This window comes from Bacillus rhizoplanae (assembly GCF_917563915.1).
Classification (GTDB): domain Bacteria; phylum Bacillota; class Bacilli; order Bacillales; family Bacillaceae_G; genus Bacillus_A; species Bacillus_A rhizoplanae.
Window position 1 is genome coordinate 1 of sequence record NZ_CAKJTI010000020.1, and the last position, 57,671, is coordinate 57,671.

The following is a 57,671-nucleotide window of genomic DNA, read 5'->3' on the forward strand; positions in this document are numbered from 1 at the left end:
AAATTTATTTTTTCGACAGAAACGGCCGATCTTTTTACAATACAAAGAATATGAAACAACATTCTAAAACGCATGTCAATAAAGTGTATTTCAAAAAAGTTGTCAACGGATTTACCCACATTTCCAAAAAAGTTAACAGTATAAAATTGTCAAAAAAAGAAACATACCTACGAAATCTATTGATCATTTGTCATAAAAAAACGAACAGTTTCCTTATTAGAAACTGTTCGAAACCGGTTACACATTTTCTATATGATGCACCTCTTACTTTTTTAAAAAGAGGCAGTTACATTCAAATAAGAGATTTTCTTTTGAATATTCATCACTAAAAAACTCACAATCTATCCCTTTTTTGTATATTTCTGGTTCATTTACGACAAAAAGGAGAAAAATAATGAAATGACATTCTATTTACTGATGCTATGAAAAAGAAAAATGCGCAACATATCGTAAACATATGTACACGCAAAAAAAAAACAAAAAAAACGACTCCTATTCATTATTTTTTACGTACACGATGTCCTTCACAAATATATGATAGAAATTTTCATCTTTACATTGCATCGTAAAAATAGGTGATTCTTCATCGAAATACGCAATCGTACCTTTAACTTTTTGAATAGAATTTTGAAGTTTAGCTGCTACAAGTACTGTTTGTTCTTGTTCATATGCTGTTCTTAGTTGTTGAATGATCTCCTTCATTCGCTTTCGCTTTTCAGGAAACATAATCATCCCAACAAATTTCCTTCCTTTCTCATCTTTCCAAAAATAATCCCAATGCGGAAGTATTCCTTGCTTAAACTCTCCCATATAAGCTCCCCTCCTTATCTTTATCTCACCCTTTTTGGCAGTTATCGCATACCTATCTTCTTTAGGTAGACAATAACTTTCAAAAAAAGAATTTACTTGTTTTAATTAGCAAACAAATACATTAGCGTTTAAGTAGCAGGTAATTGACTTATGAACGAGGCATTTCCATATATGTATAGATAATTTCTCCCCCGCCCTGTGCGTTACCGCGAAAATGTTTAAAATCTTGGCGCTCTACTAAAACTTCACGAAACGTATAGAAGATTTCTTTTGTTACAACATATTCTTCTATTTCTTTATTTTTAAGTTGATCTAAGATCATATTTACTTGTTGTTTATCCATGCTAATCACCTCTCTGTAGTATTTTTATCCCGCATTAACGGGCAGTAAGACCCCCACTGATGGAAGTTTCATTTTATTTCACGACTACTTCTGAATATATCCTTCTAATATAGCAAATCATTTCTTATCATGCTAACTCTTATGATACAATAAAACGGACAACCAGGAGGGATAACATGATTCGGAAAGCAAAACAAACAGATACTAAAGCAATATCTCCTTTATTGTACAACGCACTGCATGAAGTTGCTGAAAAATTAACAGGTGGTACAACTGAAACCGAAGTTCTAGAAGGTTTAGAGTATTGGTTTACAAAAAAACAAAATCGACTCAGTTATGAAAATTGTTTCGTTGAAGACCGTAATGGAAATGCAGTTGGTGTTATTGTAACCTACCACGGAAGTGAAGCAACAAAGCTAGATGCCCCAATTGTAAAACGATTACGAAAAGTGAAACAAGATTCTTCTATTATATTAGAAAAAGAAGCCGAAGAAGATGAATATTATATTGATACCTTGTCTGTTTCATCTACCCATGGCGGACAAGGTATCGGTTCAAATTTAATCCTTGCAGCTGAAACACACGCTCGAGAAAAAGGACATAAAAAAATTTCATTGTTAGTAAACTTAGAAAATAAGCCTGCATTTTCTCTCTATAACAAGCTTGGTTATAAACAAGATAACACAATTATGCTCGTAGGCGAACCATATGCTCATTTAATTAAGCGTGTATAATACAAAGGCACAATCATAAAATAATGATTGTGCCTTTGTATTATACACGCTGCATTACGCCTATTTTGCTTCATGTATACGTTACAAATACATTTCCTTCTATTACTTCGTGAAAAGTATAAATTGTACATCCCCACGGTTTCGTCTGAAACAGCAGCGGTCCATGCCATCCTCGAGTACGCAGCTCTTTACCAATCATCGCATTAAAATAACTATGTCCAATAAGGGCAACTCGCTGATATACATTTGCATATCCAATCAATACATCCGCTGCTTGCTTCGCTCTTTTTTGTACTTCTAAGTATGATTCAACATTCTTCGAATAACCGACCATCCAAAATGCGCGACCTAAAAACATCCATACTTTCGGTTTACATTTCATCCATCTTGGTACAGGTAAAATAGAAGGAATAGCAGCTTCGCGAAAAAGTGGATTCTGAATAAAAGTAATATTGTTAGTCAACATTGTTGCTGATTGAACAGCTCTTTTTTGATCACTTGCCGCTATAAACTTCGAGGCTTCAATCACTTCAAGCGTTTTACTTGGAATGTCTGTGTCTCTCACAATATCTTCATCCTCATATCTTTGCAGCCATTCTTGAAATTCTCGTACTGTAATCGCTTTTTTGTGAACACTAGAGCGTCCATGACTTATGAAAGAAATTTGCATCTTTCTCACTCTCCGTTCAGCATGTTTCACATTATATTACTACAACTCCATATAGGTCTCATTCAGTGCTCCCATCTTCATGACTAGAAAAAGAAGATCCACTATCAATTCCCTCATAGTATATGTATGTTTCATGTTCTCGAATCATTTTTAATTTCGTATATGCAAACAGAAATAAAACAATAGCTATCAAGCTCCCCGCAATCTCAAGTTCCATTTTATCGCCCCCCGTTTCATTATACTCCCATATTTTCATGTTACAATTATGAAAATGAGTTTCTTACATTCATGTTACAATTGTGAATATGAGTTTCCTACTATGAATTTCTTGTGAAAAATTAGTATTTTTTTCAAAAAATTATCATGGAAACATTTACAAAAGATGAAATATCGTTCAAAATAAAGAAAAATACAAAAAGAACGAATCTTGTTCTCTTTTTCGTAAAAATGTAACAAGGAGAGTTGCTTATGAAAATCGCAGAAGCTGGAGATATCATTGAATTCAAAGACGGTATACAAGGGCGCGTTCAAAAAGTAAATAAAAACTCTGTTATTGTAGATATAACAATTACGGATAATTTTAAAGATTTAGATATGGAACCGCTTACTGTTGTCAATCATAAAAACTATATAATTATTACGCAACATGCATAGAATACTAGAAAAAAGAGGCAGCCTACAAAGTTGCCTCTTCTTTCCTTAGCGATTATCTACTGTTTCTGGATATAAATCATGATTCATTAAACGATATTCAGCCATTTTTTCATATTTTGTACCAGGACGTCCATAGTTACAATATGGATCAATAGAAATACCACCACGTGGTGTAAATTTACCCCATACTTCAATGTAGCGAGGGTCCATTAGTTTAATTAAGTCATTCATAATTACATTCATACAATCTTCATGAAAGTCTCCATGATTACGGAAACTAAATAAATATAACTTTAACGACTTACTCTCCACCATTTTTTGCTCTGGAATGTAGCTAATGTAAATTGTCGCAAAATCGGGTTGTCCCGTTTTCGGGCATAAGCTTGTAAACTCCGGACAATTAAATTTTACAAAATAATCACGGTTCGGGTGATTATTATCAAACGTCTCTAAAATTTCCGGGCTATATTCAAATAAATATTTTGTATTTTGATTTCCCAGTAATGTAACATCTTTCAAATCTTCATCTTTTCTTCCAGTCATCTTAAAAATCTCCCTTCATTCATACAGTAATTATACACCGCGTTTATTGCCCCACACTAAAGCGTGAAGTTGCGGCAATACTTTCGCGTCATTCATTTCCTTACATTGTACTGCTTTGTCAATGAGCCATTCATATTTTGTGAGCAGACGTTGAATTAACGATGCATCGTCCGTCGTCTTCGTATCATCATTTCCAACTTGTAAGAAAAACGGAATGTGCGGATAACGTTCATGCACCTCTTTTGCGTATCCAAAATCGCGATCATCAAATACAACCACTTTTAAACTAAATTCCTTTCCTTCTAGCTTATCAATGATTGAATCTAACATAACAAAATCCGTTGTCATCTTTGAACTCGGTGGCTTTGGTGAAATTGTCACCTCATCTATATGAAGTAGCCAATCTTGCCATTTACTTCCTTGCGTTTCAATTGCTGTACGAATTCCATTCTTTTTTAGTAAAGAAATCAATTCTCCTAAATGTTTCAACAACGCTGGATTCCCACCTGAAATCGTTACATGTGAGAAATTTTCACCACCAATTTGCACCAGTTCAGAAAAAATTTCTTCTGGCGGCATTTGACGAATTTGCTCTTTCGCAGAACCGTCCCATGTAAATGCAGAATCACACCATGCACAGCTATAATCACAACCTGCTGTGCGAACAAACATTGTTTTTTGTCCAACAACCATTCCTTCTCCTTGAATTGTCGGTCCAAAAATCTCTAACACAGGAATGTTACTCACCCATCATCCACTCCCGTCTTACTTCTGCATAACTTGTTGGTGTTTCAAATAAGCGCACAAACTCAACACGCGCTCCTTTATATTCATTTTGTCGATCACCTTTTGTTAGCGCCTCTTCCATCTTCTCAAAAATCCATACAACCATATTTTCAGCAGTTGTATTCATTGCTGGAAGTGTTTCATTTAAGTAACGATGATCTAAATATATTTCAATTTCATTTTTCCAAATTTCCTTTATATCACCAAAATCAATCGCTAGGCCAATTTCATTGACATAACCACTAATTCCGAAAATTACTTTATACGTATGTCCATGAAGGTTTTTACATTTCCCTTCATAACAGTGTAGATGATGTGCAGCATCAAACGTAAATTCTTTACTAACCATAACACGCTTATTATGATACTTTAGTTGCTCACGCCCAATGTCTTGATCAATTTTTTGTAAATTTTCAACAATGCGAAATCCAAAGAAGTTTTGTGTCATTATGCTTTCGCTCCTTTACGCTCTTGTACATATTTATCAAGTCCTGCTTTACGAAGCTGACACGCTGGACATTCACCGCAACCATCACCAATAATCCCGTTATAACAAGTTAACGTTTTTTCACGGACAAACTCAAATGCCCCAAGTTCATCTGCCAATTCCCACGTTTCTGCTTTATCAATCCACATAAGCGGTGTATGAATAACGAATGGATAATCCATTGATAAATTTAATGTAACATTTAACGATTTCACAAACACATCACGGCAATCTGGATACCCGCTAAAATCTGTTTCACACACGCCTGTTACAATATGACGCGCCCCTACTTGTTTAGCTAACACAGCTGCAAATGATAAGAACAATAAGTTACGTCCATCCACAAATGTCGATGGCAACTCACCATCTTCATGTGTAATTTCCATATCTGTACGTGTTAACGCATTAGGCGCAAGCTGATTTAACAAGCTCATATCAAGTACGGTATGCTTCACACCTAATTCCTTTGCAATTTCAGCCGCACAGTCAATTTCAAGTTTATGGCGCTGATTATAATTAAACGTCACTGTTTCTACTTCTTCAAACTGTTCAAGCGCCCAAAATAAACATGTTGTACTATCTTGACCGCCACTAAAAACAACAACTGCTTTTTCCTTTTTCATTTCACTCATTCTCCTCTTTTTTCGATTACAAGAAGAAAGAGCGTTCTTGAACTGTCATACTAAAAAAACAAAACAATATATAAAGAATATTGTTCTCTCCTTAGTTTTTTATAGAGGGAGTTCGCGAACCTCTCCCATGCTATACATGGACTGTCTTCTTCAATTTGCATCTTTTATTGTAACATAGCGGGTGTATGAGTGAAAAACGTCTGTTTTTTCTTTTTTTTCTAAAAATAACATTTCATTTTCTTTCATATTAATAGTATGATAATTTTATATGTCGCATCTTTCACTTCTCACAACAAGGAGGTTTTATAGCTGAAGGTTTTTATTATGTACCTCTTCTTAAATATATTGTTTATTCTGGTTACAATGTTAATTTATCATTTATTTTGGAGCGAAAAAGGAAATCACTCTCCGAAGCTCAATTCGTTTGTATTTATCCTCTCTTGCAGCATTACCACTATTCTCTGTATGTCATTTGCTGCAAAAGTTGATTTTGGATTTCAATTCGACTTCCGACATATCGTGCTAATTGTCGGAACATTATCCGGTGGCCCAGTAGCAGGTGCTACAATTTTTGGTGTTATGAATCTTTATCGTTTTTTTATTGGCGGGAGCGGTGCCATGCCTTCTTTTATAGCATCTATCGCTTTGTACATTTCCCTTATTGCAACATACAAAACATATATAAAAGGGAAAATAAAATCAAAAATGTATTTAGCTTTTTTTTACTGCCTGATTTTTGGCATAGTTTGGATTCCTTATTTTCTATCTATGGCTCCAAATCCAAAGAACTATATACTTTATATCATTACATACGAATTATGCGCAATCATAGGAACTATTTTAATTTTATACTTAATGGACGTATTACAATCGCAAGTTCGTCTTGCAAAAGAACTTGTAAATGCTGAGAAATTTCAATTGATTGGTGAGATGGCTGCTTCAATCTCGCATGAAATCCGAAACCCTCTTACATCAACGAGAGGATTTCTTCAATTGCTACAGTCGAAAAACTATTCAGAACAAGACAAACTGTTATACTTAGACATCGCTATACACGGTATTGATCAAGCCAACCATGTATTAACAGACTATTTAACATTCGCAAAACCAAGTATTGAAAAAATACAAACGTTACAGTTAGAAGAAGAATTACTTCATGTTCTTACGTTCATGACACCATTAGCGAACCTTTCTAATGTTCGGTTTCATTATACGAAACAAAGTAAAATATTTTACATAACGGGAGAAAAACAAAAGCTTAATCAATGTCTTTTAAACATTGTAAAAAATTGCATTGAAGCGATGCCAAACGGCGGAGACCTTACATTTACCTTAACACCCGCTCATAAACACATCCAATTACATATTCAAGATACCGGAATTGGTATGAACAACGAACAAGTAAAACGCCTCGGTTCTCCTTTTTACTCTACAAAAGAAAAGGGTACAGGTCTTGGAATGATGGTTGTGTTTAGCGTTATAAAAGCAATGAACGGAAAAATTGATATCTCTAGCAAGAAAAATGTTGGAACATCTTTCCTTCTTACATTTCCTTTAACAAAAAAACCGTGATGCAACTGCATCACGGTTTTTTCGTTTCATCCACAAGCTCTGCAAAAGTCTTCACTTTCCCATGTGGCTGCTGATGTTCTTTTCGCGCTTTCCATTGTCGTTCTTGCTCCTTCTTTTTATTTCCCATTATCTCAACTCCTTTTAAGATGTCCTTATATATGTTCCAACATATAAAGTAGGAATATACATACGTGAAGTGATAGAAAATTCATGAAAATTGAAACAAAAGTGGTGCATGTCGCTTGCAGCACTCTGAACAATTCATAAAAAAACTTCCATCAGCTATTGAATCCACTGATGGAAGTTTCACTTTATCTTTGCAAAATTGAATGTTTCGCTTCTTTTAACTGTGTAAGATGACGTTGTTCATGTAAATCTAAAAATTGTACCCATTGATATAAATTAAGCTCATTAAATATAGGGTGTTTGAGCGATTTTTCAAGTAGCTCTTTTTCATTAACAATGCTATGAAGAACATGCAAAAGCTTTTCTCTTGAACTTTGCAGCAATTGAATCATTTGTGTTTTTTTCATTAGCGTTTCTGTTGGTTGCATTTGCTGAGGGGCTTCTCTCTTTCTTGTTCGATCGAGTGTAACTTGAAGGTCTTGGAGTGGAACAACTTTTCTTTCGTTTTTATGAAGTGAATATACAATGGCGGATGTTACAGATTGTTCAACAAGATGAAGATGATGTAAAACTTGCATAATGCTCCATTTATCACGGCGCGGTTTCGTATTAACTTCTGTATCTGTTAACATTTCAATTTCCGATAAAAGCATCTTTCTTGTAGATGACATTCCTCGTAACAACGTCTCCATATTCATATTCGCATAAGATTGCATCATATTTCTCCCCCCTATTTGGTTAAAAAAAGGCGCTTCTTCTAAAGAAACACCTCTTTTTAAATTATTCTTAATTTTCTTTTATTATCTCATTTTTCAAAACACGTGTCGATTGCAATTCCATAAAAAACAGTGTATATTTTTTACAATTTTGTGTCATCTACTTCATCTAACCACGCATGAATTTCATCAATAACACCCTTCACACATCCATCAGCAAACGGAGAGGTTAAATTTGCCGTTTCAACTAATTGTAAGAATGATTTACTTCCGCCTTGGCGGCAAAGATGAACATAATCTTCCCATGCTTCTGGACGATTCTCTCTAGAGCGTTTCCAAAATTGAAGTGCACAAATTTGTGCTAACGTATAATCAATATAATAAAATGGCGAATTATAAATATGCGCTTGACGTTGCCAAAAACCTCCGCGCTCTAAATAATCATTTTCTTCATAATCACGGTGCGGTAAGTACTTTCTTTCAATCTCACGCCAAGCTGCTTTACGCTCAGCTGGTGATGCTTCTGGATGTTCATATACAAAATGCTGGAATTCATCAACAGATACACCATATGGTAAAAACAGTAAAGCTGAACTTAAGTGTGAGAAGTAATACTTTTCCGTATCTTCTTCAAAGAATAATTTCATCCACGGCCATGTGAAAAACTCCATGCTCATAGAATGAATTTCACATGCCTCATATGTCGGCCAATTATACTCTGGAATTTCATAATGGCGGCTTTCATATACTTGGAAAGCATGTCCTGCTTCGTGCGTTAACACATCAATGTCACCAGACGTTCCGTTAAAATTCGAGAAAATAAAAGGTGCTTTATAGTTTTCAATATATGTACAATAGCCTCCGCCAGCTTTTCCTTTTTTGGCAACAAGATCAAGTAAATTATTTTCTAACATAAAGTTAAAAAATTCATTTGTTTCTTCTGATAGTTCTCTATACATTGTTTTGCCGTGGTTCACAATCCAATCCGCATCACCTTTCGGTACGGCATTACCGGATGCGTATTCAAAATTCTCATCATAATACGCAAGTTTCTCTACCCCAATGCGCGCCTGTTGCCTTTGTCTAAGTTCTGTTGCAACAGGAACAATATAATCAAGCACTTGCTTACGGAAATTTGCAACCATCTCTGCATTATAGTCAGTACGATACATTCTTGCATATCCAAGTTCTACAAAATTGTTAAAGCCCAGTTTTTTCGCAATTGCCGTTCTTACTTTTACAAGTTCATCATAAATACGGTCTAACTCTTCCTCATGCTCTGCTAAAAAACCATAATATGCCTCACTTGCTTGTTTACGCATATTACGATCTGTATGCTGCATAAACGGAACAAGTTGTGATAATGTTCGCTCTTCTCCTTCAAACAAAATTTTAGCTGCCGCTAATAACTGTGTATATTGAGAAGATAATTTATTTTCTAACTGTAGATCTGCTACCACGTCATCAGAATATGTCTTCATTTCAGCCTCTGCAAGTGCAAATAGCTGCGTACCATAATATTCTTCTAATTGTTTTCGAAATGGGGATTGTGTTAATACCTCATAGTATTTTGTCACATACCCTTTCACAATTGGAGAATACTCATCAAAGAAATCTTGTTCTTCTTTATAGAATACATCTGTCGTATCTATACTGTGACGAATATAACATACGTTATACATAGTGCTGAAATCATTGCGAATTGCATTAATATGTGCAATCACTTCCTTTTGTTCTGCCACTGTTTTTGCATTCTTGAATTGCTGCAAAGTTTCAGTAAACCTTTCTTTCACTTCGTCCATATTTGGACGTTTGTATTCATAACTCTCAAATGACATGCAAATAGCTCCTTTCTCTTCTTAAAAGCATTCTCGTACTATTATTCCATATATTTTGCAAATCCCCTTTATTCATCAGCAAAATTCATCCTACACGCATTTTAAAATTCATACATTTTAATTTCAAACTTGAGATACATTGAAAATTCCATCATACTGTCCATTAAGTAAGAAATAATGTTCAACTAACCATCAGCGGAGGGCTTACTATCCACGAAATAAAAAAACTTTGAACTGTGCATTCAAAGCTTACAAAAACTTTTATTATTTCTCATATTTCCCTATCTTCTTTAACAACGTTAATAGTTGATCTTTCTCATCCTTTTTTAACATATGAAATGATTCATGTATGACTTTTTCATGATTCGGAAAAATATTGGAAATCAATTGTATCCCTGATTCTGTTAAATGAGCATAAATGACACGCCGATCATTTGGACAAGGCTTTCGCTCTACAAGTCCTTTTTTCTCTAATTTATCAACAACATATGTAATACTACCGCTTGCAATTAAAATTCTTTCTCCAATTTGTTGCAATGGTTGATCTCCCTTATGATATAACAGTTCTAGCACAGCAAACTCTGTTGGGTTTAACCCGTTACTTTGAATAGATTTATTGGCGGTATCCATAACCGAACGGTGTACGCGTGATAAAGCGATAAATAGTTTTAATGATTTGGAAACATTTTCTCTCTCATACTGAGACGTCATAACTCTTCAATCCTTTACTAAATTTCTTTTCAAATAGCGATATTATATCTAATTTCAAAAACACTGTCTTGTTTCAATATATTACAATAAAAAATAATAAAAAAATATAAAAGCACTGCATATTTAAGAGTGTTTATATATAATGAAGATAAAAACAGAAGGGGTAGCAATTTTGAACGTAAATTTACGCAACACATTTTTATATATTTTGCTTGTTATATTGCCAACTCTTTGTATTAGCACTCTCTTTTTTTCATACCACAAATATACAATGCAGCGTGAAAATGAACAGGCAGCTCATACAGTCGTATTTTTATATAGAGACTATTTAGATCGTTACCTAGGGGAAGCAACATCCGCATTAGAAATGCTTGCCATGGTAATTAGCGCAACAGCGAACGATAATATTCAAATACAACAAGTCCTACAGAATGCAGATGAAAGAGACCCTCGCTTTTCTGGTCTGTATTATGCAAATACAGATTTTAAAATTACAGTAGCATCATCCAGTTTAAAAAGAAACTTTGATATCGCCGATCGTTCTTATGCACAAGAAGCTTTGAAAAATAAAGAGACAACGGTTTCATCTGCACTTACTGATCGTGTTTCTGGACATCAAGTCATTGTGATTGCTACTCCTGTTCTCGATAAGAACAAAGATGTTTCTGGACTCCTCGTAGCAAGTTTGCGTTTTGACTATATTGCAGCATCTTTAAATGCAATCAAACCAGAATACCATTTTGAAGTGCTTGATAAGCAGGGAATTTCATTTTTACAAGATGATGATCACAAATTTGCTCAAAAAAACACACAACAAATTACTGTTCCATTAACAAGATTACCGTGGAGCGTTACTATTTATCCGTTACCTATTCAACAAACCGTTCTATATCGGAACGTCTTTACGGAAATTTTAATAACATTATTTCTTATGAATATTTTATTTTTAGTTATAAAGTATATGCTTCTGAAAAGACAAACAAAATTGGAAAGAAAACAAAATGAAGTACAGAAAATGGAATTAGTTGGCTCTTTTGCTGCAAGTACAGCTCACGAAATCCGCAATCCTCTTACAGGCATTAAAGGACTTGTTACTCTTTTAAAAGAAAAACATACAAATGAACAAGACCAATTTTATTTCTCGGTTATTGAACAAGAAATTGAGAGGATTAATGAAATTGCCAGTGAATTCCTTTTCCTTGGCAAACCAACTGCTATTATTGAAAAAACATACGATTTAAGAGACATTGTAAAAGAAGTTTCGTTAATTATTCAATCTGAGGCAAATTTACATAATGTTCAAATTTCCATACATATGCAAGAACATCCAATTCTTATTCGTTGCTCAAATGATCATATTAAACAAGTTATTTTAAATATTACAAAAAATGCTTTTGAGGCAATGTCATTAGGTGATACATTGACAATTACAGCCGAATCAAATGGAAATATAGCTCAATTACGTATTATAGACACAGGGAAAGGAATTCCAGAACACATCCAAAAACATATTTTTCATCCATTTTTTACAAACAAAGATACAGGAACAGGACTAGGCCTTGTCGTATGTAAAAGAATCGTTGAAATGTATAATGGTCAAATTACGATTAAAAGTAAAGAACATATAGGAACAACTGTCTGCATTATACTCCCGCTCCATTCACCGTAATCATCCCTTTTTTTATACGGGGATGATTATTTCATAAATGATGTAATAAACATTCTCCAAAACATATTCGATTTCACATTATATGACATTTTTAAAAATGGCGTTTTTAGCATTAAAAGCCATTTCGATACATTACTCTCTTTGTAACGTTGATATTTCATAATAAGCATGTCCAATTCCTGACTTACTTGAATTGTCTCTATGCTATTAAGTCCATTTGTAAGCCCTAAATGAATCATTTCTTCTCGCTTCACATTAATATCGCACAAAAGCTTGTCCATTGTAGATTTCCGTTTTGCTACAAACATACGTATCCCCCTCGATATTCTTCCGTAATCTGTATTCCTTTCTTATTAAAAATGGAATTTTCTGTTTCTTTGCCCATCAAATACGAACATTCAGAAAATTAAACATTTTATCCCTGTAATTTACAAATCTTTATCCTCACCTTGAGAATTATTACAAATTATTCTATCTTTGTAAATACATTCGCAATAATAGACATTTTTTTTGTTTTATTTTAGCTAAAACCTCTCTCAATTATGATTTTCCCTCTTTTTTACAATTATATTTTCGACATTTTGTGCGATTAAATTCCTTCAAAACGCAAACGATAACAGTAGATTATCATTTTATCTCGCATTAACAAACAATCACCCCATCTCAAGATTATGAGGAATTAAAGAATGTAGATGGGTCTACCATCTACTAATGGTAGTTTCATTCTATTCATTTAAACCGAAAATGGACAATCTCTCGTCTATTGATGGGTGTTTTGTATTATTAAGAAGGGAGAATCTTACATGCGAAAATATATTGTTATCTTTTTACTTACGGCACTACTGCCAATCATAACTTTTTCTGTACCGACCTACGCTCATACAAATAAAGTAGCGATTGTCATTGATGACTTTGGAAATAATATGAAGGGAACAGAAAAAATGTTATCTCTTCCTATCCCGTTAACTGTTGCAGTTATGCCATTTCTTCCATCTACAAAACAAGATGCAACATCAGCTCATCAAAAAGGACACGAAATTATTATCCATATGCCAATGGAGCCTGTAAAAGGAAAAAAAGAGTGGCTTGGTCCAAAAGCTATTACAACAGACTTAAGTGATGATGAAATTAGAAGTCGTGTCAAACAAGCAATTGAAGAAGTTCCATTTGCAATTGGAATGAATAATCATATGGGTTCAAAAGCAACTGCTGATGAAAGGGTCATGCGTATTATACTATCAGTTTGTAAAGAACATGGTCTCTTTTATTTAGATAGTAAGACAAGTCCGAACAGCGTTGTAAAAAAAATTGCTGAAGAAATTGGTGTACCTACTGTAGAAAACAAACTATTTTTTGATGATGTATATACTTCTGCTCACGTAACAAAACAAGCAAATTCTCTATTGAAAAAAGTGGAAAAAGAATCTGTTATGATAGCTATTGGTCATGTTGGACCACCAGGTGAAATTACCTCTTCCGTCATCCGGTCTTATATTCCGAAAATTCAAGAAAAGGCTGATTTCATCTTCTTATCTGATCTTGTATCACCAGCACCACCTGTTTCTTCACAAAAATAGAGAGAGGCTTCTGCCTCTCTCTATTTCTAAATAAGGTCTACATGACTAACTCGAAAACCCTTTTTCTCTAATCTCGCCACTAATGTTTCTAGCTCTTTTTGATTCAAATCCTCTGTAAGATTAACAATAACACGCCTTATATATTGATCACCATTATCTAGCGTAAATAAACCACCGATATTATAAGACTTTAATAATGTGCCAAGCTCTTTAATGATTCCTTTAGATTCATGCGTCGCTAACGTTAATATATACCCACCTGTATTCATTCCAAATGAGTCTTCAATCACATCAAAAATATTAGAATGTGTTAAAATACCAACAAACTCATGGTAATCATTTAGTACAGCTAGAAATGGCAGTCTACGAATTGTATAAAAAGCCCGAAAGAAAGAATCACGTTCAAAAATAAATGCTTGCTCATTTTCCATTAGCTCAGAAACACTTTCTTTTCTTCCTTCTTTCTCCCTACATTTATTCTCTAACATACCTACTTTATAAACAATACCCTTGAAAGTCTTACTATCTTCTGTTAAAACAGGAATCGCTCTATATCCGCTACAATCCATTATCTCTAGCGCTCGCTCCGCATCTTCACTCTCAAAGCAAGTCACAACTTGTTGCTTCGGAAGAAAATGATATTTAACTCGCAAAATACGTTCCTCCCCACATGACGACATGTAATCTATATATAATAAGGAGAGCCGTATTTTATGAGTAAAACTTCATTTATAAAAACGCTTTCATTTTTAAAGTTACTTTGTACCTTATCCTACTGCTCTTTAGGCATTTCTACCTAAAGAGGACTTTCAATTAAATAACTGAGCTTTTTGTTCCTTTAATCATTAACAGTTTCACATGATAATTCATTAAATACTCTAATCCTTCTAACCATTTTTTCGTTTCTTCTGGCGTTGTTCCCCATACAATTAATCCGTAATTATGAACAAGCACAGCTCCGCCACCCTCGGTAAAGCAAGGCACACTCTCTTCTAGCAAATTCGCAAATTTACTTTCATTTTCTACAATTGGAATTGTAATACCTGTAATACCTTCCTTACCAAAAACACGTTCTACATTTCTTTGTTCAAATGTTACTTCTCCTTCTTTTCCATATAACTCAGACATTAAATGACTATCAACTGTTTGTACTTGTAAAATGCATTCTGCCTGACTTTTCTTATAAATATCTGCGTGCATAAATGATTCAGAAGCTGGTTTCTCATCGATCGCAAATACTGGTTCACACGTACTATTGACTACAATAAAATCATCCTCCACAAATAGTCCTTTATCTTTTCCTTCTATATTAACTAAAAACGTAAGCGGATCTTTAGACGTACGCATTGATAAGCTAATTTTTGTCCCATAAAACCAATCACGAAGAGCTAATTCCATCTTAATATCCCGTAATTCTTTCCATTTCTTTAAAAATAATAACATATTGTCACCCCCGTATTGTTATCTTCTGTTTCTATGTAAAAGGAAATATTTTTTGATAATTCACAAAATTTAATTGAATTATCACACGAGAACTCCTTTTTGTCAATACGCTTTTGCCATGTTCCATAAACTTTATCCAAATGAAAAGAGCCCTTTATAAGGCTCTTTTGTTCATCATAATTTGCAACATTGCATTCTTCTCTTGTTCATTAATAATGCGTAGTTTTTGTAGTATATGTGCATATATAATTACCTTCTCACGCATTCTTTTACTCACCTCTTCCCCTTCTTTCCTCTAACCAACTTTTTTTCTGTTGGTAAATTATATGACAATCTAGGGAAAATGTGTCCTTTTTTTATCCCGCATTAACGGGCAGTAAGATCCCCACCTCAAGGTTGAGAGAGTAGCGAAGAAGATAGACGGGGGATAACTGCCCGTAAAAGTCCGATTGGTTCAACTAACCATCAGTGGGGGATGAAGAAAACCCTCACTGATGGAAGTTTCACTTTATGCAAATTCAACATCTTGCGAATGTTGTTTTTTTCCATATATATGCCTATACTAAACTCAACAATGTAATTCTAAAGTCAACTACCCACCACTGAAACGCTAACGTGTTTTGATGTGGGGGCTTGCAAAAAGCTCTGGTTGTCTAGCCTCAGTCTTTTATAGACTCCGTTTGTAGGTTGCATACCCAAGAATGATTCCCTAGTTCTTGGCTCTATGGTGGCTCTGTAACAATTCTGATTGGGAAGGAACGGTCAACCACAAGCCTTCTTGTATAAGAAGTTGCCAACACCTACAAACATTGGCGAAGGGAAACTACATCCTTATTAGGATGGGCAAAACACGCGTGTATTTGCCATGACTTGCTTTAGGCTGTGCCTAACCAAAATTCATCCCCATCTTATCGCTAGGCTATTGTCCGTCACGCGTACGAAGATGGGGATGAATTTCGGAAATACGTTAAAGTTGAGGGAAAAAATATGAACGTTGTTATTAGTACGTTAAACGCAAAGTACATTCATACAAATCTAGCAATTCGTTATATTAAAGCATATGCCCAGCCTGAATTTGATTTAGAAATGGCTGAATATACGATTAACGATCCTGTCATGAATATTGTTACTGATTTGCATAGGCGCAAACCTGATGTAATAGGATTTAGCTGTTATATTTGGAACATCGAAGAAACAATTGAAGTCATTCAAATGCTCAAGAAGATTAATCCAAACCTTATCATTTTTGTCGGTGGTCCAGAAGTTACATATGATGTGAAATATTGGCTAAAACGTGTTCCTGAAATCGATTTTATTATTATTGGTGAAGGAGAAATTGCTGTAAAAAATCTTCTATTTGAAATACAAGGTGCACAGCAATTTGAAAATCTTGACGGTATCGGATTTATAAAAGCTGATGGTACCCATGTAATAAAACCGCAACGTGAGAAACTAAACTTAAAAGAATTACCATCCCCATATCGTTTTCCGGAAGATATTCCACATTTAAGTAAACGTATTACCTATATTGAGACAAGTCGCGGTTGTCCGTTTAGTTGTCAATTTTGTTTATCTTCTATTGAAGTTGGCGTTCGTTACTTTGATCGCGAACGTATTAAAGAGGATATTCGCTACTTAATGAAGAATGGTGCACGTATTATTAAATTCGTCGATCGTACTTTTAACATTAGCCGTAGCTATGCTATGGAGATGTTTCAATTTTTAATTGATGAACATGTACCTGGAACCGTATTTCAATTTGAAATTACAGCCGATATTATGAGGCCTGAGGTCATTGAATTTTTAAATACACATGCCCCTGCTGGTTTGTTCCGGTTTGAAATTGGTGTACAATCTACAAACGACCAAACAAACGACCTCGTAAAAAGACGTCAAAACTTCGAAAAATTGACGAGAACAGTTACAATGGTTCGTGATGGACAAAAAATCGCACAACATTTAGACTTGATTGCCGGATTGCCTGAAGAAGACTATCAATCCTTCAGAAAAACATTTAATGATGTCTTTGCTTTAAGACCAGAAGAATTACAACTTGGCTTTTTAAAACTGCTGCGTGGTACGGGCCTTCGAATTCGGGCAAATGATCATCAATATATATACATGGATCATGCACCATATGAAATGCTCGGAAATAATGTACTATCCTTTGATGATATTCTTCAAATTAAACAAGTTGAAGATGTATTAGAAAAATATTGGAATGCTCATCGTATGGATCATACCGTGCCATATGTCATATCTCATACATTTGATACACCTTTTGATTTCTTCCAAGAGTTTGGAACTTATTGGGATACACAAGGATGGAGCCGAATTGGACACCAACTAGAAGATTTATTCCAACGTCTGTATCAATTTTTACAATCAAGAAAAACTGCACAACTTTATACGATTAAAGCCTTATTGACAATTGATTATTTACAAAATCATAAATATCGTCCTCGTAAATCATGGATAACGGAACAAAGGAAAAAGGGAGAAGTAGATTCCTACTATAAAATGATTATGGAACGACCTAACATACTAGGAGACGCATTTGCTGCACTTCAATTGACAGAAAAAGATTTGTATAAACACACAATTGTAGAGCATATACCATTTGACTACCACCATTACATGAAACATGGTGAAATGATTTCAAAACCTTCCATCCTTGTTGCTTACTACAATCCAAAAACAACACAATGTCGATTATACGCAACAAATATAAGCTGATTAACAAAACTGAGATAATTTCACAATGAACAAGGGCTTTCTACCGAAAGCCTCTGTTATTCTAACAAATAGTCCAGCGAATCCCCGCTCCCTTTACTTCTTCTTCAAAGCTATGCGGCATGCTTTTATCACAAATAACATGGTGTATATCTGAAAATCCAGAAATGCGATAATTTCCTTTTATACCAAGCTTCGTATGATCACATAAAATAAATGTTTCTTCTGCCTGTCGAATCATAGCTTCTGATAACTTCGCTTTCTCTAATTCAAAGCTCGAAACTCCGAAATTAGGCAAAAGTCCATCAATTGAAATGAATGCTTTATCAAAGTGAAATTGATGAATAGCTTGCTGAGAAATAGAACCTGATACTCGGCAGTGCTTTGGAGCCACTTTTCCACCAATAAACATCACTTGACCATCAATCATTTTCTTATTAATAAAAGAAATTAATTGCATTGCAACAGGAAACGAGCTTGTAATAACAGTCAAATTTTTTCGGTAAATGAGATATGGCACCATTTGGAGTGGCGTACTACCATCATCAATAACAATGACATCACCATCTTCTACAAAAGTTGCTGCTTTATAGCCGATACGTTTTTTTTCTTCTAAACATAACATTTCTCTTTCTAGCATTGGAGGATCCACTTTAGTCCTTGGCAATCCGACTGCTCCCCCATATACTTTCTTCAATTTCTTCTCGCGATCTAAGTCTCCTAAATACCTACGAATTGTCTCTGTTGATACCGAAAATTCTTTTGCAAGCTCTGATACCTTTACTTTTCCTTTTAACTCTACTTGCTCAATAATAATCCGCTTACGCTCTTCTCCAATAACAGACATGACTTCACCTCCAGTTATACAAATTCATATTTCTCTTCTATGTAATACTACTTCTCCGTTCATAATAAGCTCTATTTTTCATCTTTCGTTTTTATCTTGCTATTCGCGGGTAGTATGCCCCCACTGATGGAAGTTTCACTTTATTGCCACTGTTTCTTCTTTCTTTGGACTGCATCCTATAAAGTGAAACTTCCATCCCTATTGTTAAAATTCCCCTTCATGCTTTGCCCTCTCCTTTTTTTCATATGTATAATTTCAATATAAACGTAAAATGTAAAAACCACATTAAACAAAGATTAATCTTTTGTTTAATGTTTGTTTTTGTGTAATAGGTTGCTATTCCTATGTTTTCTCCCCTCGTCTTCGCCTACAACATAACAATAAATTTACAAACAATTAAAAATTCTATAAAAAATCCCGCAAAAAAAGAGGCGTTTATAAAAAACGCCTCAGTTTTTCTTGCCTTTTTTTGAGTTGCGATTTGCATATTTTGCAACATTTTCATTTTCGTACTCTACTGCAAATTCCGCATCCGGCAAGCTTTCTTTAGGAGTTTGATTGTTCTTTGCAGCTGCATTACGACTCACCTTGCGTTTTACCATACGAAACACTCCTTAATTCTTTATATAAAATCAATGCTTGTAGTACTAATATGGACATTAAAACTTCACTCTATAGATGGTAACTGTTAACAAGTTGCGAATATGCAATGTGAGGAAATGCTATAAAATAGGAAGGTCCATATGCCTTTCCACTTTTATAAACAAGGAGCGGTAAATGTGAAAAGAAACCAACCGATCGACTCTCCGATTCTTGATGAAACAATTCCGCATCAAATGAATTTTCCTTCTTTTAAAGGAACTGGTATCACGATGCAACCACCATTCACCAATGAGTATGGCGTAATTATTGGTGACAGCCAATATAATTCAGAAAATAGTCCCCTGAACAATTGGAGTGATGATATTGATCCTGCTATTATGGCCGGAGACCAATGGATACATCCAACAAATGATATCGGCTGGATTGCTGAAGAAAATCAAGACTTACTGCAAAAAAACAATAATGATGCAGAAGAAACTTTTATGCATCCGCAGTTTGGTATTAACGATTAATGTAGAAAAGCGATTCTATGTTATAAAATAGAATCGCTTTTTATCCAACAATAATCCGTTCTTTTGGATACTTATATCGAAGTGGTCTCTCTTTGCCCCCAATTACAAATATGAACGTTAAAATACCAATTCGCCCGATAAACATGAGCACAATCAATACGAGTTTTCCAACTGTTGTGAGTTCTGCTGTAATTCCGGTCGATAAACCAACTGTTCCAAATGCTGAACATACTTCTACAAACAGATTCATTAATGGAAATGGTTCCGTTATACATAACACAAATAGTGCTACGGCACATAGCAAAGCACCCATCAATGCAACAACAAATGCTTTTATAATATCTTCTTCGTGTAATTGTCTCCCAAATACCCGTACACTTCTACCACCTTTTGCAAAGGTATACAATACGAGGATACAAACTGCAAATGTTGTTGTACGAATACCACCACCGACAGAGCTTGGAGAAGCGCCAATAAACATTAATATACTCATAAAGAAAAGTGTTGGGGGCGAAAATTCTTGAATATCCATCGTTGCTAAGCCGCCACTTCTTGTTGTAACAGATTGAAACAATGTATAAAACAACATTTCATGCCATGATTTTCCACGTAAAAAATGATTCCACTCTAACAAAAAAATAATGATGGTTCCAACAACCACTAAAGTAAAGAATGTTGTCGTTGTGAGTTTTGTAAATAATGAAAACCGAAATAATTCATGTTTCTGTTTACCTATATATTGTTTCACTTCCATCAATACTGGAAAACCAATTGCCCCTAAAATAATAAGAAGCATATGAATAATTTGTACGATATAATCTTCTTGGTACGGTACAAGCGATTGTCCCGTCAAATCAAATCCACCATTCGTTGTAGCACTAACAGCCGCAAAAAAGCCATGAAAATATGCTTCCTTCCAATTAGGGAAGTAACGTAAAAATCTTGTTCCTAATAACAGTGCACCAATTACTTCAATTGAAACAATTAATATTAAAATAGAGCGCATTAAATGAACAAGTCCCGCTAAATTCCTTTGATTTTGGTCTGCCATAATTAAACGCCGCTGCTGCAGGCCTATTTTCTTTCCTGTAATCATCCAAACAAACGTACCAAGCGCCATAATACCAAGGCCACCTAATTGTAAAATAAGCGCTAATATAACAATACCTGCTGTAGTAAATGTATCTGGAATCGACACGACAGATAAACCTGTTACACTTACTGCACTAACAGATGTAAATAAAGCATCAATAAATGTCCACTCAACTTCTGGTTTTATAACAAATGGCATGCTTAATAATATAACAGACACAATAACAGCAATACCATAAAATAAAACGATGAGCTGTACTGGTCTTAAATGTTGTAACCATTTCCTAATACCTTTCATTCCATCACTTCTTTAACTTTTTTTACGACGAAATATTTCGAAATCTGAACTACTGCCATGTGTAAATAATTCCTGAAATATTTTTGCAAATACCATACTATAAACGGTACCATTTCCGCCATAACTTAATGCATAATAGAGGTTTGCAATTGATTCATCCTCTTTCAGAATGGGCATTCCATCATGTGTTCCGCCAAATATTGCTGCCCAATAATATTCTGCTTTTACGTGTTTCAACTGTGGAAATAATTTTGATGTTATTTGAACAAGAAGATTTCTTTTATGTAGTAGATGTGTGTCACCATATTTTTGTAACATACTCGGTTCATCTAAGCCACCGATTATAATTCGATTCTTATACGTGCGGCAATATAAATACGGACGCGCAGTTTCCCAAATTAACGACTGCTCGTACCATCCTTCAAAATTTGGTTGTTCATTTGTGACAATTGCATAGGAAGTTTCCAAAATTGCATTTGCTTCTTTTTTTATCTGTTGCGTTTCGTATCCTGTAGCTATAATAACAGCTTTAGATATAATTTTCTTTCCATTTTTAGTATAACAGATTGTGTCTTTATGAACAGATTTAATATGAATAATCTCTGTATCCTCAAAAATAGCCGTTCCATTCTTTTTTGCTTTATGAATAAGAGCATGTGCTAACACATACGGATTCACTTCCGCATCTCCTCTTGTGTATAAAGCAGCTGGTTTTGTAAATGAGTAACGTTTCGTTATATCTTCTTCTGTAAAAAACTCAACAGGAAAATCATAATATCTTAAGGTTTCATATTCTTTTCTTAGAAATGAAACATCATCTTTATTACTTGCATAATATAAGCTTCCTCTACGAATAAATTCAGGATCTATATCGAGTTTTGTTACTACTTGCTCCAAAGTATCCAGCGCATCATAACATAATCGATATGCCCGAACGCCTTTTTCTTCACCAAATGTATGCACAAACGAAGTTAATGATTTATCTTGAGTGTATTGTAACAACCCTGTATTCGCAAGCGTACTTCCACTTGCAGCTTTCCCTTTATCTACAACTGCCACTTGTAGTCCAATTGCCGATAACATATATGCAAGATGAGCACCCACTTGACCACTTCCAATAATAAGCACATCACATATCATATCATTTTCCAGCTTTTCATAACAAGGTACAGAAATCCCTTCATCCCAAAACAATTTTCCAAATCGCAGTTTCATGAAATCTCTCCTATAAATAAAGATGTCTTTCTTTGTCTTGTTATTTTTCTTTATTTTCCATAAAAAAATCCAGCTAGTTTTCACTAGCTGGGTTATACTATAACGCTCTAACAGCGGTATTTTTCACTTCTCTCAATACCAAGTCGCCCGTATGAGCCCGATTGGCTCAACTAACTATCAGTGGGAAAAATCGCCCACTGATAGAAGTTTCGCTTTATCTTGAACGTTCCTCAAGCCAATTACCAATTGTCGGATATGTTTGTTTCACTGCCGTTCCTCCGTATACAATTGACATATGCCCTGTCGGAATACACACATATTGTTTATCAACACTGGAAATATGATCTAACAATGCTTCTACTTGACATGGAAGTGCAATATGATCACGTTTAGCAGAGATATTCAATACATTTGCTTTAATATTTTCTAATTTCACTTGTTGGCCACGAATGATAAGTTCCCCTTTTACTAACTTATTTTTTTGGTAGAACTCACGAATCCATTGACGATATGCTTCTCCTGGAAACGGAATTCCATCCGCAACCCATTTTTGAACTAATCTCCAACTTTCTACAAACCGTTCGTTTTCTGAGCGATCAAGGAGCGCTACGTACGGACCTACAAAATTCGAAAGTGGTTTCAACATTTTATTTCCAAAGTCAATCATTTCTGGAGGGATATTTCCAAGTGTATCAACTGCTTTATCTAAATTAAAATATTTTTCATCTAATAATGGTCCATATAAACCTGTATCTGAAAAGTCAAATGGGCTCGTCATGAAAATTAAATTACGAATTGGCATATGCGGATGAAGCGCAGCATAAATAGAAGTTAAGGTTCCACCCATGCAATAACCAAGAAGAGAAATTTCTTCCGCATTTGCTGTACGCAATACTTTTTTCACAGCTTTTGCAATGTAATCTAGAATAAAATCATCAAATTTCAAATGACTATCTTCTAAACCAAATGTTCCCCAATCTAGCATATACACATCAAAGCCACGGTCTACTAAATATTCCACTAAACTATTCCCTGGCGTTAAATCCATAATATACGGCTTATTAATAAGAGCATAAATTAACAAAATAGGAACAGAATGTGTTTTTTCTTGTTTCGGAATGTAACGATATAACTTCGTCTTATTTTTTGTCCAAATAACCTCTTTCGGTGTTAAGCCCACTTGCGGCTCTGGTTCACGAAGTAACACTTCACTTGCTCGTCTAAAGCGTTTATATGCTTTTTGATATTCCTCTGGATATAACTCTAATTGTTTTTCCCATTCCGTTCTTAATGTTGTCATTTTCACAACTCCTTTATTTTCATTTCTTTTCTTTCAGAAAGAAAGAAGTGCATACCTATCATAGACATGCACTTCTTTGTTGTTAGATTACATATATAAACCGCCGTTAATATTTAATTGCTGTCCTGTAATGTATGCACCATCGCGGCATAAATATACAACACCTTTTGCAATTTCATCTGCTTGACCGAAACGTTTCTTCGGAATTTTCGCTACGATTTGCTCACGAACGTTTTCCGGAACTTCTGCTACCATTTCCGTATCGATAAACCCTGGGCAAATTGCATTTACTGTTACATTCGTTCTTGCATACTCTAACGCTAAAGATTTTGTAAACCCAATCATACCAGCTTTTGCAGCTGAATAGTTCGTCTGCCCAAATCCACCAGCTTGTCCAATAATAGAAGAAATACTAATAATTCGTCCTTCTTCAGCTTCTGTTATGTATGGAAGTGCAGCACTTGTTGTATTGAATACGCTGCTTAAATTCACATCAATAACGCGATCCCAATCTTCACGGTTTAACTTTTTAAATGTACGATCTCTCGTAATACCAGCATTGTTAACTAAAATGTCTACTTTTCCAAAATGCTGTACTGTTTCTTCTACAAGACGCTTTGCATCCTCTAATTTAGAAACATCCGCTTGACAAGCATATACATCATGTCCTTCTTTCGCTAGCTCATTCACAAGGTTCTCAGCAGCATCTTTACTGCTATTGTAATTAATCACTACTTTTGCACCTTCTGCTGCTAGTGCTACTGTAATTGCTTTTCCAATCCCCTTTGCTCCACCTGTTACAATTGCTACTTTTCCATGTAATTGAGCCATTTTTGCTCCCCCTTTGTTATAATTCGCGGCCACATGATGGATGAGCTTTGCCTAGATGAACACCGCAATGCATACATACATTTATAAATGATATACCGCCCTAGAAAGAGGTGCTCCCTTCCTCTTTCAGAACGAATATATATTTAACGAAATTATTTTTTATTATCGTTTTTAGCTTGTACCGCTTGTACTGCTGGTACTTGTAACTTTGCTAATACTTCATTTTGTTTTTCAAGCAGTTCAAAAATTTTATCTAATTTATTTTCTAATGTACGAATATCTTGTTTCACTTTTGTGACATCACGCTTTATTGTAGGAGATTGTCCAAGAGACTCTATCTTTTCTTCCAAAAACTCTTCGATATTGTCAACTTTGTTTTCTAAATTAATAACAAGAGAAGCAACTCTGGCAATATCTTCTTGCGTTGGGATATTCACTTTCTCTAAATATCCCTTCGTTGCATCATTCATCATCTTTTGATAAAACAAGTTCAAATCTAGAACGCTTCCCATCCATGCAGAATACTCTTCTGTCTTGACTGTTTCATTAAGCGTTTTTCCCCAATACTTTTCTGTCTGTTCGTAAACTTCTTTCCAAGCTTGTAGTGGATCGAGTTTTTGTTCAATCACTTCTCCTACACTCCTTTATTTAGTTATTGGAACAATTCAATCTATTCATTATTTTCCAATATTCTGACTGAAAGTTCAAGTGTGTATTTATTTTTTATTTTCTAAAAATACATTGACAAAAAATACAGATAGGTGTAAATTGCACATATAAGAAAAAAATTCCATCTAACTGATTCATGAGGTGATGCACAATCATGCTACAAAATGAACCAGAAAAAAAAGAAAGTTTGGACACAACCCAAACGAAACAACCAAACTCCATGCCAAAAAACTTCTTAGTTCCATTCTTACTTCTCTGTCTTAAAGACTGGAGTCTTCACGGTTACAAACTCATTCAGATGCTAATGGATATTGGCTTTTCTTCTATTGATCAAGGTAATGTATATAGGACTTTACGCAAACTAGAAAAAGAAAACCTCATATCTTCTACTTGGGATACAAGTGAAGGAGGTCCAGCAAAACGAATTTATTCTTTAACGGAATATGGAGAGGAATATTTAACATCTTGCGCTACGTCATTTGAGCAATATCAAAAAATGCTTCGTACGTTTTTTAACCTATACACGAGTGCATTCTTTCCATTTTCCAATGTTCCAACAAAGGATGAGAAATCTTCATCGTCTTTTGGTGACACAGCAGATTAATCTGCGTTCACAATATGTAAAAAATTTATTTGGAGGTCAAGTCATGGAAACGAAACCACACGAACTTGTTGATGCATTCTGGAAAAACTGGTCACACTCTCTTTCCCTTTTTTCTTCAGCGGGAAAACAAATGGAACAACTTACATTAGAAACATTGAAACATCAGCAGGAAGCTTTGCATAAATTAACAGAAAGTACGGAAGAAATCGAAAAAGAAATCCAGCAATTTTCAGCGCAAGCAAACGCGCAATATGCTGAATATGTAAAGCAATTTTCTGGCAACTCCTTTAATGAACAAATTGACGGATGGCAAGAAAAATGGAATGAACTTTCTAGTCATATGCACCAATTTACTGTTTCTCCAACAAAAGCATCTTTGTCTTTACTTTCACAAACAAGCGGACAATTCGAAGAAGCAGTGAAACAACTGATTAGCCAACAACAACAACAACGTCAAGAGGTTCAAAAACAAATGGAAAGTTTTTTAGAAGAATTCAAATCCATGCAACTAGACCTCGTAAAAAAGTTCGAGGAAAACTCAAACAATCTATTCACTTCCATGAAATAAGAAAAATGTGGCAACTTACTGCAAAAAATACTCGTCTCTTTCTTTCTCCTCTTACATCAGGATGGCCCACATTTTTCAACATGGAACAGAAGGAGGAAGAAATGAATCCTTTTCAAGAAGCAGAATCTGTCCATGAGCTTTATTATGATGAGATTCACATTGGTGATCAAGCTTCTTTAACAAAAACGATTACAGACGAAGATATTGTTACTTTTGCAAAACTTACCGGTGACGTAAATCCAATTCATTTGCTTGATTCTTTTGCAAAAACAACGATGTTTAAAGAACGTATTGCTCACGGTATGCTCGTATCTAGCTTTATTTCAACAATACTTGGAACAAAGCTTCCAGGGAAAAATACCATTTATTTATCTCAAAATATGGCATTCCGTGCCCCTGTAAAAATTGGAGATACGCTACGTGTTGTCGCTGAAGTAATTGAAAAGCGCGATGACAAAAGAATTATTACACTACAAACAAATGTATATAATCAATACGACAAAGTTGTTGTTGAAGGTACAGCAACTGTCCTGAAAAAAGAGTAGCGCTGCTACTCTTTTTTCATTTCATCCAAGAACTGTTAGTATGACCGATTACTTCCGCGTATGAGTGAAAACAGAACACATACAATAACATTATCAGCTATCATAAGCTGAAAATAAAAAAAAGGGGTATATCTAACATGGCGAAAACAAATAAACTACTTGTCCCTGGCGCTGAACAAGCACTAGAACAATTTAAGTATGAAATTGCTCAAGAATTTGGCGTGAATTTAGGCTCTAACACAGCTTCTCGCTCTAACGGATCTGTTGGCGGTGAAGTAACAAAACGTCTCGTTTCACTTGCACAACAACAATTACGTGGATAATTAAATAAATAATGGATTTGAGGCAGATATTCTCTGCCTCTTTTCTTTTGCCTGTAGAAAGTATATAAAGTTCAACTAACCATCAGTGGGGGTTTTTTTCATCCCCCACTGATGGTTAGTTGAACCAATCCCGCATAAACGTTAAATATCTGAGCAAAAATTTTTAAAATGGTTGACAAACATTAACAGTTCCCATATATTATAAATAACAGCATATTTCCAAAGGGGAGTAGCGTCAGAGAAATTATTCTCTGAAACAAAGTCGTCATTACGTGGAACTATGTTCCTCCGGCTTTGTTGGCATATTTTATTACATATGTCTAGCAAGACCTTTGCCTATCAACGGCAGAGGTCTTTTTTGTGTTCGTTTTGAAATTTCTCTGCCATTGGTAGAGCTTATTTTGGGGAAGCTAAACAATGGGGAATTTTCTTCTTTTGTTTAGCACCTATACAAACGAGAGGAGAATGTAAATGGATTTATCTTTATTATTGGAGTATGGTTGGGTATTACTTATTTTAATTGTTTTGGAGGGAATTTTAGCAGCAGATAACGCGCTTGTCCTTGCTATTATGGTAAAACATTTACCGGAAGAAAAACGTAAAAAAGCCTTATTTTATGGGCTTGCAGGAGCCTTTGTATTTCGCTTTGGATCGCTGTTTATGATTTCATTTCTTGTCGATGTATGGCAAGTACAAGCGATCGGCGCCATCTATTTAATGTTTATTGCTGGTAACCATCTTGTAAAAACTTATGTAAAAAAGAATGCAGCGCACGAAGAAACAGAGGAAAACGAGACAGAGAAAAAACAAGAAAACTTTTGGTGGACTGTATTTAAAGTAGAGGTTGCTGATATTGCGTTTGCTATTGACTCTATTTTAGCGGCTGTTGCATTAGCTGTGACATTACCGAAAACAAATCTTGGTACGATCGGTAGCCTCGATACAGCACAGTTTTTCGTTATTTTCGCAGGTGGTATGATTGGATTAATCATTATGCGCTTTGCCGCATCTGCTTTCGTAAACTTACTGAAACGTAAACCTGGGTTAGAAACTGCTGCATTCACAATTGTAGGTTGGGTTGGTGTGAAATTAGCAGTTCATACGTTGGCTCACCCTGCATTAGGTGTGATTCCACATGAATTCCCAGAATCAGCTACTTGGAAAATTATATTTTGGACTGTATTGCTTGGAATTGGTGCATGTGGCTGGTTCTTATCAAAAGAAACAACGCCAAATGTACAACAAGATTCGAAAAAAGAAAAAGCGCTGTAATTTCAGCGCTTTTTCTTTTTTCTTTGAAAATGACCGAACTTTCTTAATCATTGAAAACACACTATATTATATAACATAAATGTTAACGCTTTCATTAAAATGATGTCCTTTTTGTGAAATATTGCACAAACTTATTGAAAGTATGAACAAATACGTGTACTTTATTCATATCAAGAGTATTTATAAACGATGTATTAAAGGAGCGTAATGACTTATGCTAGAACAGGGAGTAGCTTACCTTGTGCAGCTTGCAAAGAAGAAGAAACAAATGCTAGATAACAATCCAATGCAATATTTTCTTCGTGCTGCACTTGCTGGTATCTATATTGGTTTTACGATTGTACTATGTTTTAAATTAGGGAATTTCTTTCATGATGCACATTCACCTGCAACATATTTAGCATCTTCTATGTTTTTTGGAATTGCACTCATTTTAATTATTTATGGCGGTGCTGAATTATTTACAGGAAATACAATGTATTTCACAGTTGCAACTTTACGAAAAGAAACAACAATTGCTGATACATTACGTAACTGGGGTGCTTGTTATTTAGGGAACTTAGTAGGGGCAATATTTTTCGCAGCACTCTTTTATGCGACTGGTATTTTTGAAACAATTAGTCACAGTCACTTATTAAATGAAGTTGTCGGAGGAAAGATGGGCGCATCAACAATGCATCTATTTTTTAAAGCTATTTTATGTAACTGGCTCGTTTGTCTTGCATGTTTCCTTCCTTCTCAAGTAAAAGGAGATACAGCGAAAATGCTTATGACGATGCTTATTGTCTTTACTTTCTTCTTATCTGGATATGAACATAGCATCGCAAATCTATCACTATTTACAATTTCTTTAGTATCACCACACCCTGATACAATTTCTTTTGCAGGTGCAATCCATAACTTAATTCCAGTTACCATTGGAAATATTATTGGCGGATCGGTGTTTGTCGGCATGGTATATCATTATTTGACTATAACAAAAAGTAACCTAGAATCTACAGAAGATGGAATCGTTTCCCCGCAAACTGAAGAAATCATTCCATTACAGGCGCATGCGAAATAAAGTGAAACTTCCTTCTGGGAGCGTTTTTTTCCCAGAAGGTTAGTTGAACCAATCGGGCCCTTACAGACGGTTTGTTTCTCTTCCTTGCCTTACTTCTTACCGGCTGTTTGGGCGGGATAAAGTGAAACTTCCTTCTGGGAGCGTTTTTTTCCCAGAAGGTTAGTTGAACCAATCGGACACATGCAAGCAGTTGATCCCCCACCTTCCTTCCTTGTTTCTCTCTGAATCTTGAGGCGGGAGTCTTACTGCCCGTTAATGCGGGATAAATAAAAAAACATGCTTCATTATGATTCTATAACGAAGCATGTTTTTTTATTTATCCTCTTCTTTTTCGATGAAAACCTTGTGTAATTCGATCTAATATAATCGCAATCACTACGATAGCTAGTCCAGCTTCAAATCCCATTCCAATATTCACTTGCGTAACTGAACGATACACATCTACACCAAGTCCTGGTGCTCCTACAAGTGACGCTGTAACAACCATTGATAATGATAACATAATACTTTGGTTAACCCCAGCCATAATGGTTCCTGTCGCAAGCGGCAATTGTACTTTAAACAACTTTTGTGATGCAGTAGAGCCAAAAGCATTCGCAGCTTCAATCAAATCTTCTGGTACTTGTCTAATTCCTAAGTCTGTAAAGCGAATTGTTGGTGGCATCGCAAAAATTACAGATGCAATAATCCCTGGAACGACACCTACTCCAAAGAATGTAATAGCTGGAATTAAGTACACAAAGGCTGGCATTGTTTGCATAAAATCTAATGTTGGCCTTAAAATTTTTGAAAACCGTTCATTTTGTGACGCTAAAATACCGATTGGAATCCCGACAATAATGGAAATGATAACCGACGTAAGAACAAGCGCTAATGTTTGCATCGTTTGTCCCCAGTAGTGAATGTTTAGAATGAATAATAAGCCAATTAACGCAAAAACCATTAAAGATATTTTCCGCGTTGTATACCAAATGAGAAAACATAAAACGATGATCATTAAAAATGCTGGAATCAACGTTAAAAAATTTGTAAATAAATCAACGAAACCACCAATAACGTATGAAAAACCTCTAAATAGCCCTTCAAAATGAGCATATAAACTAGCTACAAACACATCGACCCATTCACCTAATGGAATGCGTGGAATACTATTCATCGTCATTCACCTCTTCCTCAATATTTCCTGCAAGGGCTTGAATGACACTTTCTCGTTTGATTATGCCTCTTAACCTTTTCTTCTCATCAATAACCGGTAATGGGAGCTTCATCTCTGCCATTTTCGCATATGTCTCTTCAAGTAATGTATCTAAATACACGTGCGGAATATCTTTCAGCAGTAAATCAGCAATCGGCCACTGTTTTTGAACCGCTTTATTTGCGTCATCAGCTGTTAATATCCCTAAAAATTCATGTTTTTTATTTACAACATATACAGTAGACACGCCTGCATTTCTCATAATTTGCAGTGCTACACGTGGTCCGCGATCGATTAGTAATGTTTCTGGTCTTTTCAAAATAGATTCAGCAGTAATAACTTTTCCTAAATTCACATCCGCAACGAATTTTTCCACGAATTCATTCGCAGGGCTCATCATAATTTCTTCAGGAGTTCCAATTTGTACGATTTCTCCATCTTTCATTAATGCAATACGATCACCAATTCGAAGCGCCTCATCTAAATCATGCGTAATAAAAATAATTGTTTTTTCCATCTTATCTTGCAGCTCTAACAATTCATCCTGCATTTCTTTTCGAATGAGTGGATCTAATGCGCTAAATGCCTCGTCCATAAGTAGGACATCCGGGTCGTTTGTAAGAGCTCTTGCAATGCCGACGCGTTGCTGCATTCCACCGCTTAATTGCCCTGGATAACTATCTTTATGATGATCTAATCCTACTAACTTAAGTGATTCTAGAGCCTTCGCTTCTCTTTCTTCTACCGGAACCCCCTGTATTTCTAATCCATAGGCAACATTTTGCAAGACAGTACGATGTGGGAATAGCGCAAACTTTTGAAAAACCATACTCATTTTCGTTCTTCTGACTTTCCTAAGCGCCTCTTTCCCCATCGTTGCGATGTCTTCTCCATCTATGTATATATGACCTGCTGTTGGTTTTATTAATTGGTTTAACATCCGAACTAGAGTCGACTTCCCACTTCCTGACAATCCCATAATTACAAATATTTCTCCTGTATATACTTCAAACGTTGCCTTTTTCACCCCAACGTTCATCCCTGTTTCTTTCAATATTTCTGATTTACTTTTTCCTTTTTTTAATAACGCAACTGCTCTTTGAGGGTTTTTTCCAAATACTTTTGTTACGTTTTCAACACGAACTTTTGTATTTTCCATACAACGACTCCTTTTCTGTCCATCTATTCACATAGTGTAGCGATTTTAAACAGAAATATTACATAGAAATTACTCCTATAAGTTTTTTTAAAATCTTCGTTTCCGTTCATAATAAGAAGGTTCGCATATAGATTTAGCAATGCTATACAAAATTAAATACACACATTCCCATAAAAAGAAATTTTCTATTTATGAAACGGGAGGCTTTCAATGAAACGAAAAATATGGCTTATATGCATTTTGTTATTCATCGGTATGATTATTACCTCTTGTAATGCAACAAATGCAAATACGAAAGGAAAAATTAAACTTGGTGTAACAAGTTGGAAGGAAAATATTGCGGTTGCAAATATGTGGAAAGTTTTATTAGAACAAAAAGGATACAAAGTTGAACTCATGTATTTAGAAAAAGCTGCCATTTGGACCGGTGTTGCTCGCGGCGATGTAGATGCAAACTTAGAAGTATGGCTCCCTGTTACTGATAAACCATTAAATGATCGGTATAAAAATGACATTGTTTTAAAATCAAAATGGTATGAAGGAACTGGGCTAGGTTTAGTCGTCCCTTCTTATATGAAGGACATTAACAGTATCGAGGAGTTAAATGCTCATAAAGATGAATTAAATAATAAAATTGTCGGTATTGAACCTGGTAGCAGTCTTATGAATTTAACCGATAAAGCAATGAAAGAATATGATATAAAGCTAAAACTTGTCCAATCTTCAGAAGCAGCAATGATGAGTGAGCTAAAAAAAGCATATACGCAAAAGAAACCAATCGTTGTAACGCTTTGGAATCCACACTGGGGCTTTTCAGAATTTGATTTAAAATATTTAAAAGACCCTAAGAAAGTATATGGTGAAAAAGATAACATTTATTACTCTGTAAGAAAAGGTTTTGAAAAAGATTACCCGGATATTGTGAAATATTTCGATAGATGGAAAATGAATGATGAACAGCTTGGTACATTAATGGTTATGTTAAATAAAACAAAGGATCCCGAAGAGGCTACTCGAAAATGGATTAAAAAGAACCAGGCATTAGTAAATGAATGGATAAAAGATTAATTTATTACGCAAAAATAGGCCAGAGAACCCAATGTCCTCTGGCCTATTGTAAGTTATTTTTTGTCAATAACAGCATTAATAATCCCATATGCTTTCGCTTCTTCCGCTGTCATAAAGTAATCTCTTTCTGTATCATGTTCTACCTTTTCAATTGGTTGCCCTGTTCGATCTGATAGGGATACCGCCACATGCCCATCAACTTAAGATCTCATAATACCCCCAGGACGAAAATTCTGTGCATTTTGCTCGTTTTTATTGTTTTGGGATAACTCGTTCATTTAGCTTGATGGCGATGTGGTGTTACCCCTATATACAAAAACAGAGGGCAGATATGCATCCCCCTCTTGTGTCCAACCAATATTATTCTTGCTCGTCCATAATTTTTTCAAACGCAGCAGATACTTTTTCAAATTCCTCGTCACTTTCAATATATGAGAATTCACTATCTTCTTCTACTTTTAAAAAGAAGATATCAATGTCTTCCTCTGTTTCCGTTTGAATGTCTTCTACAAAGCCAACAGCAATGTATTCTGCTCCTTCGACATTCATCGTTCCGAGCACTTCAACTTCCTGCTCCTCATTACTCTCATCGCTAAGGGTAAAAATTTCGCCTACTTCAATTTCCGACATATTCATTCTCCTCCAGTTATACTCTAAAAAATAGAACGTTCAAATCGCATACTTTCTAGTATATCTTTCCATAAAAAATCAAATTAATGCGCAAAGAACAACAATTTTTTGCTGCTTCAGCATAAGAATCCTACTAAAAGGATATCATCTGTGAATATGAATGAATACATTTGGGGTTCTCGTCACATGCCCATCAGGCTATGACAAATCATTATCTCCAAAACGAAAAAACGCTATTCTTTCTATAAACAGGATAGCGTTCTTTGTATGAAAACTCCCGCCACTTATCTCCTCCGGATCTTGAAGTGGGGGTTTCTCGTGTATCACCTTCAAGAGATGCTTAACACGAGTGGAGTTGACACAGCTGCCTGATGGCACAACCCCTCTATTCCATCGGCAAACGCCTTTGGAACTGCTTTTTTTAAGATGTTATAGGAACCGTTCACATCTGCGTTCAGTAGTTTATTCTCTTTCGTACGATACAAGCCACGTTTGATACGTTTCCCACTGAATACAGGAATGTCTTCCTCACCGTAAGTGGGGATCACATCATTGTCTAGAAAGGATGCCTTGCTTGTATACGATTCTTCCACGACTTGTGCAATAATACCTTTTCGTTTTGCTTTATAGATGATCATTTTAATGAGGAGATTGTGTGGGATATGGCAGAACGATTGATTCTGTCGTTTTCCCATCTCACTGTTTTGTTTCCATGATGTATTTTTCCCAATCACAATCATAGAGATCTCATGTTGAACTGCGAAATGAACAATGTGGTAACTGATTTTGTGAAAGAAATCTTTTATCTTGAGAAACCGTTTTTCATGAAGCCTCTCTAAGCGATTTGATGTATGTGGTCCTTCTTTTGGTTCTTTTCCATGACGAAGAATCCCCAGTAAATGAGCCTTTTGTTTGTTGTAGTATTGATTGATACTTTTGATGACACTGCCCTTTACTAACACAGGAGTAGCCCCTGTATTCGTTGTGATAGTTGCAATGTTATTAATCCCTAAATCAATACTCATATAGCGATTGTTGTCTACATACTCAGGTGATGGTTCGGACTGTTCTGTTACAATTTCCACCTTGAATTTCCCGTAAGCAGGACACACACGTACCTCTTTGAGATTACCAATCTGTCCGAACAATTTACCAATATTTAATTTTATGCTTGTTTTTGGAAAACGAATGTATTTATCTTGGAGTTTACATACTTGATTTGTGAATGCAATTTCTCTCATAGGTGATCTAATATACTTTGGAATGCGAGGTCTGCCCGTAAAAGTGGAGGGATGTTTCTGATATGCTTTCATGGAAGCGAAGAATGATTTCCAGTTTTGATATAACTTCTTCATGACCGCTTGATTCGTTTGCGCTGGCAAGTTCATATAATCTTGTTGTTTCATTGTTTTAAACAAACAATCTAGAAAGTTATAGGATAGAAATGATTTCTCTTTTGTAGGTAATGTGAACAGATTACATTTCATTTCTTTGTGTTCTTTAACAGGTTTTTCTTTCTGTTTTTGCACACGTTTTTGATACGCACGAAGTTGATTTTCATTCATGATTTCAATATATGCTTGTAATGTATGAAGAACTTCTTGTTGAAGTGGCTGTAATGGTTTCTCAGTACGTAAGGCCGTATATACTTGGCGAATATAGAAGTTTGTTGTATTGTAAAGGTTTTTGGCGTTTTGACACATTTCTAGGAAGTAAGAGTATAGCTTATGACCTTTCTTGATCCAAATTTGATAGGTTGCATATTCTCTTTCTTTCGTCATCATTTTCACCTCCTTCTTTCCTTTATGATACTACAAAACACCAAAAAAAGAACATATATTCGCCATACTACAAAAATATTTTTACAAATGCTCTGGCAATTCATCTCCACCTTAAACTGGGCTATGCCCTGCACGTTTTGAAGGTGGAGTTTTCTTGCCAATTTTTCGATAAATTTATGTTATATTGGTGGCGATAGGATTACCGTATCATAAAAAAGTCTTATACGTTAAAAAATAATATCTAAACTTCTCATCCTCAATGTTTTTATAAACAGAAAAAAGGGTAGATGGTGAACGATTGTACTGTTATAGCTAGCATAAAGCCAGCTGGACACGGCCTTTGATCATCCATATATACGTTCATCTAATCCCTCCTCTACATACACATACTATATGCACATACTGTTCCAAGCGCAATAAATGGTGCAAAAGGAAGCGGTTCTTTATAAGTCATGCGCCGAACGATAACAGAAATAGTAAGAAAGCAAAGACCAAATAATGAAGAGAAACAAAGTGACAGTAGTATTGCTTTTGTTCCAACTACAAATCCAAGTAAAATGAACAATTTGACATCTCCACCGCCAATACCTGCTGGATGAATTACTTGAATCATATATAAAAACACAAACATAACCGCTGCTCCCAGTAACCCATCCCACCATGGGGAAAGCGGTATAAAAAAACGTTCTATTACAAATAGCCCTGCAAAAAAGAATAAAATACGATTTGGAATTATCATATAGAGAAGATCTGTGATGGTAACAATGAAAAGAAGTGATAATAGAGTCCAAACAATAATAAGCTGCTCACTAGGACCGATAAAAAGTGCTGTAAGGAGAAACGATATACCTGCAATCCCCTCAAATAGCGGATGAAAAAATGAGATTTTTATATCACAATGTGTGCACCGTCCTTTTTGTATACAAAATGATAAAATAGGAATCAACTCTTTTACTTGTAATACATAATGACAATGCGAACAGTGTGAGCGCGGTTTTATAATGGAATAACCGAGTGGAATGCGATAGGCAACAACTTGATAAAAAGAGCCTAGTATCAAGCCAGCGAAAAAAGCATATACATAAAATAGCATTTCGCCATCTCCTTTCGCACCTAATATAGCAAAAAAGTTTAACATGTTGTATTTTCAAAAATTTATCTTTATCTATAAAAAAACAGACCTTTACTAGGCCTGTTTTTTTATTTATACAACAAAATAAAATGCTTTTAATGGTCCATGTACACCAACGACAAGGTTCATTTCAATGTCAGCAGAGTTACTTGGTCCTGTAATAAAGTTAATACAAGAAGCTGGGGCTTCTCCATTTTCTACACGTGTATTTAAATCATGCACTGCTTGTGTAATACGCGGTACTAATGTTTCACGTGGAATAATAGCTACGTAAATAGTTGGTAAGAAGTGTAGTGAACGTCCTCTTCCTTTATGACTTTGCACTACAATTGTACCAGATTCCGCTAACGTATAATCACTAAACGAAATTCCGATATTTGCTTTTTCCGCTAGCTTCATGTTTTCATCTTTCTTCTCGGGATCCCAAGTATTCACTTCTACGTTTTCACCCGGAAGTTCCGCTCCAAACAGCTCTTGTAATCCATACTCTTCAAAACGATCATCTTGAGATAACATAATTGGCCCGCCGCCATTTTCTGTGATAACTTTCTTGATTGCTGCACTTAATTCATCTCTATTCGTTTCAATGACAGTCGTATGAATGTTGTTACATTGTTTCTTAAATACTTCTAATAGTTCTTCTTGTGAGTAATCATTTAGCGTTTCTAAATTCACATTATTTTTCCATAAAGGGCGCTGTACCCCTTCTGTTTTGCGTTCCCGTCCAAGCTGTTTTGCGACATTCTCTAAAAATGAATCACGGTTTTGAATCGTTCCTGCCATTAGTTATTCCCGCCTTTCTTATGCTCTTTATACCAATCACGGAATCTTTCTTTGCTTGGAGCTGGGAATTCACGAATCTCCGTCCAATTTTTAAGCGGTCCCACACCTTTAGAAACGCGGTTTCCGGATGTGAATGGGCTCATTGCAGCCGGCGCCATTTTAGATCCCATTTTGTATAAAGCAGCAGAAGAAGCGCCCATACTAAACATCTTCATCGCAAGCTTTTCTGCAAGCGGTGCACGTCCTTCTTTTTCCACAATTACTTGACGATGTTTTAATAACAAGTCATGTAATGGAATTTTTACTGGACAAGCTTCTGTACATGCTCCGCATAAACTAGATGCATATGGAAGTTCTTTATAATCATCATAGCCACCTAAAAGCGGTGTTAATACCGCACCAATTGGACCTGAATAAATAGATCCGTAAGAGTGACCGCCAACATGACGATACACAGGACATACATTCACACATGCCGCACAGCGAATACATTGCAATACTTGACGGAACTCAGAACCTAAAATTTCAGAACGGCCATTATCTACAACAACTAAATGGAACTCTTCTGGTCCATCTACTTCGTCTTCTTGAATTGGCCCTGCTACTGTTACATAACTTGTTAGCTTTTGACCAACAGCACTGCGGCAAAGTAAACCAACAAGAACATCAAGTTCTTCCATTGTTGGAACCATACGTTCCATACCCATTACTGCAATTTGCGTTTTCGGGATGGACATAACAAGGTCTGCATTACCTTCATTTGTTACTAAACAAAGAGAGCCTGTGTTAGCAACTGCAAAGTTACATCCTGTTACGCCAATTTCTGCATCCATAAATTTTTCACGAAGAATTTTACGAACGAATTTCGTCATTTCATACGGATCATCAGAGTTTTCATATCCTAATTTTTCTTTAAACACACCTTGAATTTGCGTTCTATTTTTATGAAGCGCTGGTGCAACAATGTGAGATGGTGGATCATTGTCTACTTGTAAAATGTATTCCCCTAAGTCACTCTCAACGACTTCACAGCCGATTTCTTGAAGTACATGGTTCATACCGATTTCTTCTGTTACCATTGATTTTGATTTAACTACTTTTTTCGCTTGTTTCTTTTCAGCTACTTGTTTAATATACTCAGCTGCTTCTTCCTTCGTTTTCGCAAAGAAAACATGACCGCCTCGTTTTGATACATTTTCACTCAGCTGCATTAAATAATAATCTAAATTTTCTAGCGTATGCTGACGAATTTGTTCACCAAGGTCACGCCACTCTTCCCAGTTTCCTAGCTCATCAGCTGCCTCTAAACGTTTTGTGTATAGACGCGTTTGTGCAGACGATACTGCTCCGCGCATAAATGAATCTTGAAGATTTTCGCCAACACGATCATTAAATTTTTTATCACTAGTTTTCATAGACATAGCTTACTTCCCCCTCCATCAGCGGCTATTCAATACTTCAGCAATATGCATCACTTTTACATTTTTTCCTAAACGCTCGATACGCCCGCCAATGTTTAACAAACACCCACAGTCTGCTCCAATTAAATAATCTGCTCCAGTTTCCATGACACTGTCGACTTTTTCATCTACCATTTGCTCAGAAATTGGAGTCATTTTTACTGAGAACGTTCCCCCAAAACCGCAACAATTTTGTACATTTGGTAGTTCTTTCACTTCTAGACCTTTCACATTTGATAGTAAAATGCCTGGAGCCTCTTTTACTCCTAGTAAACGTGTCATATGACAAGATTTATGAACCGTTGCTACGCCATCCAAACGAGCACCAACGTCAGTAACTTTTAACACATCAACAATAAATTGTGTCAGTTCGTATGTCTTTTCAGCTACTTTTTTCGCACGTGGTCCCCATTCTGGATCATCTTTAAATACGTGTGGATACTCGTGAAACATTGTCGCACAAGAACCGGAAGGTGTAACGATATACTCAGCGTTTTCAAATGTGCTAATCATATGCTTCATTGCTTCTTTTGCTGCTTCTACGTGGCCGCTATTGTAAGCTGGTTGTCCACAACAAACTTGCGCTTCTGGAAATTCAATTTCACAACCTAATCGCTCTAAAATTTCAACCGTTGCTTTGCCGACATTTGTTTCAAACATATCGACTAAGCACGTAACAAATAATGTAACTTTCATATTATAGTTCCCCCTCATTTCAACTCAGCCAACATTCATATGGTCATCAGATGACTTAGTAAAAAAGAAAGAAGCGAAACATAAACTGCTCATGTTCATTCTTTCTTCTATTTAGAAAACGCTTACTTATTCTTTCTCTATTTTATCAAAAAAATAAAATTTTGAAAGTACAATATTACGAATTTGTTTTCTCGATGCCTGTGACCATAGATTCTACATTCGTTAGATGATCTTGCATCGCTTGCTGCGCTGCTTCAATATCATTCTCTAACACTGCTTCATAAATTTTTCGATGCTCTTCTAGAAGTCGTTCTGCTGTTGTTTGTTCACCATATAAAATAATCCGTCTTGTTTCACCGATTGCTTCAGCAATCATTTCAGAAACATGGTTCATCAATTCTAACAAAATGTTGTTATGTGAAGCTTCTGCAATTGCCATATGGAAACGAAAATCTGCTTGTTCACCGCCATCTTCATCTCCTATACTCTTTTGCATCTCATCTAACCAATGCTGCATATTGTGTAAATTTTCTTCTGTACGTTTTACTGTTGCCGCACGAACTGCTCCTACTTCAAGCACTTTCCGCACTTCCAATAAATTCACAATATCCTCTTGTTTCATTAATAGCGTTGTACTTAATGACGTAGTTAATGAAGATGCATCAAAATTCCTCACATACGTACCTTCCCCTTGTTTCATCTCAATTAAGCCCATTGCTCGCAAAGCGCTTAACGCTTCGCGCACAGCAGATCTGCCAACTTGAAACTGCTCTGCCAATTGATGAACAGGAAGAAGTTTGTCACCAGGCTTTAATGTACCATTTTTAATCATTGCTAAAATGGCTTCCGATACTTCTTCGTAAATTTTTTTCGGCTTAATAGATTTATACTCCAGTTGTATCACCCCAGTATCATCCAGACAACAATGACAACAATTTATCCCGCGCTAACGGGCAGTAGGACTCTCACCTCAAGATTCTGAGAAGTCAAAGAAGATAGGCGAGAGATAACTGCTGGCATGCGCCAGATTCGTTCAACTAACCATCGGCAGGAAGATAAATCGTCTCCCCACTGCTGCAAGTTTCACTTTATATAGAAAATAGCATCCATATCTATTTTAGAACTAAATACACAGAAGTACAAACATTTTGTTCATAAAATGGACAAAAAATTATTCCGAAGAGATAATTGGTAAATAAATCGAAATTTTCGTTCCTCTGCCTTCTTCACTTTCAATATGCCACGTTCCGCCGTGAATGTGCACAATTTGCTTTACAATCGCAAGTCCTAGTCCCGTTCCACCATTATGGCGGCTTCTTGCTTTATCGACTCGGTAAAAACGTTCACCCAGTTTTTCAAGATGTTCCGGACCAATGCCAATCCCGGTATCTATGATTTGCAATTTACATTGCCCTGCCTGTTGTTCTAATTGCACATAAATAGCACCTTTTTTACCTGTATAGCGAATAGCATTATCTAATACATTATGAAGCACTTGTTGCATCCTATCTTCATCAATATTGACAATAATATCTGGATCGAGAGTTGTATGCAGTACAATTTGTTTTTCAATCACTTGTAATTCATACGTCTCTAGTACATCTTCAATTAACTGCGCAAATACAATAGGCTGCTTTTTAAGAGGAAAACGCTCTCCTTCAAGCTGTGCTAAATCCAGCAAGTCATGAACAAGCCGTTGCATCCGTCCTGCTTCTTTATGAACAAGCTGGGTGAATTTTAATTGTTGCTCTCCTTTTGCTACTCCATCAATAATCGCTTCACTATATCCTTTAATATAACTAAGCGGAGTTCGAAGCTCATGTGACACATTTGCTAAAAATTCTTTCCGCTGTACATCCTCTTCTTCTAGTGAGCTTGCCATCTTATTGAACGCTTTGCCAAGCCTTCCAATTTCATCTTCTGATGAAATCGTAATCCGCTGCGAAAAATCTCCTTTTGCCATATGATGCGCAACTCGTTCCATTTGTGAAAGCGGCTTTGTAATTGCAATGACAATCTTTCGTCCAATCCATATAGTTAACACAATCATTACAAGGGCAAGAGGAGCTAAAATAAGTCCCATTTCATAAATTAAATCTTTAATGCTCTTTAAAGGAATATAAGAATATACAACACCGACTAACTTTTTATTGTCTAACACAGGAATAACGACACCCATTATGTTACGATGAAAATGTTCTTCATACCCAATCTTTGTAATCGTATTTCCTTCTAATAGTGCTTGCCGATCATCCTCACTAATAATTGAATTGTAATGCACATCAAATGGAAGGCATGCACTTAAATCGCGCGGATTGCTAACAAACAGTACGTCTGCACTCGCAATTTTATCGAATGTTTTTACCTTTTCTTCAAATACATCTACGGGTTCATCTGCTCTATATTGCGCCACAAGACGATTTCCCTCTGCTTTTAATGTCTCTTCAATATTTTGGACATATAATTTCTCATACGAATATAGTGAGACAAAATATAAAAAAGAAACTGTTACACATACAGCACATGCAACTGTAAGCCATAACTTTTGTACCATCGTAAACATCTTACACCTCAAATTTATAGCCTACGCCCCAAACAGTTTGAATACAATTCCCCTGTTCTTTAAGCTTTAAGCGCATTGTTTTTACATGTGTATCCACTGTTCGAGTGCTGCCAGCATAATCATAGCCCCAAACTTTTTCAAGCAATTGCTCACGGCTAAATACTTGGCCATTATGTTGACAGAGAAAATAAAGTAAATCAAATTCTTTAACAGTTAATGAAATACTCTCATTTTCTATTTCAACGCGGCGACTTTTTTCATTAATTACAATCGGTCCAAATTCTATCTCTTCTTGTTCTTCATATTTCGTATATCTCCTTAACACCGCTTCCATACGTGCAATTAATTCCCCAGGGCTAAATGGTTTAACAATATAATCATCCGCCCCTGTACGCAGTCCATTTACACGATTCCACTCTTCCCCTTTAGCTGTCAAAAAGATAATCGGAATATCCGATGTTTTTCGAATTTCTTTACATACCGCAATCCCATCCATTTCTGGCATCATGATATCTAAAATAACAAAATCAAAGTCTTCTATTTCCAGTATGTGCAGTGCCTGCTTTCCATTCTGGGCTTCTTTCCACTCATAACCAAAGTTGTCTAAATACATACCAACAAGTTGCCTCATATCACTTTCATCATCAACAAGTAATACTTTATACTTACTCATTTCTTCTCCCCTACTCTTTGCACGAATTGAAATGGACCTTTACCAACTGAAATCGTCTGTTTTATTTTCATTTCGTTTAAATCTACAACGTACACTTCATCACTATCATAGCTTGCAACATACCCTTCACTGCCAATTTGCCAAAATGCAAATGGATTCGATCCTACTTCAAGAGAATCTACTTCTTTATACGTTTTCCCATCAAATTTTCTTAGCATGCTGGACCCGTGACTAAGTACATAAATGAATTGTTGATCTGTAGACAGACTGACCGGCATAAATGGTGCATGTAACGATTGAAGCATTTGTCCATCTTGCAGAGAATACACGAGCACTTTTTCATTTACTTGTTTACCATCACCATGCCCGCCAATAAATATGTCCCTTCCATTTTCGCTAAGAACCGCACCTGTTGAAGCTGGCGGAATCATAAAAGAGTTCACAACCTTTTTTTGTTTTACATCAATACTAGACAATTTCGTATCATAAAAATTGAGAACATATAACATCTCATTATGTTGCACCATAGTAAGCGGACCCTTTCCAACCGAAACACTTCCTGTTTCTTTTCCATTGGTTGTAAAAATACGAATTTTTTGCTGATTTTGATCCGCTAGAAATAATTCTTTTCCGTTTTCAGATAATAAGATGTTCGCTATTCCTTTTCCTGTATTCCATTTCTCAAGCTGCTTTCCATCTTTTAAAGAATACACATATATATGATCTAGTTGCTTACCATACACAAGCAAACGATTCCCGTCTGGTAACAACGTTGTTCCCATAATAGGTTCATTTAAATGCCACGTTGTAATTGTTTTTTTCGTATCAGTATCAATAAAGCTAATACTTCCTTCTTTTATATTTGTCGTAATGAGAAGATCCCTTTTTGGATCAATAGACTGATAAGCCCCTCCCTTACACCCTGTAAGTAATAGTACGATACAAAGTGAAATAAACCACCTTTTCAAAAGATTACCTCCATTATGGACAGTTTCGATATACTTGTAAAATAGCAAATAATTGTGAGGAAAGTGTGAAATCTTCTTTCTTTATCATAATCACTATATAATGGTAAAACAAATATAAAAATAGTGGGTGTTAAATGTATGCTATTTCCCGATCTAGCAAATAAAATTGTCCGTGAAGTACGAAGACTCATTACCGAAAATATTATCATTATTGACATAAACGGAACAATTATCGCAAGTACAGACCAGGAAAGGCTTGGAAGCTTTCACGAAGGAGCTCTTCGCTGTGCGGAACAAAAAAAGACGGTAATTATTACAAATGAAGATGAACAGCGTCTATGCGGCGTAAAAGCAGGCATCAACCTCCCTCTCCTCTTTCACGATGAAGTGATTGGTGTAATTGGAATTACAGGAGATCCTGAAAATATTTCACAGTACGGAGAAATATTACGGAAAATGACTGAGCTATTAATTCACGAAAACTATTTTGTAGAACAATTAGAGCTTGAACAGCGCTCATACGAAGCATTCGTATTTGATTGGCTCCAAGGTACTGATTGGTCCCCTAGCTTCTTAGACCGCGCAAAAACCCTTGGAATTGATTTACAACAAAAGAAACAACTCATTTTGCTTTCATGTAATCAAGATGATACGATGCTCCAGCGGAAAATTTGGCAACATATACGTAACCTTTTACCAAAACAAGACTTGTTTGTACGCTGGGGCAACGACCGCTTTATTTTATTTCAGCCATTTCAAACAAAAAAAGAAACATTTCAATTTTTAAAGCGATTAAAATATGAATGTGAAACATTATTTCCTATTATATTAAGCATCGGTATTGGACAAGCAGTTGCGCCAAGTGAGATGCACCACTCTTATGAACAAGCACTCCGAGCACTTACTGTTTCTCAAAAAACGACAGACATTGTTTTTAATGAAGATTTGCGCTTAGAAATGTGTCTTCAGGATATTACTCCCCGTACGCGTGAAGCATTTTTACAACGCACCATTCATAAACTTCATACAGAAACTGAATTGATTGAAACATTGCGTTTATTTATCGAAAACAATCAATCGTATAAACAAACAGCGGAAATACTTCATATTCATATTAATACATTGCATTACCGCTTAAAAAAAATTGAAGAACACACCGAATTAGATCCAAAGCAAATAAAGGATTTAGTCATTTTATATTTCGCCCTACTCTTATTAGATAATCATCCAAAAAAAGAAGGAAAAATAGGATAATATTTGTTTATTCACACATAGCGGGAGCCCCCGCTTTTTTTTATCATAAAAATAGAAAAACACTGTGACAAAGTTTGTATTCAGAAAAACTTTGCATAACAGTTTGAGGGGGATTTTCAGTATGTTAAAACAACAAATTGTTGATGCACTCGTATCCATTGTTGGTAAAGAGAATGTAGATACGTCTAACATGGGACGTTTAACGTATAGTTACGATGCGACTCCAAACTTTCAGGCAATGCCAGATGCCGTTGTCGCACCTCGTAATACGCAAGAAGTAGCAGAAGTTTTAAAAATATGTAACGAACATAAGATTCCTGTATACGTACGCGGTTCTGGAACGAATCTTTGCGCAGGAACTTGTCCGCTAGAAGGTGGAATCGTCCTTCTTTTCCGCCATATGAATCGCATTTTAGAAATTGATGAAGAAAACTTAACAATTACAGTGCAAGCTGGTGTCATTACATTAGATATTATTAAAGCTGCAGAGGAAAAAGGATTATTTTATCCACCAGATCCAAGCTCGATGAAAATTTCAACAATCGGTGGAAACATTAATGAAAATTCTGGTGGTTTACGTGGTTTAAAATACGGGGTAACGCGTGATTATGTCATGGGACTTGAAACAGTACTACCAAATGGTGATATTATTCGCACAGGTGGAAAATTAGCAAAAGATGTAGCTGGCTATGATTTAACACGTTTATTTATTGGATCTGAAGGAACACTTGGCGTTGTAACAGAAGCAATTCTAAAGCTTGTTCCAATGCCAGAAACGAAAAAAACAATGCTAGCTTTATATCAAGATATTAATGAAGCTGCACGTGCTGTTTCTGCGATTATTGCAAACAAAATTATTCCCGCAACATTAGAATTTTTAGATCAACCGACCATTGAAGTCGTAGAAGAATTTGCTCAAATCGGCTTACCAACAGATGTAAAAGCCGTTCTGCTCATTGAACAAGATGGTTCTCCGGAAGTAGTAAACCGTGATATTGAAAAGATGGCAAACATTTGCCGTTCTCTTCATGCTGTTGATGTACGCGTTGCAAAAGATGAAACAGAAGCAGATGCACTTCGCACAGCACGCCGCAGTGCGCTATCTGCATTAGCACGATTAAAACCAACAACAATTTTAGAAGATGCAACAGTGCCTCGTTCGCAAATTGCACCGATGGTCGAAGCAATTAATGAAATCGCAAAAAAATATAACATTCCCATTTGTACATTTGGTCATGCTGGTGATGGTAATCTCCACCCTACTTGTATGACAGATGCTCGTAATGAAGAAGAAATGCACCGTGCGGAACAAGCCTTTGCGGAGATCTTCGCAAAAGCGATTGAACTTGGCGGCACCATTACAGGTGAACATGGCGTTGGTGCGATGAAGGCTCCTTACTTAGAGCTAAAGCTTGGTAAAGAGGGCATTGCTGCGATGAAAGCTATTAAGCAAGCATTTGATCCAAACAATATTATGAATCCTGGTAAAATGTTTGCAAAAGACTCTCGTAAAAGAGTGGTGGCTCAGCAATGACTACATTAAATACAAAACAAATTCAAAAAGAATTTAAAGAACGTTTAAATGAAGATGAACTGCTGAACTGTATGCGCTGCGGCTTTTGTTTACCAACATGTCCAACCTACATTCAATCTGGGTTTCAAGAATCACACTCTCCGCGCGGACGCATCGCGTTAATGAAAGCAGTCGTTGATGGCTTAATTGAACCAGATGAAGACATAGAAAACACGCTAAATGTTTGTCTTGGCTGCCGCGCTTGTGAACCCGTTTGTCCATCGGGTGTTAATTATGGACATTTATTAGAAGAAGCACGTGATATTATAAATCAAAACAAGAAATTCTCTACCCTAGTCAAAGCTGTTCGTAAAATTGTCTTTGAAGGATTATTCCCTCATCAAAATCGTATGCGGACATTAACTGGACTGATTGGTTTTTATCAGCGTTCCGGCTTACAAACATTCACACATAAAACAGGGATTATGAAGTTATTCCCTGAAACATTAGCAACAATGGATCTCGTTCTTCCAAAAGTACCAAAAATGAAAGAAATGAAAAATCGTCCTGAATTTTTACCAGCAAAAGCAGTAACGAAAAAACGTGTTGCTTTCTTTACTGGCTGTTTAATGGATACAATGTTCTTAGAAACAAATAATGCGACAATGAAACTATTGCAAATTGCAGGTTGTAATGTTGTCATTCCAAAAGATCAAAATTGCTGCGGGGCCCTGCACGGCCATGCTGGTGAAAAGAGCGGTGCAAAAGAGCTTGCGAAGAAAAACATTCAAGCATTTGAAGACTTAAAAATTGATTATATTATTACAAACGCTGGAGGCTGCGGAGCCTATTTAGTTGATTACGACTATTTATTAAAAGATGATCCCGAATGGACAGAGCGGGCAAAACAATTTGTTGCGAAAATTAAAGATATTTCTTCTATATTAGTAGAATTAGATTTTCATAAACGCACCGACTTACGTCTACCACCGCAAGTCATTACGTATCAAGATTCTTGTCATTTACGAAATGTGATGCGTACATCTTCTGAACCTCGCAAGCTATTACAAGCGATTCAAGGTGTAATCTATAAAGAAATGAAAGATGCTGATCGTTGCTGTGGTTCAGCTGGCATTTATAATATTGTACACTCCGAACTATCAATGGAGTTTTTAGACTACAAAATGGAACGAGTTCATGAAACCGAAGCGACAACAATTGTAACAGCAAATCCTGGCTGTTTATTGCAAATGAAACTTGGTATTGAACGTGAGGGCCTTTCCCATAAAATGCAAGGAGTTCATATTGTAGACTTGTTACTTGAAGCAGTAACACAAAAAGGACGATAAAGTGAAACTTCCATCAGTGGGGTTTTCTTCATCCCCCACTGATGGTTAGTTGAACCAATCGGCTTTTACAGTTATCCCCCACCTATCTTCTTTGCTTCTCTCTCAATGTTGAGGTGGGGGGTCTTACTGCCCGCGAATAGCGGGATAATTTAAAATGAAAGACGGACGTACCTTTCTCTATTAAAGATACGCCCGTCTTTTTTATGGTCTACAACATTAAAAGTATGTTACTGTATCGTAAAAAAGAACGACAAAAAGATTACAGTTATGTAAAAAAGCATCCATAATATTCCTCGTTACTCCTCTATAAATGCTGATGTTATCCCTTTTCTCTTCCTCTTCACCGGAAGTTATACCCAATTTCTCTTTTATTTCTCCTCAGAAAAAATACTGTCTATTCCTTATAACATCTAGTATTTCGGCATTTGTTCTTTCTCTAAAATCTAGGATAAAAAAGGAAATCTCATAACCTATGAATTTTTTTCCAACCTTTTTTCGACAAAATCTGTGCTACGATGAATTTGTCAGTCAAACAGGCCGACAAAAATAAAATCTGTGTGATAACAGTTTCATAAACTTTTACATAGGGGGACAATTATAATGAAAAAACGTGTTTTACTATCTGTAGCAGCAGCAACTGCTCTTACATTTGGATTAGGAACAAATGGTGCGAAAGCAGAAACAGTGCAACCATCACCAATTAAAGTTCAAAATATTTCGCAATCTCCATTTTTCATGCAACATATGAATCAACAAGACTTCCAATCTTTCTTAACATCTCTTTTAAACTCATATGCAAAATGGAATCCAGGTGCTTTCCAACCAGGTAACTGTGTAATTCCTGGACAACCAACTAACATAACGATTACAACTCCTTGGGGAGATGTTGTAATTACAAACCCAATTAATAACAACGAAACAAATACACCTGCTGATAAACCAGCTGATAACAACCAAGCTAATAAGCCTGCTGATAAACCAGCTGATAAACCGGCTGATAAGCCTGCTGATAAGCCTGCTGATAAGCCTGCTGATAAGCCTGCTGATAAGCCTGCTGATAAACCGGCTGATAAACCGGCTGATAAACCGGCTGATAAACCGGCTGATAACAATCAAGCAACTAAACCTGCTGATAAACCGGCTGATAACAACCAAACAAACAAACCTGCTGATAAACCAGCTGAAGACTCAAAAGGTTCATTAAGCGCATTTGAGCAAAAAGTTGTTGATTTAACAAATGCTGAACGTGCAAAACAAGGTTTACCAGCATTAAAAGTAGACACTGAGTTAAGCAAAATGGCACGTATTAAATCAGAAGATATGCAAAAAAATCATTACTTCGACCACACTAGCCCAACATACGGTTCTCCGTTTGATATGATGAAACAGTTTGGTATTTCATACAGATCTGCTGGTGAAAATATTGCACAAGGACAACAGACTCCAGAAGAAGTTGTACAAGCTTGGATGAATAGTGCAGGTCACCGTGCAAATATTTTAAATAGCGGATACACACATATCGGTGTTGGTTACGTAGAAAACGGAAACTACTGGACACAAGAATTTATTTCAAAGTAAGCATAAAGTGAAACTTTAATCAGTGGGGGTTCTCCCACTGATTATTAGTTCAACCAATTAGCAGTTTATCTCCTATCTACCTTCTTTGCTTTCTGCTGAATTTGGAGTTTTGGGATTACTGCATGCAAATAGCGGAATAAATAGAGCCTTCTGAGAAGGCTCTATTTATTTTGTATACATATAAGAATGTAATATATGAGAAAAGTCATGAGGGAGAGGTATATCTACGTCAATTTGACGTTTTGTAATCGGATGTAACATTGAAATGTGAGCAGCATGCAATGCTTGACGAGAAAGTAGCTTTGTCTTACCTCCATACAATACATCGCCGACCAGTGGATGACCGAGATAACTCATATGAACACGTATTTGATGTGTTCTTCCCGTTTCTAATTGAACTTTAACGATTGTTACATTACTCTCTTTTGAATATTGTACGACCTCATAATGCGTTACAGCACGGTCACCTTTTGGAGAAACACGGCGCCTCGATGCATGGTGACGATCTCGTCCAATTGGAGCATCGATTGTGCCCCGCTTCTTTTGTACTTTCCCTTCAACAAGTGCCATATATGTTCTCTTAATTTTACGTTCCATCAATAATCGATCCATAATCACACCAGCTAATGCATGCTTTGCAAAGACGACTCCGCCTGTTGTATCCTTGTCTAGCCGGTGAATGTGACGTACCTTTGTTTCAATTCCTTGCATTTGCAAATGAAATGCTACATAGTTTGCTAATGTCCCTGTCCCGCCTTTACTTGCAGGATGCGTATCTACTTGTATTGGCTTGTTAACAATCAATACATGATCATCTTCATATATGACTTCTATATCATAAAACTCTGGTTCCACGTCATACTCCTCTTGCATGAACATATGAACTTGCAATTTATCCCCTTCTTGCAGTTGTTCACTCCATCGTTTTCCTTCTCCATTAACAAGAATGCTTTTTTCCATACGATAGTGATGTAATAATTTTTTCGGAACTTGCCATTCTTCCTTCAAAATAGAATCAATCGTTCGTCCCTCCCATACAGAAGGAACCGTAATCTCACACCATTCTCCCATTTTCTTTACTTTCATATAATCACCTTATTTCTATTAATCCTCTTATTGTAACGGAAAATCCCTTCTAACGCATAGTTAAAAAGACAGTTCAACAATTAATGAACTGTCCTTAATAACCCGGATCCAGCAAGTGAAACTTCCCCACTGAGAAGTTTCACTTTATCCCGCTCTAACGGGCAGTAAAGCTACCATTCCAAAGTTATATGAAAACTAAGAAGATAAGCGAGAATAAACTGCCCGTAAGATCCCGATTGGTTCAACTAACCATCAGAACATCACTGATGGAAGTTTCACTTTATGCGCGAAGTTTTTTTATTTCTTGCAACAGTTCTTCAGCTTTTCTTTCATATGAAAAATCCTTAAAAAATTCAGCTAGTCTCTTGTAATCATTATAAGCATCTAATAATTGATCTATCGTTTCATGATTACATTTTTTCCGCGGTGTTTTCATTTTAACAGGATAACGATATTCTCCTATATCATGAATTTTATAATACTCCTCCTCTACTTGAATAACTTTCACAAGCTCATCCTCTTCCGCATCTAGTGTGTACCCATCAAACTCTCGCAGTAGTTCATAAATAATATGTGTCCATTCATCATTTGGATAAAAACCTTTTTCTAACCGATAGCCGACAATGCGATACATATGCCCATCATTTTCTGCAAATTGTACAGTATCATTCAATTTAAATTTAAAATAACGAAACATTGTCTTCACCCACTCTTATATGTAATCTTCTTACCTCATACTATTCGCTAAAAGGGTGGGAGGCTATTCATACAAATAGCTCTCACCATATAAGATGAGAGCTATTTTTCAATGCATTTCTTTCTGTTTCTTCTTCCTAAATGGGAGCCACCAGTTCCACTCACCAAACATTTTCATTAAACTCGGTACAAGGATTAATCGAATAATTGTTGCATCAAGAAATATCGCTAGCGCAACGCCAAGTCCCATTTGTTTCACTGGCAATATATCAGTAAAAGCAAATGCACCTGTAACAACAATCATAATTAATGCGGCTGATGTAATAATTCGGCTCGTTGACACTAATCCTTCTAATGTTGCATAATCATTATCTCTTGTCTCCTCGTATAATTCATGAATACGTGAAATAAGAAATACTTCATAGTCCATACTTAATCCAAATACTAATCCGAAAATAAAGATAGGTAATACAAATAATACTGAGCTCTGTTCTAATCCAAAATGGCCTCCTTCAAAGAGCCAAATGACAATTCCAATGGTCGCACTTAAACTAAGCACATTCATCACAATTGCTTTAATCGGTATAAGCAACGAACGAAATGCTAGCAATAAAATCAGAAATGTTGAAGCGAAAATAACAGACATACTAACAACAACTTTATTTTTAATCTCATCTTCTAATTCTTGTTGAAATGTTGTCATTCCGCCTAAATAATACGTTACACCTTCCGTTTTATAGTTTTCTTTAAAATCTCGCACCCACTGCTTTGCCTTTTCTGTTCTTGGCTTTGTATCTAAAACAATTTCAATTGTTGTCTTATTATCTCTCACATACGCCTCTAATACTGGCTCTACTTGCGCACGATTTGGCGATTGCAGCATTGCTGACAGTTGTTCTGCAGACATATTTCCAAGCTGCTCGTATAGACTTTTCACCTCATATACATCTTTATCATTCTTTAATTTCTGTACAACCTTTTGCAACGCTTGTAAATTTTCTTTTTCTGTTACATTTCCTTTTGTCTCAACAACAAGTGTTACATCTGCATGAGTTTTTACCATTTTATTAAACGCGTCTTCATAACGTTCATAGGCAATGCGCGCTTCACTTTTCTCAGGTAATGATTCTACACCAGGGAACTGTAAATCTGCACTGCGCAGCGGTAATAAACAAATAATAATAAATGTAAATACAGCAACTGTCATCACAATCGGATACTTCATTACAAACTGTGCAAATTTACGCCACATTGGTGCTGTACGATGAACATGTTGGTTCTTTCCTATTAAACGTTTCCCCATTAATGCTAACAACGCTGGGAGCATCGTTAAAGAAAATAAAATACTCATTACTACAACAATCATCCCGCTAATTGCGACAGATTGAATATAATCAATTTTGAAAAAGAACAAACCAGATAAACCGACAAATACGCATAAACCTGAGAAAATAATTGCGCGTCCAGCCGTTTGATATGTAACGATAATTGCTTCTTTAACAGAACGATGTGCAAGCTCCTCCCGGAAGCGATTCACAAATAAAAGAGCAAAATCAATGGATAAAGCAAGCCCAATCATCGGCGCTACGTTTAGTACAAAAATAGAGAGTTCCTTTTGTTCTCCAACAAAATATAAAATCCCCATCGTACTAATGACACTTAGCGCTCCGTTTAAAATAGGCAAAATAGATGCAAACAAGCTACCAAAAGAAAGCAATAATACAAGAAAAGCAATCGGCAAACCAATCATCTCGGCTACTTTCAAATCATTTTGTGTTCTTGTATTTATTTCATCATTAATGACTGGATATCCAGTTGGAGACACTTTTACTTCCCCGTTACTTTCTTTTTGAATCTCCTTTGCAAAGGCTAATGTTTTTTCTTTCCGCTCTTTACTTGTTTTCCCGGAAAATAAAATGGTTGCATAAGCAATATCATCCTGTAACATTGCTTTATTTTCTATAGGATGATGAAAAGAATCGTATGTTTCTTCTTTTTGCATTTTCTTTACAATCTCATCAATTCTCTCTGTAAATCTTTGCTGAGACACACCTTGTTCTTTTTGAAAGACGAGCAGGAGCGTATCTTGTGACTGTTTAAAGTCTTTCTCTAATATCCCTTTTGTCGTTTGATAATCGCCTTCCGTTTGAAATCCATCCCCGCCTAATACCCCTGGAAGCTTCGGTGCAAATATGCCAAGTGTCACAGCTAGCAATACTAATAGAGCAATCGTTGTATAGCGAAATCGATATAAGAACGCTCCAACCTTTCCCCATGCATCTACTTTATGTACAGTTGTTTTCACCAAATATCACCCATCCCTCTTCTCCATTCTATGTCTTAGTGTATCATATCCATTCTCTAGCTCGTAAAGTGAAACTTCCATCAGTAGGGCTTTTTTCATCCCCCACCTAGCTTCTTCGATTCTCTCTCAATCTTGAGGTGGGGGTCTTACTGCCTGCGAATAGCGGGATAAAAAAAGCTACCCTTTTAACCAAAAGGATAGCCTTATTTTAACGTTCCTGATTTGTTTGAAAACGAGCTGAAAATAAGCGATGTAAGTAAATCGTGATAATAAGTAATACACCGCCTATACAATAACCAGCTAAAACATCAGTCGGGTAATGTACAGATAAAATGATACGACTTAGTCCAATTAAGACAATGACTACAATTGCCAATATCGTTACAAAACATTTCGCTACTGCACTTTTTACGTTTGCTGCGATGATATAGGCAAGAAATCCATACGTAACAATCGCTAACATCGCATGCCCGCTTGGAAAGCTATATCCAAGTGCATCTAGCGCCTCATTTATATTCGGACGATTTCTTTTTACAATGGATTTGATGAGCTTATTAATAAGATTCGTACTAATAATAGAAAGAGGATATATTACCATTGCTACGTAATAACGCTTCTTCCAAAAAAAGAAAAGACTTACTACTAGCACACTTACAATTCCAATTGCAGAACCGAGTTTTGTAAAATAACGAAAAAATGAAAGCGATGCTTCTGTTTGAAATCCTTTTACCATCGTTCTCACATATTCATCAACTATCGTTACTCCACCTGAACGTACTTTCCATGCAATAATACTAAATAATCCAAGCAAAAGTATGATGCACATCATTTCATACATATGTAATTTCTTTTTCAAACTTCAGTTCCTCCTACTACAAAAAAACGCGATTTCCGCTAAGAAATCGCGTTTTTTTATTACTTCCCTTTTCCTGTCTTTAGTTCTGTCCAGTAACGATCATAATCTTTTAATTTCCCATCCACATCGACAAGCCATTCTGTACGATTTAACTCTTCTGGTGTTAAGAAAATCATACGATTCTCTTGATATTCTTTACTATGAAGAGAACGAGCTTTTTCATTTGGGTTACTATATCCAATGGATTCATAGTTTTTCACACTGACTTTTGGATCCATTAAGTAGTTAATAAACTTCTCTGCAAGCTCTTTATGCTTTGCACCTTTTGGAATCGCTAATGTATCTGCCCAAATTGTTCCGCCTTCTTTTGGAACTACGTAACCAACATCTTTATTCTCTTTTGCAATAAACGCTGCATCCCCAGACCATACTGTACCAATCCATGCTTCTTCTGTAATGAAATTTTGCTTAATATTATCTGTATCAAACGCTAATACATTTGGTAATAATTTTTGAATATCCGTGAAAGCTGTTTTTAATTCAGCATCATTTTGCGTACTATTTGAAAATCCATTTTTCTTAAGTCCCATACCAAGCACTTCACGAGAATCATTTAATAACTCTACGTGACCTTTATATTTTTCATTCCAAAGATCACTCCAACTTGTTGGCGTTTCTTTCACATATTTTTTATTATAAGCAATTCCTGTTACGCCCCATGTATAAACAATAGAATACTTATTTTCCGGATCAAACGGAGGCGTTTTAAAGTTCGAAACAAGATTTTCTACATTCGGAATGTTCTTTTTATCTAACGGCTCTAACAAATTCATATTTACCATTGTTTTTACCATATAATCAGACGGTTGAATTAAATCATACTGCGAACCGCCTGCTTGTAATTTCGCAAGCATTTCTTCATTACTTGCATACTTATCATAGTTCACTTTAACGTTATATTTTTTTTCAAAGTCTTTAATAACTTGCTCATCAAAGTTATCAGCCCAGCTGTAAATATTTAATTCCTCTTTCTTTTCACCGCATCCTGCTAACACTCCAGCGGTAATTCCGAAAGTAAGTACTGTACTTGCAGCTACTTTCATCCATTTCATTTGCATTCCCTCCTGAATTTGAGCTTAATAGATGCAACCTGTATTCGTTCATCTATTATAATGGCAAATGGCCTCCTGAATTTTTTTTCCCATCCGCACCCTTGTTACGGAACATTTCAGAAGCAATCATTAATCCGACAATCACAACAATCAAAATTGTAGAAAGCGCATTGATTTCTGGCGTTACACCATGTTTTACCATACTGTAAATATACAGCGGTAATGTTGTTGATCCTGGTCCTGATACGAAGAAGCTAATAACGAAATCATCAATAGATAATGTAAATGTCAATAATGCCGCTGAAATAATACCTGGTGTGAGCCCTGGTAGCGTCACATAACGAAACGTTTGCCACGGAGTCGCACCTAAATCATTTGCCGCTTCTTCTAAATCACGTCCCATACCTGAAAGTCGTGCCGATAAAATAATAACAACAAATGAAACACTAAATGTAATATGAGCAATAATAATTGTCATTTTCCCAAGTTCAATACCAAGCTGACTAAACAAAATTAGAAGTGATAATCCCATTAAAATATCTGGAATTAAAATTGGTAAATATACAAGTCCATTAATTGCACCTTCAAAACGATATTTATAACGATGCAGAGCAACTGCAAACAAAACACCAAGCAGCGTGGAAACAATTGTCGTAACAACCGCAATTGTTAAACTGTTTACAAACGCATCCAGTACATCCTGTTTTTGAAATAAATCTGTATACCAATGAAGTGTAAAACCTTGCCACTCCGCATTAATACGCGAGTCATTAAACGAATACACCATGAGTACCATCATTGGTAAATAAAGAAACAATAAAATCAACCAAGAATAGGTGACTAAAAACTTTTTCATATTCGTTTATTTCCCTCCGTTTCCATAGTTATATACTTTCGTAGCACGATAATATAAATAAATTAACAGAACGGAGAATAACACAACAATGATAGATAATGCTGATCCAAACGGCCAATCACGTGCACCTAAAAACTGATTTTGAATAACATTTCCGATTAATGCAACTTTCGAACCACCCATGATATCTGATACAACGAACATACCAATAGATGACACAAATACTAAAATCGAACCCGTCGCTATCCCTGACATCGTCATTGGAATTGTTACATGCCAAAACGCTTTAAGCGGTGTGGCTCCTAGATCGTATGCAGCTTCTAATTTTCTCTTATCAAGCTGTGCAATTGCTGCATATACAGGTAAAATCATAAACGGTAATAGTGAATATACCATTCCTAAAATAACAGATGGCATATTATATAATAAATTTAAAGGTTCACTAATAACACCTAACTTCATCAATACTGTATTGACAAGTCCTTGTGAACGTAAAATAATAATCCAAGCATACGAACGTATTAAAAAGTTAATCCAAAACGGAATTGTTGCAAGAAGTAGTAAAATAGATTGCCACTTACGATCAACAATTGTTATCGTATAGGCAAATGGATATCCAATCAATAAACAAAGTACTGTTGTAATAACCGCAATTTTCACTGTTTCCCATAACGTCTCCATATAGAGCGGATCAAACACACGTCTCATATTCTCTAACGTAAAGCTCATCTCAACTGTCCCATACGTCCCGCGCTGCATAAATGCAAAAGCTAATACAAACAAGAGAGGGACTAAGAAGAAGGCACACAACCAAATAGCTGTAGGTAATGCAAGTAATTTTCCTTTTTTCAATTTAAGGTCACCTCATCCGCTTGCTCCCAGTCTACATATACATTATCACCAATGTTCCACTGCATTACTTCTTCTGCACTTTGATATGCCATCCATAGTTCTGCCGTCTTCTCATCGCGAATATATAATTTCTCCATATTTCCAACAAATTCAATATCTTCAATATGACCAAGGTGGTATCCAGGGGCAGCTTGCTCTTCCACTGAACGTACTTTCACATTTTCGGGACGTACTGCCACATAAGTTTCCCCTGTTTGAATAATATTATTTTCCCCAATAAACTTTGCAACGAACAACGTTTTTGGTTTATGATAAATTTC

Annotated in this window: 61 protein-coding genes, 1 pseudogene and 2 riboswitches (1 of these 64 running past the window's edge); of the genes and pseudogenes, 18 read left to right on the plus strand and 44 right to left on the minus strand. The window is 35.8% G+C overall.

What is annotated here, in order from left to right; all coding sequences use genetic code 11:
• Nucleotides 1-492: 492 nt before the first annotated feature.
• Nucleotides 493-810 carry a hypothetical protein gene (locus LRP84_RS16015; RefSeq protein WP_230575996.1) on the minus strand — a complete coding sequence of 106 codons (318 nt, stop codon included), beginning with the start codon at nucleotides 808-810 and terminating at the stop codon, nucleotides 493-495.
• Nucleotides 811-958: 148 nt separating this feature from the next.
• Entirely contained in the window at nucleotides 959-1,153 is a 195-nt protein-coding gene (gene ykzS, locus LRP84_RS16020; RefSeq protein ID WP_230575997.1) for a protein YkzS, read from the minus strand.
• Between the two features lie 176 nt (nucleotides 1,154-1,329).
• Here ykzS and LRP84_RS16025 point away from each other — a divergent pair, with 176 nt between their 5' ends.
• Nucleotides 1,330-1,887, plus strand: coding sequence for a GNAT family N-acetyltransferase (locus LRP84_RS16025; RefSeq protein ID WP_230575998.1), 558 nt, complete (start codon nucleotides 1,330-1,332; stop codon nucleotides 1,885-1,887).
• 70 nt (nucleotides 1,888-1,957) lie between these two features.
• Here the strand turns inward: LRP84_RS16025 and LRP84_RS16030 are convergent, their stop codons facing one another.
• Together LRP84_RS16030 and LRP84_RS16035 are read right to left on the minus strand one after the other, a co-directional pair.
• Nucleotides 1,958-2,557: a histidine phosphatase family protein gene (locus tag LRP84_RS16030; RefSeq protein ID WP_230575999.1), complete on the minus strand. Its 600-nt coding sequence runs from the start codon at nucleotides 2,555-2,557 to the stop codon at nucleotides 1,958-1,960.
• Between the two features lie 58 nt (nucleotides 2,558-2,615).
• Nucleotides 2,616-2,774 carry a hypothetical protein gene (locus LRP84_RS16035; RefSeq protein WP_230576000.1) on the minus strand — a complete coding sequence of 53 codons (159 nt, stop codon included), beginning with the start codon at nucleotides 2,772-2,774 and terminating at the stop codon, nucleotides 2,616-2,618.
• A 251-nt stretch (nucleotides 2,775-3,025) separates the two neighbouring features.
• On the opposite strand from LRP84_RS16035, the gene LRP84_RS16040 reads away from it, so the two are divergent.
• Nucleotides 3,026-3,211: a YkvS family protein gene (locus LRP84_RS16040; protein WP_230576001.1), complete on the plus strand. Its 186-nt coding sequence runs from the start codon at nucleotides 3,026-3,028 to the stop codon at nucleotides 3,209-3,211.
• A 45-nt stretch (nucleotides 3,212-3,256) separates the two neighbouring features.
• On the opposite strand, the gene queF is transcribed toward LRP84_RS16040, so the two are convergent.
• Genes queF through queC form a run of 4 tightly spaced genes read right to left on the minus strand, consistent with a single transcriptional unit; the run spans nucleotide 3,257 to nucleotide 5,650 of the window.
• The gene (gene queF, locus LRP84_RS16045) at nucleotides 3,257-3,754 is read right to left on the minus strand and encodes a preQ(1) synthase (RefSeq protein ID WP_035435424.1); all 498 of its coding nucleotides are present in this window, start codon (nucleotides 3,752-3,754) and stop codon (nucleotides 3,257-3,259) included.
• Between the two features lie 30 nt (nucleotides 3,755-3,784).
• Complete coding sequence (gene queE / locus LRP84_RS16050) at nucleotides 3,785-4,501, minus strand: 7-carboxy-7-deazaguanine synthase QueE (RefSeq protein WP_230576002.1); 717 nt, start codon at nucleotides 4,499-4,501, stop codon at nucleotides 3,785-3,787.
• Entirely contained in the window at nucleotides 4,494-4,988 is a 495-nt protein-coding gene (gene queD / locus LRP84_RS16055) for a 6-carboxytetrahydropterin synthase QueD (RefSeq protein WP_230576003.1), read from the minus strand. Before queD ends, queE begins: the two co-directional genes overlap by 8 nt.
• Nucleotides 4,988-5,650: a 7-cyano-7-deazaguanine synthase QueC gene (gene queC / locus LRP84_RS16060; protein WP_230576004.1), complete on the minus strand. Its 663-nt coding sequence runs from the start codon at nucleotides 5,648-5,650 to the stop codon at nucleotides 4,988-4,990. Before queC ends, queD begins: the two co-directional genes overlap by 1 nt.
• Nucleotides 5,651-5,744: 94 nt before the next feature.
• Nucleotides 5,745-5,788, minus strand: a riboswitch (PreQ1 riboswitch).
• Between the two features lie 234 nt (nucleotides 5,789-6,022).
• On the opposite strand from queC, the gene LRP84_RS16065 reads away from it, so the two are divergent.
• Nucleotides 6,023-7,231, plus strand: coding sequence for an ATP-binding protein (locus tag LRP84_RS16065; protein WP_230576048.1), 1,209 nt, complete (start codon nucleotides 6,023-6,025; stop codon nucleotides 7,229-7,231).
• Nucleotides 7,232-7,241: 10 nt separating this feature from the next.
• Here LRP84_RS16065 and LRP84_RS16070 read toward each other — a convergent pair whose 3' ends face one another.
• From LRP84_RS16070 to LRP84_RS16085, 4 genes are all read right to left on the minus strand, one after another.
• Complete coding sequence (locus LRP84_RS16070) at nucleotides 7,242-7,358, minus strand: DUF6254 family protein (RefSeq protein WP_098309568.1); 117 nt, start codon at nucleotides 7,356-7,358, stop codon at nucleotides 7,242-7,244.
• Between the two features lie 184 nt (nucleotides 7,359-7,542).
• Nucleotides 7,543-8,076 (minus strand): DinB family protein, encoded by a 534-nt coding sequence (locus LRP84_RS16075; protein WP_230576005.1) that lies wholly within the window; start codon nucleotides 8,074-8,076, stop codon nucleotides 7,543-7,545.
• A gap of 140 nt (nucleotides 8,077-8,216) precedes the next feature.
• A complete protein-coding gene (locus tag LRP84_RS16080) occupies nucleotides 8,217-9,911 on the minus strand; it encodes a M3 family oligoendopeptidase (protein WP_230576006.1) in 1,695 nt (564 codons plus the stop codon).
• A gap of 264 nt (nucleotides 9,912-10,175) precedes the next feature.
• Nucleotides 10,176-10,622 (minus strand): MarR family winged helix-turn-helix transcriptional regulator, encoded by a 447-nt coding sequence (locus LRP84_RS16085; protein WP_230576007.1) that lies wholly within the window; start codon nucleotides 10,620-10,622, stop codon nucleotides 10,176-10,178.
• Between the two features lie 172 nt (nucleotides 10,623-10,794).
• On the opposite strand from LRP84_RS16085, the gene LRP84_RS16090 reads away from it, so the two are divergent.
• On the plus strand, nucleotides 10,795-12,291 hold the full coding sequence (locus LRP84_RS16090; protein ID WP_230576008.1) for an ATP-binding protein: 1,497 nt from the start codon (nucleotides 10,795-10,797) through the stop codon (nucleotides 12,289-12,291).
• Nucleotides 12,292-12,317: 26 nt separating this feature from the next.
• Here LRP84_RS16090 and LRP84_RS16095 read toward each other — a convergent pair whose 3' ends face one another.
• Nucleotides 12,318-12,599, minus strand: a complete 282-nt coding sequence (locus LRP84_RS16095) for an aspartyl-phosphate phosphatase Spo0E family protein (protein WP_230576009.1) — start codon at nucleotides 12,597-12,599, stop codon at nucleotides 12,318-12,320.
• 495 nt (nucleotides 12,600-13,094) lie between these two features.
• Here LRP84_RS16095 and LRP84_RS16100 point away from each other — a divergent pair, with 495 nt between their 5' ends.
• Complete coding sequence (locus tag LRP84_RS16100) at nucleotides 13,095-13,868, plus strand: divergent polysaccharide deacetylase family protein (protein ID WP_230576010.1); 774 nt, start codon at nucleotides 13,095-13,097, stop codon at nucleotides 13,866-13,868.
• A gap of 26 nt (nucleotides 13,869-13,894) precedes the next feature.
• Here the strand turns inward: LRP84_RS16100 and cbpA are convergent, their stop codons facing one another.
• The 3 genes from cbpA to LRP84_RS22500 all read right to left on the minus strand — a co-directional run bounded on the left by cbpA (nucleotide 13,895) and on the right by LRP84_RS22500 (nucleotide 15,588).
• Entirely contained in the window at nucleotides 13,895-14,521 is a 627-nt protein-coding gene (gene cbpA, locus LRP84_RS16105; RefSeq protein ID WP_230576011.1) for a cyclic di-AMP binding protein CbpA, read from the minus strand.
• Nucleotides 14,522-14,681: 160 nt separating this feature from the next.
• Nucleotides 14,682-15,311: a class II aldolase/adducin family protein gene (locus LRP84_RS16110; RefSeq protein ID WP_098309576.1), complete on the minus strand. Its 630-nt coding sequence runs from the start codon at nucleotides 15,309-15,311 to the stop codon at nucleotides 14,682-14,684.
• Between the two features lie 154 nt (nucleotides 15,312-15,465).
• Nucleotides 15,466-15,588 carry a hypothetical protein gene (locus tag LRP84_RS22500; protein ID WP_302850612.1) on the minus strand — a complete coding sequence of 41 codons (123 nt, stop codon included), beginning with the start codon at nucleotides 15,586-15,588 and terminating at the stop codon, nucleotides 15,466-15,468.
• A 710-nt stretch (nucleotides 15,589-16,298) separates the two neighbouring features.
• Here LRP84_RS22500 and LRP84_RS16115 point away from each other — a divergent pair.
• Nucleotides 16,299-18,047, plus strand: coding sequence for a B12-binding domain-containing radical SAM protein (locus tag LRP84_RS16115; protein WP_230576012.1), 1,749 nt, complete (start codon nucleotides 16,299-16,301; stop codon nucleotides 18,045-18,047).
• Nucleotides 18,048-18,108: 61 nt separating this feature from the next.
• On the opposite strand, the gene LRP84_RS16120 is transcribed toward LRP84_RS16115, so the two are convergent.
• Both LRP84_RS16120 and ykzP read right to left on the minus strand, forming a co-directional pair.
• The gene (locus LRP84_RS16120) at nucleotides 18,109-18,891 is read right to left on the minus strand and encodes a DeoR/GlpR family DNA-binding transcription regulator (protein ID WP_230576013.1); all 783 of its coding nucleotides are present in this window, start codon (nucleotides 18,889-18,891) and stop codon (nucleotides 18,109-18,111) included.
• Between the two features lie 449 nt (nucleotides 18,892-19,340).
• A complete protein-coding gene (gene ykzP / locus LRP84_RS16125) occupies nucleotides 19,341-19,493 on the minus strand; it encodes a protein YkzP (RefSeq protein WP_230576014.1) in 153 nt (50 codons plus the stop codon).
• A 141-nt stretch (nucleotides 19,494-19,634) separates the two neighbouring features.
• On the opposite strand from ykzP, the gene LRP84_RS16130 reads away from it, so the two are divergent.
• Nucleotides 19,635-20,006 (plus strand): DUF3905 domain-containing protein, encoded by a 372-nt coding sequence (locus LRP84_RS16130; RefSeq protein ID WP_429718831.1) that lies wholly within the window; start codon nucleotides 19,635-19,637, stop codon nucleotides 20,004-20,006.
• A gap of 40 nt (nucleotides 20,007-20,046) precedes the next feature.
• On the opposite strand, the gene LRP84_RS16135 is transcribed toward LRP84_RS16130, so the two are convergent.
• From LRP84_RS16135 to phaR, 5 genes are all read right to left on the minus strand, one after another.
• Entirely contained in the window at nucleotides 20,047-21,396 is a 1,350-nt protein-coding gene (locus LRP84_RS16135) for a TrkH family potassium uptake protein (protein ID WP_230576016.1), read from the minus strand.
• 12 nt (nucleotides 21,397-21,408) lie between these two features.
• Entirely contained in the window at nucleotides 21,409-22,611 is a 1,203-nt protein-coding gene (locus LRP84_RS16140; RefSeq protein ID WP_230576017.1) for an NAD(P)/FAD-dependent oxidoreductase, read from the minus strand.
• Between the two features lie 214 nt (nucleotides 22,612-22,825).
• Complete coding sequence (gene phaC / locus LRP84_RS16145) at nucleotides 22,826-23,911, minus strand: class III poly(R)-hydroxyalkanoic acid synthase subunit PhaC (RefSeq protein WP_230576018.1); 1,086 nt, start codon at nucleotides 23,909-23,911, stop codon at nucleotides 22,826-22,828.
• 87 nt (nucleotides 23,912-23,998) lie between these two features.
• Nucleotides 23,999-24,742 carry an acetoacetyl-CoA reductase gene (gene phbB / locus LRP84_RS16150; protein ID WP_098310903.1) on the minus strand — a complete coding sequence of 248 codons (744 nt, stop codon included), beginning with the start codon at nucleotides 24,740-24,742 and terminating at the stop codon, nucleotides 23,999-24,001.
• Nucleotides 24,743-24,894: 152 nt separating this feature from the next.
• Complete coding sequence (gene phaR, locus LRP84_RS16155) at nucleotides 24,895-25,371, minus strand: polyhydroxyalkanoic acid synthase subunit PhaR (RefSeq protein WP_230576019.1); 477 nt, start codon at nucleotides 25,369-25,371, stop codon at nucleotides 24,895-24,897.
• A 194-nt stretch (nucleotides 25,372-25,565) separates the two neighbouring features.
• Between phaR and phaQ the strand changes: the two genes are divergently transcribed.
• The 6 genes from phaQ to LRP84_RS16185 all read left to right on the plus strand — a co-directional run bounded on the left by phaQ (nucleotide 25,566) and on the right by LRP84_RS16185 (nucleotide 29,786).
• A complete protein-coding gene (gene phaQ, locus LRP84_RS16160) occupies nucleotides 25,566-26,015 on the plus strand; it encodes a poly-beta-hydroxybutyrate-responsive repressor (RefSeq protein WP_230576020.1) in 450 nt (149 codons plus the stop codon).
• A gap of 43 nt (nucleotides 26,016-26,058) precedes the next feature.
• On the plus strand, nucleotides 26,059-26,583 hold the full coding sequence (gene phaP, locus LRP84_RS16165) for a polyhydroxyalkanoic acid inclusion protein PhaP (protein WP_230576021.1): 525 nt from the start codon (nucleotides 26,059-26,061) through the stop codon (nucleotides 26,581-26,583).
• 101 nt (nucleotides 26,584-26,684) lie between these two features.
• Entirely contained in the window at nucleotides 26,685-27,128 is a 444-nt protein-coding gene (locus LRP84_RS16170; protein WP_230576022.1) for a MaoC family dehydratase, read from the plus strand.
• A 137-nt stretch (nucleotides 27,129-27,265) separates the two neighbouring features.
• Entirely contained in the window at nucleotides 27,266-27,451 is a 186-nt protein-coding gene (locus LRP84_RS16175) for an alpha/beta-type small acid-soluble spore protein (protein ID WP_020061915.1), read from the plus strand.
• A gap of 212 nt (nucleotides 27,452-27,663) precedes the next feature.
• A riboswitch (yybP-ykoY riboswitch) is annotated at nucleotides 27,664-27,836 on the plus strand.
• 86 nt (nucleotides 27,837-27,922) lie between these two features.
• Nucleotides 27,923-28,723 carry a TerC family protein gene (locus LRP84_RS16180; protein WP_230576023.1) on the plus strand — a complete coding sequence of 267 codons (801 nt, stop codon included), beginning with the start codon at nucleotides 27,923-27,925 and terminating at the stop codon, nucleotides 28,721-28,723.
• A gap of 214 nt (nucleotides 28,724-28,937) precedes the next feature.
• A complete protein-coding gene (locus LRP84_RS16185) occupies nucleotides 28,938-29,786 on the plus strand; it encodes a formate/nitrite transporter family protein (RefSeq protein WP_230576024.1) in 849 nt (282 codons plus the stop codon).
• A 316-nt stretch (nucleotides 29,787-30,102) separates the two neighbouring features.
• Here LRP84_RS16185 and LRP84_RS16190 read toward each other — a convergent pair whose 3' ends face one another.
• On the minus strand, nucleotides 30,103-30,942 hold the full coding sequence (locus LRP84_RS16190; protein WP_230576025.1) for an ABC transporter permease: 840 nt from the start codon (nucleotides 30,940-30,942) through the stop codon (nucleotides 30,103-30,105).
• On the minus strand, nucleotides 30,935-32,140 hold the full coding sequence (locus tag LRP84_RS16195; RefSeq protein ID WP_230576026.1) for a quaternary amine ABC transporter ATP-binding protein: 1,206 nt from the start codon (nucleotides 32,138-32,140) through the stop codon (nucleotides 30,935-30,937). The genes LRP84_RS16190 and LRP84_RS16195 overlap by 8 nt, the downstream gene beginning before the upstream one ends.
• A 210-nt stretch (nucleotides 32,141-32,350) precedes the next feature.
• Here LRP84_RS16195 and LRP84_RS16200 point away from each other — a divergent pair, with 210 nt between their 5' ends.
• Nucleotides 32,351-33,208, plus strand: coding sequence for a glycine betaine ABC transporter substrate-binding protein (locus LRP84_RS16200; RefSeq protein ID WP_230576027.1), 858 nt, complete (start codon nucleotides 32,351-32,353; stop codon nucleotides 33,206-33,208).
• A gap of 53 nt (nucleotides 33,209-33,261) precedes the next feature.
• Here the strand turns inward: LRP84_RS16200 and LRP84_RS16205 are convergent.
• From LRP84_RS16205 to LRP84_RS16255, 11 genes and pseudogenes are all read right to left on the minus strand, one after another.
• Nucleotides 33,262-33,384: pseudogene (locus LRP84_RS16205) on the minus strand (ATP-dependent Clp protease proteolytic subunit); the annotation flags it as partial.
• Nucleotides 33,385-33,568: 184 nt separating this feature from the next.
• Nucleotides 33,569-33,838: a DUF1292 domain-containing protein gene (locus tag LRP84_RS16210; protein ID WP_098309122.1), complete on the minus strand. Its 270-nt coding sequence runs from the start codon at nucleotides 33,836-33,838 to the stop codon at nucleotides 33,569-33,571.
• Between the two features lie 329 nt (nucleotides 33,839-34,167).
• Nucleotides 34,168-35,619 (minus strand): RNA-guided endonuclease InsQ/TnpB family protein, encoded by a 1,452-nt coding sequence (locus tag LRP84_RS16215; RefSeq protein ID WP_230576028.1) that lies wholly within the window; start codon nucleotides 35,617-35,619, stop codon nucleotides 34,168-34,170.
• A 376-nt stretch (nucleotides 35,620-35,995) separates the two neighbouring features.
• Nucleotides 35,996-36,712 (minus strand): prepilin peptidase, encoded by a 717-nt coding sequence (locus tag LRP84_RS16220; protein WP_230576029.1) that lies wholly within the window; start codon nucleotides 36,710-36,712, stop codon nucleotides 35,996-35,998.
• A 111-nt stretch (nucleotides 36,713-36,823) separates the two neighbouring features.
• A complete protein-coding gene (locus LRP84_RS16225) occupies nucleotides 36,824-37,534 on the minus strand; it encodes a LutC/YkgG family protein (protein WP_230576030.1) in 711 nt (236 codons plus the stop codon).
• A complete protein-coding gene (locus LRP84_RS16230) occupies nucleotides 37,534-38,955 on the minus strand; it encodes a LutB/LldF family L-lactate oxidation iron-sulfur protein (protein ID WP_098310913.1) in 1,422 nt (473 codons plus the stop codon). The genes LRP84_RS16225 and LRP84_RS16230 overlap by 1 nt, the downstream gene beginning before the upstream one ends.
• Before the next feature lie 18 nt (nucleotides 38,956-38,973).
• Nucleotides 38,974-39,690 (minus strand): (Fe-S)-binding protein, encoded by a 717-nt coding sequence (locus LRP84_RS16235; protein WP_098310914.1) that lies wholly within the window; start codon nucleotides 39,688-39,690, stop codon nucleotides 38,974-38,976.
• Nucleotides 39,691-39,865: 175 nt separating this feature from the next.
• Entirely contained in the window at nucleotides 39,866-40,555 is a 690-nt protein-coding gene (locus LRP84_RS16240) for a FadR/GntR family transcriptional regulator (RefSeq protein ID WP_302850613.1), read from the minus strand.
• A 306-nt stretch (nucleotides 40,556-40,861) separates the two neighbouring features.
• Nucleotides 40,862-42,253, minus strand: coding sequence for a sensor histidine kinase (locus LRP84_RS16245; protein WP_230576031.1), 1,392 nt, complete (start codon nucleotides 42,251-42,253; stop codon nucleotides 40,862-40,864).
• Nucleotide 42,254: 1 nt separating this feature from the next.
• Nucleotides 42,255-42,926, minus strand: a complete 672-nt coding sequence (locus LRP84_RS16250) for a response regulator transcription factor (RefSeq protein WP_230576032.1) — start codon at nucleotides 42,924-42,926, stop codon at nucleotides 42,255-42,257.
• Nucleotides 42,923-43,894 carry a YncE family protein gene (locus tag LRP84_RS16255; RefSeq protein WP_230576033.1) on the minus strand — a complete coding sequence of 324 codons (972 nt, stop codon included), beginning with the start codon at nucleotides 43,892-43,894 and terminating at the stop codon, nucleotides 42,923-42,925. Before LRP84_RS16255 ends, LRP84_RS16250 begins: the two co-directional genes overlap by 4 nt.
• A gap of 138 nt (nucleotides 43,895-44,032) precedes the next feature.
• Between LRP84_RS16255 and LRP84_RS16260 the strand changes: the two genes are divergently transcribed.
• The 4 genes from LRP84_RS16260 to LRP84_RS16275 all read left to right on the plus strand — a co-directional run bounded on the left by LRP84_RS16260 (nucleotide 44,033) and on the right by LRP84_RS16275 (nucleotide 49,588).
• Nucleotides 44,033-45,148, plus strand: a complete 1,116-nt coding sequence (locus LRP84_RS16260) for a CdaR family transcriptional regulator (RefSeq protein WP_230576034.1) — start codon at nucleotides 44,033-44,035, stop codon at nucleotides 45,146-45,148.
• Nucleotides 45,149-45,269: 121 nt separating this feature from the next.
• A complete protein-coding gene (gene glcD / locus LRP84_RS16265; RefSeq protein ID WP_230576035.1) occupies nucleotides 45,270-46,682 on the plus strand; it encodes a glycolate oxidase subunit GlcD in 1,413 nt (470 codons plus the stop codon).
• The gene (locus LRP84_RS16270) at nucleotides 46,679-48,010 is read left to right on the plus strand and encodes a (Fe-S)-binding protein (protein ID WP_230576036.1); all 1,332 of its coding nucleotides are present in this window, start codon (nucleotides 46,679-46,681) and stop codon (nucleotides 48,008-48,010) included. The genes glcD and LRP84_RS16270 overlap by 4 nt, the downstream gene beginning before the upstream one ends.
• A 735-nt stretch (nucleotides 48,011-48,745) precedes the next feature.
• On the plus strand, nucleotides 48,746-49,588 hold the full coding sequence (locus tag LRP84_RS16275) for a CAP domain-containing protein (RefSeq protein WP_437438789.1): 843 nt from the start codon (nucleotides 48,746-48,748) through the stop codon (nucleotides 49,586-49,588).
• A gap of 165 nt (nucleotides 49,589-49,753) precedes the next feature.
• On the opposite strand, the gene LRP84_RS16280 is transcribed toward LRP84_RS16275, so the two are convergent.
• From LRP84_RS16280 to LRP84_RS16315, 8 genes are all read right to left on the minus strand, one after another.
• Nucleotides 49,754-50,674, minus strand: coding sequence for an RluA family pseudouridine synthase (locus LRP84_RS16280; protein ID WP_230576038.1), 921 nt, complete (start codon nucleotides 50,672-50,674; stop codon nucleotides 49,754-49,756).
• Nucleotides 50,675-50,954: 280 nt separating this feature from the next.
• Nucleotides 50,955-51,371, minus strand: coding sequence for a YodN-related protein (locus LRP84_RS16285; protein WP_230576039.1), 417 nt, complete (start codon nucleotides 51,369-51,371; stop codon nucleotides 50,955-50,957).
• A gap of 108 nt (nucleotides 51,372-51,479) precedes the next feature.
• Complete coding sequence (locus LRP84_RS16290) at nucleotides 51,480-53,675, minus strand: MMPL family transporter (RefSeq protein WP_230576040.1); 2,196 nt, start codon at nucleotides 53,673-53,675, stop codon at nucleotides 51,480-51,482.
• A 208-nt stretch (nucleotides 53,676-53,883) separates the two neighbouring features.
• Nucleotides 53,884-54,531, minus strand: a complete 648-nt coding sequence (locus LRP84_RS16295; RefSeq protein WP_230576041.1) for a phosphatase PAP2 family protein — start codon at nucleotides 54,529-54,531, stop codon at nucleotides 53,884-53,886.
• Between the two features lie 59 nt (nucleotides 54,532-54,590).
• Nucleotides 54,591-55,643, minus strand: a complete 1,053-nt coding sequence (locus LRP84_RS16300) for a polyamine ABC transporter substrate-binding protein (RefSeq protein ID WP_230576042.1) — start codon at nucleotides 55,641-55,643, stop codon at nucleotides 54,591-54,593.
• 55 nt (nucleotides 55,644-55,698) lie between these two features.
• Nucleotides 55,699-56,499 (minus strand): ABC transporter permease, encoded by an 801-nt coding sequence (locus tag LRP84_RS16305; protein ID WP_230576043.1) that lies wholly within the window; start codon nucleotides 56,497-56,499, stop codon nucleotides 55,699-55,701.
• Between the two features lie 6 nt (nucleotides 56,500-56,505).
• On the minus strand, nucleotides 56,506-57,351 hold the full coding sequence (locus tag LRP84_RS16310) for an ABC transporter permease (RefSeq protein ID WP_230576044.1): 846 nt from the start codon (nucleotides 57,349-57,351) through the stop codon (nucleotides 56,506-56,508).
• Nucleotides 57,348-57,671, minus strand: the end of a protein-coding gene (locus LRP84_RS16315) for an ABC transporter ATP-binding protein (RefSeq protein ID WP_230576045.1). It continues 660 nt past the right edge of the window; only the last 324 of its 984 coding nucleotides appear in the window; its start codon lies off the right edge, out of view — the gene reads right to left on this strand; the stop codon is at nucleotides 57,348-57,350. Before LRP84_RS16315 ends, LRP84_RS16310 begins: the two co-directional genes overlap by 4 nt.

What these genes read in the sequence shown, in the direction of transcription:
- LRP84_RS16015 (WP_230575996.1), bottom strand. Translation starts at nt 810, where the DNA reads ATGGGAGAGTTTAAGCAAGGAATACTTCCGCATTGGGATTATTTTTGG.
- ykzS (WP_230575997.1), bottom strand. Translation starts at nt 1,153, where the DNA reads ATGGATAAACAACAAGTAAATATGATCTTAGATCAACTTAAAAATAAA.
- LRP84_RS16025 (WP_230575998.1), top strand. Translation starts at nt 1,330, where the DNA reads ATGATTCGGAAAGCAAAACAAACAGATACTAAAGCAATATCTCCTTTA.
- LRP84_RS16030 (WP_230575999.1), bottom strand. Translation starts at nt 2,557, where the DNA reads ATGCAAATTTCTTTCATAAGTCATGGACGCTCTAGTGTTCACAAAAAA.
- LRP84_RS16035 (WP_230576000.1), bottom strand. Translation starts at nt 2,774, where the DNA reads ATGGAACTTGAGATTGCGGGGAGCTTGATAGCTATTGTTTTATTTCTG.
- LRP84_RS16040 (WP_230576001.1), top strand. Translation starts at nt 3,026, where the DNA reads ATGAAAATCGCAGAAGCTGGAGATATCATTGAATTCAAAGACGGTATA.
- queF (WP_035435424.1), bottom strand. Translation starts at nt 3,754, where the DNA reads ATGACTGGAAGAAAAGATGAAGATTTGAAAGATGTTACATTACTGGGA.
- queD (WP_230576003.1), bottom strand. Translation starts at nt 4,988, where the DNA reads ATGACACAAAACTTCTTTGGATTTCGCATTGTTGAAAATTTACAAAAA.
- queC (WP_230576004.1), bottom strand. Translation starts at nt 5,650, where the DNA reads ATGAAAAAGGAAAAAGCAGTTGTTGTTTTTAGTGGCGGTCAAGATAGT.
- LRP84_RS16065 (WP_230576048.1), top strand. Translation starts at nt 6,023, where the DNA reads ATGTTAATTTATCATTTATTTTGGAGCGAAAAAGGAAATCACTCTCCG.
- LRP84_RS16070 (WP_098309568.1), bottom strand. Translation starts at nt 7,358, where the DNA reads ATGGGAAATAAAAAGAAGGAGCAAGAACGACAATGGAAAGCGCGAAAA.
- LRP84_RS16075 (WP_230576005.1), bottom strand. Translation starts at nt 8,076, where the DNA reads ATGATGCAATCTTATGCGAATATGAATATGGAGACGTTGTTACGAGGA.
- LRP84_RS16080 (WP_230576006.1), bottom strand. Translation starts at nt 9,911, where the DNA reads ATGTCATTTGAGAGTTATGAATACAAACGTCCAAATATGGACGAAGTG.
- LRP84_RS16085 (WP_230576007.1), bottom strand. Translation starts at nt 10,622, where the DNA reads ATGACGTCTCAGTATGAGAGAGAAAATGTTTCCAAATCATTAAAACTA.
- LRP84_RS16095 (WP_230576009.1), bottom strand. Translation starts at nt 12,599, where the DNA reads ATGTTTGTAGCAAAACGGAAATCTACAATGGACAAGCTTTTGTGCGAT.
- LRP84_RS16100 (WP_230576010.1), top strand. Translation starts at nt 13,095, where the DNA reads ATGCGAAAATATATTGTTATCTTTTTACTTACGGCACTACTGCCAATC.
- LRP84_RS16110 (WP_098309576.1), bottom strand. Translation starts at nt 15,311, where the DNA reads ATGTTATTATTTTTAAAGAAATGGAAAGAATTACGGGATATTAAGATG.
- LRP84_RS16115 (WP_230576012.1), top strand. Translation starts at nt 16,299, where the DNA reads ATGAACGTTGTTATTAGTACGTTAAACGCAAAGTACATTCATACAAAT.
- LRP84_RS16120 (WP_230576013.1), bottom strand. Translation starts at nt 18,891, where the DNA reads ATGTCTGTTATTGGAGAAGAGCGTAAGCGGATTATTATTGAGCAAGTA.
- ykzP (WP_230576014.1), bottom strand. Translation starts at nt 19,493, where the DNA reads ATGGTAAAACGCAAGGTGAGTCGTAATGCAGCTGCAAAGAACAATCAA.
- LRP84_RS16130 (WP_429718831.1), top strand. Translation starts at nt 19,635, where the DNA reads ATGCCTTTCCACTTTTATAAACAAGGAGCGGTAAATGTGAAAAGAAAC.
- LRP84_RS16135 (WP_230576016.1), bottom strand. Translation starts at nt 21,396, where the DNA reads ATGAAAGGTATTAGGAAATGGTTACAACATTTAAGACCAGTACAGCTC.
- LRP84_RS16140 (WP_230576017.1), bottom strand. Translation starts at nt 22,611, where the DNA reads ATGAAACTGCGATTTGGAAAATTGTTTTGGGATGAAGGGATTTCTGTA.
- phaC (WP_230576018.1), bottom strand. Translation starts at nt 23,911, where the DNA reads ATGACAACATTAAGAACGGAATGGGAAAAACAATTAGAGTTATATCCA.
- phbB (WP_098310903.1), bottom strand. Translation starts at nt 24,742, where the DNA reads ATGGCTCAATTACATGGAAAAGTAGCAATTGTAACAGGTGGAGCAAAG.
- phaQ (WP_230576020.1), top strand. Translation starts at nt 25,566, where the DNA reads ATGCTACAAAATGAACCAGAAAAAAAAGAAAGTTTGGACACAACCCAA.
- phaP (WP_230576021.1), top strand. Translation starts at nt 26,059, where the DNA reads ATGGAAACGAAACCACACGAACTTGTTGATGCATTCTGGAAAAACTGG.
- LRP84_RS16170 (WP_230576022.1), top strand. Translation starts at nt 26,685, where the DNA reads ATGAATCCTTTTCAAGAAGCAGAATCTGTCCATGAGCTTTATTATGAT.
- LRP84_RS16175 (WP_020061915.1), top strand. Translation starts at nt 27,266, where the DNA reads ATGGCGAAAACAAATAAACTACTTGTCCCTGGCGCTGAACAAGCACTA.
- LRP84_RS16180 (WP_230576023.1), top strand. Translation starts at nt 27,923, where the DNA reads ATGGATTTATCTTTATTATTGGAGTATGGTTGGGTATTACTTATTTTA.
- LRP84_RS16185 (WP_230576024.1), top strand. Translation starts at nt 28,938, where the DNA reads ATGCTAGAACAGGGAGTAGCTTACCTTGTGCAGCTTGCAAAGAAGAAG.
- LRP84_RS16190 (WP_230576025.1), bottom strand. Translation starts at nt 30,942, where the DNA reads ATGAATAGTATTCCACGCATTCCATTAGGTGAATGGGTCGATGTGTTT.
- LRP84_RS16195 (WP_230576026.1), bottom strand. Translation starts at nt 32,140, where the DNA reads ATGGAAAATACAAAAGTTCGTGTTGAAAACGTAACAAAAGTATTTGGA.
- LRP84_RS16200 (WP_230576027.1), top strand. Translation starts at nt 32,351, where the DNA reads ATGAAACGAAAAATATGGCTTATATGCATTTTGTTATTCATCGGTATG.
- LRP84_RS16210 (WP_098309122.1), bottom strand. Translation starts at nt 33,838, where the DNA reads ATGTCGGAAATTGAAGTAGGCGAAATTTTTACCCTTAGCGATGAGAGT.
- LRP84_RS16215 (WP_230576028.1), bottom strand. Translation starts at nt 35,619, where the DNA reads ATGACGAAAGAAAGAGAATATGCAACCTATCAAATTTGGATCAAGAAA.
- LRP84_RS16220 (WP_230576029.1), bottom strand. Translation starts at nt 36,712, where the DNA reads ATGCTATTTTATGTATATGCTTTTTTCGCTGGCTTGATACTAGGCTCT.
- LRP84_RS16225 (WP_230576030.1), bottom strand. Translation starts at nt 37,534, where the DNA reads ATGGCAGGAACGATTCAAAACCGTGATTCATTTTTAGAGAATGTCGCA.
- LRP84_RS16230 (WP_098310913.1), bottom strand. Translation starts at nt 38,955, where the DNA reads ATGTCTATGAAAACTAGTGATAAAAAATTTAATGATCGTGTTGGCGAA.
- LRP84_RS16235 (WP_098310914.1), bottom strand. Translation starts at nt 39,690, where the DNA reads ATGAAAGTTACATTATTTGTTACGTGCTTAGTCGATATGTTTGAAACA.
- LRP84_RS16245 (WP_230576031.1), bottom strand. Translation starts at nt 42,253, where the DNA reads ATGTTTACGATGGTACAAAAGTTATGGCTTACAGTTGCATGTGCTGTA.
- LRP84_RS16250 (WP_230576032.1), bottom strand. Translation starts at nt 42,926, where the DNA reads ATGAGTAAGTATAAAGTATTACTTGTTGATGATGAAAGTGATATGAGG.
- LRP84_RS16260 (WP_230576034.1), top strand. Translation starts at nt 44,033, where the DNA reads ATGCTATTTCCCGATCTAGCAAATAAAATTGTCCGTGAAGTACGAAGA.
- glcD (WP_230576035.1), top strand. Translation starts at nt 45,270, where the DNA reads ATGTTAAAACAACAAATTGTTGATGCACTCGTATCCATTGTTGGTAAA.
- LRP84_RS16270 (WP_230576036.1), top strand. Translation starts at nt 46,679, where the DNA reads ATGACTACATTAAATACAAAACAAATTCAAAAAGAATTTAAAGAACGT.
- LRP84_RS16275 (WP_437438789.1), top strand. Translation starts at nt 48,746, where the DNA reads ATGCAACATATGAATCAACAAGACTTCCAATCTTTCTTAACATCTCTT.
- LRP84_RS16280 (WP_230576038.1), bottom strand. Translation starts at nt 50,674, where the DNA reads ATGAAAGTAAAGAAAATGGGAGAATGGTGTGAGATTACGGTTCCTTCT.
- LRP84_RS16285 (WP_230576039.1), bottom strand. Translation starts at nt 51,371, where the DNA reads ATGTTTCGTTATTTTAAATTTAAATTGAATGATACTGTACAATTTGCA.
- LRP84_RS16300 (WP_230576042.1), bottom strand. Translation starts at nt 55,643, where the DNA reads ATGAAATGGATGAAAGTAGCTGCAAGTACAGTACTTACTTTCGGAATT.
- LRP84_RS16305 (WP_230576043.1), bottom strand. Translation starts at nt 56,499, where the DNA reads ATGAAAAAGTTTTTAGTCACCTATTCTTGGTTGATTTTATTGTTTCTT.